The organism is Psychrobacter proteolyticus, assembly GCF_003350005.1.
Classification (GTDB): Bacteria; Pseudomonadota; Gammaproteobacteria; order Pseudomonadales; family Moraxellaceae; genus Psychrobacter; species Psychrobacter proteolyticus.
This window is the reverse complement of sequence record NZ_QLKS01000001.1, coordinates 57,672-115,342: the sequence shown is the minus strand read 5'-3', so window position 1 is coordinate 115,342 and position 57,671 is coordinate 57,672. Positions and strand designations below refer to the sequence as shown.

43 protein-coding genes and 1 tRNA gene (2 of these 44 cut by a window edge) are annotated in these 57,671 nt (G+C 42.9%); 20 read left to right on the top strand and 24 right to left on the bottom strand.

What is annotated here, in order from left to right; all coding sequences use genetic code 11:
• A protein-coding gene (locus DXK30_RS00460) for a DUF3482 domain-containing protein (RefSeq protein ID WP_114699989.1) crosses the window boundary here: on the top strand, positions 1-21 show its 3' portion. Its footprint begins 1,653 nt before the window's first position; 21 of the gene's 1,674 nt are visible here — the last part of the coding sequence; the start codon falls outside the window, past its left edge; it ends in the stop codon at positions 19-21.
• Positions 22-39: 18 nt separating this feature from the next.
• Here the strand turns inward: DXK30_RS00460 and DXK30_RS00455 are convergent, their stop codons facing one another.
• The 4 genes from DXK30_RS00455 to DXK30_RS00440 all read right to left on the bottom strand — a co-directional run bounded on the left by DXK30_RS00455 (position 40) and on the right by DXK30_RS00440 (position 4,148).
• Positions 40-768 carry a hypothetical protein gene (locus DXK30_RS00455; protein ID WP_162799497.1) on the bottom strand — a complete coding sequence of 243 codons (729 nt, stop codon included), beginning with the start codon at positions 766-768 and terminating at the stop codon, positions 40-42.
• Positions 769-912: 144 nt separating this feature from the next.
• On the bottom strand, positions 913-1,929 hold the full coding sequence (locus DXK30_RS00450; protein ID WP_114699987.1) for an ArsA family ATPase: 1,017 nt from the start codon (positions 1,927-1,929) through the stop codon (positions 913-915).
• 73 nt (positions 1,930-2,002) lie between these two features.
• A complete protein-coding gene (locus tag DXK30_RS00445) occupies positions 2,003-2,323 on the bottom strand; it encodes a cory-CC-star protein (RefSeq protein ID WP_114700642.1) in 321 nt (106 codons plus the stop codon).
• 142 nt (positions 2,324-2,465) lie between these two features.
• Complete coding sequence (locus DXK30_RS00440; protein WP_114699986.1) at positions 2,466-4,148, bottom strand: carbon starvation CstA family protein; 1,683 nt, start codon at positions 4,146-4,148, stop codon at positions 2,466-2,468.
• Positions 4,149-4,450: 302 nt separating this feature from the next.
• Between DXK30_RS00440 and DXK30_RS00435 the strand changes: the two genes are divergently transcribed.
• Together DXK30_RS00435 and DXK30_RS00430 are read left to right on the top strand one after the other, a co-directional pair.
• Positions 4,451-5,119: a hypothetical protein gene (locus DXK30_RS00435; RefSeq protein WP_114699985.1), complete on the top strand. Its 669-nt coding sequence runs from the start codon at positions 4,451-4,453 to the stop codon at positions 5,117-5,119.
• A gap of 102 nt (positions 5,120-5,221) precedes the next feature.
• The gene (locus tag DXK30_RS00430) at positions 5,222-5,785 is read left to right on the top strand and encodes a hypoxanthine-guanine phosphoribosyltransferase (protein WP_057760160.1); all 564 of its coding nucleotides are present in this window, start codon (positions 5,222-5,224) and stop codon (positions 5,783-5,785) included.
• A gap of 105 nt (positions 5,786-5,890) precedes the next feature.
• On the opposite strand, the gene recD is transcribed toward DXK30_RS00430, so the two are convergent.
• The 3 genes from recD to DXK30_RS00415 all read right to left on the bottom strand — a co-directional run bounded on the left by recD (position 5,891) and on the right by DXK30_RS00415 (position 17,251).
• Positions 5,891-8,101, bottom strand: a complete 2,211-nt coding sequence (gene recD, locus DXK30_RS00425; protein WP_114699984.1) for an exodeoxyribonuclease V subunit alpha — start codon at positions 8,099-8,101, stop codon at positions 5,891-5,893.
• Between the two features lie 74 nt (positions 8,102-8,175).
• Positions 8,176-12,696, bottom strand: coding sequence for a UvrD-helicase domain-containing protein (locus DXK30_RS00420; RefSeq protein WP_114699983.1), 4,521 nt, complete (start codon positions 12,694-12,696; stop codon positions 8,176-8,178).
• Positions 12,697-12,772: 76 nt separating this feature from the next.
• Positions 12,773-17,251: an exodeoxyribonuclease V subunit gamma gene (locus tag DXK30_RS00415; RefSeq protein WP_114699982.1), complete on the bottom strand. Its 4,479-nt coding sequence runs from the start codon at positions 17,249-17,251 to the stop codon at positions 12,773-12,775.
• Positions 17,252-17,691: 440 nt separating this feature from the next.
• Here DXK30_RS00415 and DXK30_RS00410 point away from each other — a divergent pair, with 440 nt between their 5' ends.
• The 3 genes from DXK30_RS00410 (at position 17,692) to DXK30_RS00400 (ending at position 19,189) form a co-directional block, all read left to right on the top strand.
• Positions 17,692-18,216, top strand: a complete 525-nt coding sequence (locus DXK30_RS00410) for a hypothetical protein (protein WP_114699981.1) — start codon at positions 17,692-17,694, stop codon at positions 18,214-18,216.
• A gap of 17 nt (positions 18,217-18,233) precedes the next feature.
• On the top strand, positions 18,234-19,040 hold the full coding sequence (locus DXK30_RS00405) for a hypothetical protein (protein WP_114699980.1): 807 nt from the start codon (positions 18,234-18,236) through the stop codon (positions 19,038-19,040).
• Between the two features lie 73 nt (positions 19,041-19,113).
• Positions 19,114-19,189 (top strand) — tRNA-Arg (locus tag DXK30_RS00400).
• 58 nt (positions 19,190-19,247) lie between these two features.
• Here DXK30_RS00400 and cobA read toward each other — a convergent pair.
• The 5 genes from cobA to DXK30_RS00375 form a co-directional block, all read right to left on the bottom strand.
• Positions 19,248-20,180 carry a uroporphyrinogen-III C-methyltransferase gene (gene cobA / locus DXK30_RS00395; RefSeq protein ID WP_114699979.1) on the bottom strand — a complete coding sequence of 311 codons (933 nt, stop codon included), beginning with the start codon at positions 20,178-20,180 and terminating at the stop codon, positions 19,248-19,250.
• Positions 20,181-20,318: 138 nt separating this feature from the next.
• Positions 20,319-23,546, bottom strand: coding sequence for a nitrate reductase (locus DXK30_RS00390; RefSeq protein WP_114699978.1), 3,228 nt, complete (start codon positions 23,544-23,546; stop codon positions 20,319-20,321).
• The gene (locus DXK30_RS00385; RefSeq protein ID WP_114699977.1) at positions 23,543-24,955 is read right to left on the bottom strand and encodes an NAD(P)/FAD-dependent oxidoreductase; all 1,413 of its coding nucleotides are present in this window, start codon (positions 24,953-24,955) and stop codon (positions 23,543-23,545) included. Before DXK30_RS00385 ends, DXK30_RS00390 begins: the two co-directional genes overlap by 4 nt.
• An 81-nt stretch (positions 24,956-25,036) precedes the next feature.
• Complete coding sequence (locus DXK30_RS00380; RefSeq protein ID WP_227670745.1) at positions 25,037-27,115, bottom strand: bifunctional protein-serine/threonine kinase/phosphatase; 2,079 nt, start codon at positions 27,113-27,115, stop codon at positions 25,037-25,039.
• Positions 27,116-27,118: 3 nt separating this feature from the next.
• Complete coding sequence (locus DXK30_RS00375; protein ID WP_114699976.1) at positions 27,119-28,621, bottom strand: NarK family nitrate/nitrite MFS transporter; 1,503 nt, start codon at positions 28,619-28,621, stop codon at positions 27,119-27,121.
• A gap of 607 nt (positions 28,622-29,228) precedes the next feature.
• Here DXK30_RS00375 and nirB point away from each other — a divergent pair.
• The 8 genes from nirB (at position 29,229) to DXK30_RS00335 (ending at position 36,746) form a co-directional block, all read left to right on the top strand.
• Positions 29,229-31,814: a nitrite reductase large subunit NirB gene (nirB, locus tag DXK30_RS00370; RefSeq protein WP_114699975.1), complete on the top strand. Its 2,586-nt coding sequence runs from the start codon at positions 29,229-29,231 to the stop codon at positions 31,812-31,814.
• A gap of 93 nt (positions 31,815-31,907) precedes the next feature.
• The gene (gene nirD / locus DXK30_RS00365; RefSeq protein ID WP_114699974.1) at positions 31,908-32,258 is read left to right on the top strand and encodes a nitrite reductase small subunit NirD; all 351 of its coding nucleotides are present in this window, start codon (positions 31,908-31,910) and stop codon (positions 32,256-32,258) included.
• Between the two features lie 115 nt (positions 32,259-32,373).
• A complete protein-coding gene (gene pqqA, locus DXK30_RS00360) occupies positions 32,374-32,448 on the top strand; it encodes a pyrroloquinoline quinone precursor peptide PqqA (protein WP_082894360.1) in 75 nt (24 codons plus the stop codon).
• Between the two features lie 71 nt (positions 32,449-32,519).
• Positions 32,520-33,431 (top strand): pyrroloquinoline quinone biosynthesis protein PqqB, encoded by a 912-nt coding sequence (pqqB, locus tag DXK30_RS00355; RefSeq protein WP_114699973.1) that lies wholly within the window; start codon positions 32,520-32,522, stop codon positions 33,429-33,431.
• A gap of 42 nt (positions 33,432-33,473) precedes the next feature.
• On the top strand, positions 33,474-34,232 hold the full coding sequence (gene pqqC, locus DXK30_RS00350; protein ID WP_114699972.1) for a pyrroloquinoline-quinone synthase PqqC: 759 nt from the start codon (positions 33,474-33,476) through the stop codon (positions 34,230-34,232).
• The gene (pqqD, locus tag DXK30_RS00345; protein ID WP_114699971.1) at positions 34,229-34,525 is read left to right on the top strand and encodes a pyrroloquinoline quinone biosynthesis peptide chaperone PqqD; all 297 of its coding nucleotides are present in this window, start codon (positions 34,229-34,231) and stop codon (positions 34,523-34,525) included. The genes pqqC and pqqD overlap by 4 nt, the downstream gene beginning before the upstream one ends.
• Positions 34,522-35,694, top strand: coding sequence for a pyrroloquinoline quinone biosynthesis protein PqqE (gene pqqE / locus DXK30_RS00340; RefSeq protein ID WP_114699970.1), 1,173 nt, complete (start codon positions 34,522-34,524; stop codon positions 35,692-35,694). Before pqqD ends, pqqE begins: the two co-directional genes overlap by 4 nt.
• Complete coding sequence (locus DXK30_RS00335) at positions 35,691-36,746, top strand: dipeptidase (RefSeq protein ID WP_201507939.1); 1,056 nt, start codon at positions 35,691-35,693, stop codon at positions 36,744-36,746. Before pqqE ends, DXK30_RS00335 begins: the two co-directional genes overlap by 4 nt.
• A gap of 131 nt (positions 36,747-36,877) precedes the next feature.
• Here DXK30_RS00335 and DXK30_RS00330 read toward each other — a convergent pair whose 3' ends face one another.
• The 3 genes from DXK30_RS00330 to DXK30_RS00315 all read right to left on the bottom strand — a co-directional run bounded on the left by DXK30_RS00330 (position 36,878) and on the right by DXK30_RS00315 (position 39,704).
• Entirely contained in the window at positions 36,878-37,792 is a 915-nt protein-coding gene (locus tag DXK30_RS00330; RefSeq protein ID WP_114699969.1) for a LysR family transcriptional regulator, read from the bottom strand.
• A gap of 530 nt (positions 37,793-38,322) precedes the next feature.
• Positions 38,323-38,910 (bottom strand): 2-hydroxychromene-2-carboxylate isomerase, encoded by a 588-nt coding sequence (locus DXK30_RS00320; protein ID WP_114699968.1) that lies wholly within the window; start codon positions 38,908-38,910, stop codon positions 38,323-38,325.
• Between the two features lie 65 nt (positions 38,911-38,975).
• Positions 38,976-39,704 (bottom strand): SDR family oxidoreductase, encoded by a 729-nt coding sequence (locus DXK30_RS00315; RefSeq protein WP_114699967.1) that lies wholly within the window; start codon positions 39,702-39,704, stop codon positions 38,976-38,978.
• A gap of 102 nt (positions 39,705-39,806) precedes the next feature.
• On the opposite strand from DXK30_RS00315, the gene DXK30_RS00310 reads away from it, so the two are divergent.
• The gene (locus DXK30_RS00310) at positions 39,807-40,280 is read left to right on the top strand and encodes a winged helix-turn-helix transcriptional regulator (RefSeq protein ID WP_114699966.1); all 474 of its coding nucleotides are present in this window, start codon (positions 39,807-39,809) and stop codon (positions 40,278-40,280) included.
• Between the two features lie 114 nt (positions 40,281-40,394).
• Positions 40,395-40,898 (top strand): zinc-binding dehydrogenase, encoded by a 504-nt coding sequence (locus DXK30_RS00305; RefSeq protein ID WP_114699965.1) that lies wholly within the window; start codon positions 40,395-40,397, stop codon positions 40,896-40,898.
• Positions 40,899-41,025: 127 nt separating this feature from the next.
• Here DXK30_RS00305 and DXK30_RS00300 read toward each other — a convergent pair whose 3' ends face one another.
• From DXK30_RS00300 to DXK30_RS00290, 3 genes are all read right to left on the bottom strand, one after another.
• Positions 41,026-41,331 (bottom strand): putative quinol monooxygenase, encoded by a 306-nt coding sequence (locus tag DXK30_RS00300; RefSeq protein ID WP_102090668.1) that lies wholly within the window; start codon positions 41,329-41,331, stop codon positions 41,026-41,028.
• 99 nt (positions 41,332-41,430) lie between these two features.
• The gene (locus DXK30_RS00295) at positions 41,431-42,480 is read right to left on the bottom strand and encodes a zinc-binding alcohol dehydrogenase family protein (RefSeq protein WP_114700639.1); all 1,050 of its coding nucleotides are present in this window, start codon (positions 42,478-42,480) and stop codon (positions 41,431-41,433) included.
• Positions 42,481-42,606: 126 nt separating this feature from the next.
• Entirely contained in the window at positions 42,607-43,470 is an 864-nt protein-coding gene (locus tag DXK30_RS00290) for an SDR family NAD(P)-dependent oxidoreductase (RefSeq protein ID WP_114699964.1), read from the bottom strand.
• A 351-nt stretch (positions 43,471-43,821) separates the two neighbouring features.
• On the opposite strand from DXK30_RS00290, the gene DXK30_RS12690 reads away from it, so the two are divergent.
• Positions 43,822-44,004: a type 2 periplasmic-binding domain-containing protein gene (locus DXK30_RS12690; RefSeq protein ID WP_162799496.1), complete on the top strand. Its 183-nt coding sequence runs from the start codon at positions 43,822-43,824 to the stop codon at positions 44,002-44,004.
• Positions 44,005-44,418: 414 nt separating this feature from the next.
• Here DXK30_RS12690 and DXK30_RS00285 read toward each other — a convergent pair whose 3' ends face one another.
• A complete protein-coding gene (locus DXK30_RS00285) occupies positions 44,419-45,357 on the bottom strand; it encodes a response regulator (protein WP_114699963.1) in 939 nt (312 codons plus the stop codon).
• 33 nt (positions 45,358-45,390) lie between these two features.
• Positions 45,391-47,748 carry a sensor histidine kinase gene (locus DXK30_RS00280; RefSeq protein ID WP_114699962.1) on the bottom strand — a complete coding sequence of 786 codons (2,358 nt, stop codon included), beginning with the start codon at positions 47,746-47,748 and terminating at the stop codon, positions 45,391-45,393.
• A gap of 607 nt (positions 47,749-48,355) precedes the next feature.
• Between DXK30_RS00280 and ampC the strand changes: the two genes are divergently transcribed.
• Positions 48,356-49,528 carry a class C beta-lactamase gene (ampC, locus tag DXK30_RS00275; RefSeq protein WP_114699961.1) on the top strand — a complete coding sequence of 391 codons (1,173 nt, stop codon included), beginning with the start codon at positions 48,356-48,358 and terminating at the stop codon, positions 49,526-49,528.
• A 132-nt stretch (positions 49,529-49,660) separates the two neighbouring features.
• Here ampC and DXK30_RS00270 read toward each other — a convergent pair whose 3' ends face one another.
• On the bottom strand, positions 49,661-50,878 hold the full coding sequence (locus tag DXK30_RS00270; RefSeq protein ID WP_114699960.1) for an acetamidase/formamidase family protein: 1,218 nt from the start codon (positions 50,876-50,878) through the stop codon (positions 49,661-49,663).
• A 259-nt stretch (positions 50,879-51,137) separates the two neighbouring features.
• Entirely contained in the window at positions 51,138-52,319 is a 1,182-nt protein-coding gene (locus DXK30_RS00265) for an MFS transporter (protein WP_114699959.1), read from the bottom strand.
• Between the two features lie 265 nt (positions 52,320-52,584).
• On the opposite strand from DXK30_RS00265, the gene DXK30_RS00260 reads away from it, so the two are divergent.
• Positions 52,585-53,964 carry an aminotransferase-like domain-containing protein gene (locus DXK30_RS00260; RefSeq protein ID WP_114699958.1) on the top strand — a complete coding sequence of 460 codons (1,380 nt, stop codon included), beginning with the start codon at positions 52,585-52,587 and terminating at the stop codon, positions 53,962-53,964.
• A gap of 255 nt (positions 53,965-54,219) precedes the next feature.
• Positions 54,220-55,191 carry an EamA family transporter gene (locus DXK30_RS00255; protein ID WP_114699957.1) on the top strand — a complete coding sequence of 324 codons (972 nt, stop codon included), beginning with the start codon at positions 54,220-54,222 and terminating at the stop codon, positions 55,189-55,191.
• A 66-nt stretch (positions 55,192-55,257) separates the two neighbouring features.
• Here the strand turns inward: DXK30_RS00255 and DXK30_RS00250 are convergent, their stop codons facing one another.
• Together DXK30_RS00250 and DXK30_RS00245 are read right to left on the bottom strand one after the other, a co-directional pair.
• Positions 55,258-56,385, bottom strand: a complete 1,128-nt coding sequence (locus tag DXK30_RS00250) for a M14 family metallopeptidase (RefSeq protein ID WP_114699956.1) — start codon at positions 56,383-56,385, stop codon at positions 55,258-55,260.
• Between the two features lie 208 nt (positions 56,386-56,593).
• Positions 56,594-57,671: the 3' portion of an ATP-binding protein gene (locus DXK30_RS00245; RefSeq protein WP_114700638.1), read on the bottom strand. It continues 470 nt past the right edge of the window; 1,078 of the gene's 1,548 nt are visible here — the last part of the coding sequence; its start codon lies beyond the right edge, outside the window — the gene reads right to left on this strand; its stop codon occupies positions 56,594-56,596.

Sequence of the window (57,671 nt, the reverse complement as noted above, 5' to 3'; positions counted from 1 at the left end):
CAGTCGTATAAACGTGACTAGCAATGTCTCTCTCTATTTTTATAAGCTATTCTCGAATTCTTTTAACGCATCTAAACAAGGTTTTTTACTCTCTTGGTAGTACTGCAACATGTCCTTGGTTAATTGTGGCTCTTTCTTACGTTTTTCACTTATTACCTGAAGCCAATATGTAAAAGCCTGTCTTCTAGTAGAGTCACATAGACGACCTATTTTTTCGTTCTCATCTCCAAATGGAGCACTTTCGTCCTCCAATAACGCTTTCATACGTCGACTTTTTTTAGCCACTTCTGTTATGTCTTCAAGATTAAAACCTTTTGCCGCTTTCACTTCTTGGTCTACTTTATCCAAAACCTCCCTGGCCTTTACAGGGTCAACATCCTTTCGTTTTTCAGCCATAGATTGTTCAGGAGGTGTTGTCTGTAAAACTTTAACAGGTTTATCTATTTTAGTTTCTTCTTCTATGATCTTGTTTTCGATAGGAGTGGCAGCTAATTCAACAATCTCTTCTTTCTCTACAGTTTCTTTAATAGGTTTAGATTCTACTGAGCTATCAGGTTTTTCTGCATCATTTGATGTAAAAAAGAACATTGATATAAATATTAGGATAGACCCTACTACTGTTATTTTGCCTCTACTTAAATTAGGTTTTTTATCTAAAATTAGGCGTTTAATAGGAGGTAGTAGTAAAATTCCTCCGACTAGCATCAATAAGCCAGCGACTAAACTTCCTTCAAGAAGTGCTCCTAATGAACCAAATATGAAAGTCACTCCGAAAAATCATGCCCCAATTAATAATAATTTTTGCAAAACAAACCCTCATTTCAACAATTAATACCATACTATAGTTGATTGTTATAATATCTGCTTTGTAATATTAAAAAGTAGTTTCTATCCAATTTTTCATTTATTACATTAAACTGGTTTCAGTAAAGCACTTAATGTATCAGTGCCGCGTACATCCGTCTGTTGCAGATAGATTGGATACAGCGGGTACTTTGTAAAACTTTGTTCGATATCCTGCAGTAGATGCTGCTGACGCTCAGCGCGGCGTCGCCAAAACTCATCCGACTGTGTGGTTGATATCAGCTGATTGATGACAATTGCTGCTGGTATAAGCTTACTATCTTCCAATTGCTCGATAGCGCGCTTGGTCTCAGCCAATGGTAAGACGTCAGCGGTCACCACCAACACAATTGCTGTTTGTGTACGGTCATGTAGTAGCAACCCTGCTTGGCGAAACAGCTGTTTACGTCTTTCTAATACTGAGACAGCTTGCTCCCAGCGATCTGATTTTTTGGCTGCAAACGGATTGGCTACATCGTTCTTTTGACTGTCTTTTTGATTGTGACTGTCCAAGTGTGTCGCCACTGAACGTAGTTTGGCCTGTCGTCGCTGCTGTGCAAGCAGCCCATCCGTCCATGCTCCCATCATTTCTGGTAACACCAACAATCGCAAAGTATGACCTGTCGGTGCGGTATCAAAGATGATGTGCTCATACCCAGCATCTGCAGCTTCGACTAAATGGTGACACATGGATTCGAGCATCGCGGCTTCTTGGGCGCCAGGTGCCGACTTAGATAGCCTCAGATGCTCACGAATTTTTGGCATCATATCTGGGTTGGCATAAGCTTTAATTGTACGTTCAACTTGAGCAAAATGTTCATCGACAATCACATCAGGATTTAACTCAATCGCATCTAGATAAGGTGATATCACCGTTTTCTCATTATTGAGTCGTACATTCAATACATCACCCAAACTATGTGCCGGATCGGTTGAGACAATTAAGGTTTTTTGCTGCTGGCTTGCATAGTAGCTGGCTAGGGCTGCTGCAGTGGTGGTCTTCCCTACACCACCTTTGCCACCGATAAATATAATCGGTTGTGTCTCTAACTGCTCTACCAATCCATGTAAAGGGTGTAATGCCATATCATTATCTCGTATTTTGTCTCATTATCTAATAAATGCTTAGCTACTTTTTTATATAGTCAATCCACTACTATTAGCAGCACCCAACGTGGTCAAATGGACATCTATCCATCCCCATGCGTGTATGCCACTCATGAAAGTTCTCTAAAAATAGAGGTTGCAACTCTAATGTATAAAAGCTGGCGGGATTATCAATACCCAAGCTCTCAGCAAACATGAGCAACATAAAAAAATCTTCTTCATCACGTGCCGCGCGTGCCATCGTCTGACGATAAGGTGCATGATAAAACTCATTTAATCCACTCTTAAACCGTTGCCACCATGGTTGAGTGTTCTCTAGTGGTTGAGTGTTCTCTAGTGGTTGAGTGTTCTCTAGTGGTTGAACGTTTTCTATATTATCTGATGTGTTTTCATTTTCCATAATGTGCTCGTATTTTACTTAATTCTTATGATCCATCATGCCTATATGATATAAAAAACGCCAGCAATTGCTGCTAGCGTTTTTTATTAAACAGACACTCAATATGGTTTAACGTTTAAACCTCACCGCTTTTACCTTTATGTAGTGACCACTCTTTTCGTAGTACAGACAAACTCTCAAACGTCACCAAAATGGTCGCGATTAAGATAATTATATCCATAATAATAAGTAGCCAATTACCATCAGTAAAGAAGGTTTTGAGCTGAATCAATAGTGCAAAAACAGTCATAACCAACAAGAACGACAATGGCGCTAAGGTGTACCAAACTGGCTTGCCCTTACGTAACAAGATAATGGTAACGATCATCAAGGTTAAAGCGGCCATTAACTGGTTGGTTGTACCAAATAGTGGCCAAATAATCATACCGCCCGCGCCATCTATACCACCAGCACCGAACGCTAATAACAAACAGCTTCCGACAGCAAGTAACGTTGCAACGACACTCTTATTGAGTATTGGCAAATTATAAAATTCACCAAATTCTTGGAAGATATAACGTTGTAAACGTACGCCAGTATCCATCGTTGTACCAGCAAACAATGCAGCCATTACCGTAAGCATGGTCTGTGATAGCACCATGTCGATACCAACGCCGGCATTCAATATGGTCGCACCGCCGTCGATGAACGCACCAATAGAGCCATCACCAAATTTTTGATAGACCGCTTGCCAATCACCAAGAGTCGCAAAACCTGCGGTTGCTGCAAGGATTGCCCCAAGTGCTAGCATACCCTCACCCAATGCACCGAAGTAACCAACGAAACGAACGTCTTCTTCTTTATCAATCTGCTTAGAGGTAGTCCCTGTGGCGACTAAACCATGGAATCCTGATATGGCACCACAAGCAATTGTCACAAATAATAATGGTAGAAGTGACGGCGTATCGGCTGGTAATGCAGTATTAATGGCTGGCGCGACAATATTAGGCGTGCCAATAAAAATAGCAGCATACAATAAAATCAAACCGACAAATAATTGTAAGCCATTAATATAATCACGAGGTTGAAGCAGCATCCATACGGGCAACAACGACGCAATCGCCGCATAGGCGAACAAAATCAAGATCCATACTGCGTTATCAGGCAAACCCATCACGGTCTCAGGTAACACAATCGGGAACATAGGGCCAAGATAGATAAGCCCGTACAAGGCAGTTACCCCGATAATGGACACCCAGACCAAATTCATGTTGTAGCGATAGATACACTGCCCGATGATAAAGGCAACCACTAAGGCACCCCAAACCGGTAATACCGCAGATGGTGTCTTGATCATCATATTGGCGATAGCTACGCCAAATACAGCATTGACCATCAGTAGTAATAAGAAGATAACAACCATCATCAAGCTGCGGACACGTGTGCCCATGACAGTACCAGCAATAGAGCCAATCGACTGCCCTCTATTACGCATACTTGCCCAAATAGCAGACATATCATGTACGCCTGCCATAAAGATAGTACCTACCACTACCCAAATAATGGCAGGTACCCAGCCCCAAATAACTGCAATCGCAGGACCGATAATTGGTGCAGCCCCTGCTACTGACGTAAAGTGATGCCCCCACAATACATACTTATTGGTGGGAACATAATCGACCCCATCTTTCATCGTATGTGCCGGTGTAGGACGGCTGTTGTCCAATGCTAAAATTTTGGTGGCGATAAATTTTGAATAAAATACGTAGCCGCAGAGCATAGCGGCAACGGCGAATAGTAGTACGATAGCACTATTCATCTCATCTCTCCCTAGACAAGTAGTCAATAGCCTTATAAGTTCAAGCTTTTTGAATTAAAATATGAAAAATATGCTAAATTAGTGTGCGATGAGTGACTCAGCTCATCTATCGTTTAGGTAAATTCTAGCAATTTGCAAAATTATTACCAATCAACAAAGTCATTTATCTTATAACTAGGGCATGTCACTAATCAGCATTTGGTGTGATGAGCCTGAGACTAAAACTTTGTTTGAATAATAACCGATTTGGTGATCAATGTAACGCAAGTAAGACATAAAAAACAACAAATAAAGGAAGTGCAATGGCACATTATTTTGGATTCGTACCCTCAGATAAACTAAAAGCTTTAATCAGTGAGGCCGAACAAGTCGTTGCTTCAAATGAGAATGTAGAGTACTACCCTTATCGCGATGCCCTTACGCATCAGACAGCGCGTGATCTTACTGATAATTTATTGGTTGGTTTGGTAGATATTATTCCGAACCCTGAGCGCCAAGCCTCTATGCGTAAAATTGTTGGAACGATTGAACGCGCGACAGACACTCTGCTCAACATCTTACTGGGTAAAGAAAACAACAAAGACGTGTTACCAAGTTTTCATTTTCTAAGAGATCACGCAACCTTTATTGATAACGAAGGCGTTAAACGTGTCGGCTTTAAACTGTCAGAAAAAGATGCCAATACCATCACTGAAGGTTTTGCTGCTATCACGCCTGAACATGTGGATAGAGTCAAATTTAAAACGGCACTTGAAACCATGAACGAAGAAACATTGACCCACTTTATCAGTCGCTATGCCGAGACATTAAAGCTAGGCATGATCAAGCGTAAGTCAGTTCCAGTTGCCAAATCGGCAATTGATAAAGGCATGAATATGGCACTTAATAAGCTATTACCTGACCTACCAAATGACTCATTGAATCGATTGGCCAATTATTACCGTCCATTTATTATAGAAAAGCCAGAATAACCCAAAAAGTTGGATTAATTTTGTCCCAAAGGTCATATGACGTTGGGCAAATTCACTAAAATTTGCTAAAATAAGCGGCACTTTTTACCAAAGGCGCACCCGATGACCCAAATCAGTAACCAAGAAATTGAAAAAACCTTACGCAACTCAGAGTGCCTTATCAGCAGTATCGAAGTAGCTGCTGCTTATGAGCGTTTGGCCGCTCAGCTCAATCTACATTATGCTGGTCTAAACCCAATTGTTATGGTCGTGATGAACGGCGGATTGATTCCAGCTGGTCAGCTACTGACACACCTTACGTTCTACCATCGTATGCATTATATCCATGCGACCCGTTATCGTGATAACGAAGGTACTAATGAGCTTGATTGGAAATTCAAGCCTGATGTTAGTATCGAAGGTGAGCACGTATTGTTAATTGACGACATCTTTGACGAAGGTATTACCCTAAAAGCAGTTGTTGAAGAATTAAGCAAAGAAAAGCCTCTATCACTTGAGTCTTGTGTATTGCTTAACAAGCAACATGATCGCAAAGTTGCAGATTTTGACGTAGATTTTGTGGGTATTGATGTTGCAGATCGCTATGTTTACGGTTGTGGTATGGATTTCCATGGTTACTTGCGTCACCTGCCAGGTATCTATGCAATCAAAGAAGACAAAGTTTAATTCTAGACTTAATTGATTAAAATAGTTAAATCCTAAAAAAGCATCCAATTTGGATGCTTTTTTATTGCGCTGACTTATTGCGCCGACAACAACTTGAATGAATCGTTAAAACTGTAATGCCAAACCAGTATGGCGTTCAGTCGGTGTTTGAACCGCTTTTTCTAAGGCGTGCTTGGTACTATATATCGTTACCTGCTTCTTAGCACGAGTCACTGCCGTATAGATAAGCTCTTTGCTCAGCAATCTTGCATGGCTGTTATCGAAAGTAATAGCAACATGATCAAATTCGGATCCTTGTGACTTATGAATAGTCATTGCATATGCCGTGGCTATCACCTCTTCATTTAGCAAATTAACAGCTATCCCTTGAGTCTTATTTTCAAAGAACACTTCTAATTGGCTCCTTTCATCTGACGTTTGTAAGCAGAAACCGATATCACCATTAAATAGCCCAAGCTCATAGTTATTTTGTAGCACCATAACAGGACGTCCATGGAACCACGTGTTTTGACCCAAGGGTAACTTTAGCTCAGTAAGATGCCATTGAGTAAGGTAGTTATTGATATAGTGATCGCCCCACTCACCATTATGGCCAGCGCTTAAGATTCTAAATTGATTAAATACTTCCATTAACGAAAAGGTAGTATTCTTAACTGATTCTGGCACGGATTTTTCTATCGGATTTTCTAGTAAATTTTTAACTTTACCTAGATATAATTGATAATCATTGGAAATCTTTGAAATAACTTTTTCTTTACTTAGGCTATTTTCTATCTTATTATTTAATATAGACTCTGCTTGTAACGTATTAACATATTGAAAACTCAAAGCAGCGTCATGCCTTAATAATTGCCAAATAGATTGAAGATTTGTCTCTGCTTTATTGATTTGAGTTGCCAGTTTACCGATACCTGACTCGGCGCTAAATCGGCGGCTCTCGGTTAGTTCTGCATGTATGGGTTGCAGTAGCGGAATGCGACAGAGATCAGCCAATACTGCTCCTGCATCGACGGCTGCTAACTGATTAGCATCGCCTAATAATATCAGCCTAGCACCTGGCTTTACCGCGCTCACAAGATAATTGGCCAACTCAACTCCGAGCATAGATGCCTCATCAACGATGATAATATCTTCACCGAGTTGGTTGTTGGCATCGTAACGCGGTCTACCCGTTCGACCGATACCTAGTAGACGATGGATGGTTTTTGCCTCTTGCAACTGCAGCTCTACATTTGCGTCGTCTAAAGCCGCCTGCAGAGACTCTTGCATACGTTGGGCTGCCTTACCCGTTGGTGCTGCTAATGCTAGACTAGCACTGTCTGTGCTAAACCTAATATGTTCAGACTCATTTCCCCTACTCTCTGTCGCCTGTTGTAACGCGATAACTAATTGAGCAACAGTGTAGGTTTTACCCGTCCCTGGGCCACCTGTAATGATACTAAATGCATTATTGTTCGCCACATTGATAGCGGCTATTTGTTGGTCATTTAAGTTCTCAGGCATGGTAATGTCTAAAGGCACTATCTGCTGATTCAAAATATGATTGATATGCTGTGCTAAGTTAAATTCTGCTTGCCATGTGCGGTGCAGCCAAAATGTGATTTTCGAACCTTGGGTCTCTTTATTCTTAGCGATGTTATAAATAATTGGTTGATTATCTTTGCTTAGGCTATTTTGATAGTTATTACAATCAGTATTCGCATTAACATTAGCAAATAAAGCGTACTCATGGATTGAATGAACGAAAGTACTTAAGTCGCTATTTTTAAAGCGCTGGTATAACGTAGTTATCGCATCAAAACGTTTGATCAACGTCCCTTTTTCATGATTACTCAGTGCTAGCTGCGCCCACAAGTAATCTCGCTGACCAAACAAAGTATCTAGTAATACAAATAGCGATGTCTCCGTTGTAGTATCATCGTCTAGTTGCGTGTCTAGTTGCGTTTTTATCTGAGTATCAATCAGCGCAAAAATTGGTGTTGCCAGTATCTCTAGTAAGTTCTGCTGCCATGTATATAACGTGACTATTTCCCCATTAATTTGCCCTTGCATGGGAGCTTCATGATCGGCTGTATCGACAGTTAATACAGTATGGCCCTCTTCCAAATGAGCCGCTAAAATAACAAATAGAGCCGTAAATAAATCACTATCTTCTAACTTATCGATTCTTCCGTTTTCATCATTCGTATTTGCATCTGTCGCGTCATACGCTACATGCGTTTGTTGACGACGCAACAAGATATAGTCGCTAATGTTACTGGCCCAGCTCTCTTGTAAGCTGATGGCTGACTTACTTTTATTGTTATTATTACTCATCGTATATTTATCTCTTTTTAATCTGATTAACTGCTATAACAATTTTTATCTATCTAATTGCTATATAAGGTTTATTAATCCGGCAGGCCAAACAATGCATCTAGACCTTTAATAAAGTCGATAGGAATATCCCAAGTGACCAATCCATAGCAACTATTACTGCTCAAGCTATCGTGGTTAGACTGAACCCTATCTTTCGATATAGACGTAGTAGCTACCTGAGTATTCGGGTCATACACACCGCGTAAAAATACGTACTCTACAGCGCCTAAATATTTGTCTTCGTTACCCGTATAATCACTAATTCTCATGGCGAGGAATCGATGTAATGCTACTTGATAAATCGCTGCTTGTAGCCAGTACCCTGCCTTGGACATTGCTTTCTTGAGCGTATTTTCATTATAATCGCTTAGGCTATTTCCTAAAAAGTTACTCTTATAATCGACCACGTAATACTTGCCAGCATGCTCATATACTAGGTCAATCTCACCGCGTAGATAGCGATAAAGATGCGCTTTGTTTTGTGGGACTAGAGTGACATGTTTATCTGTCTCATCAGGTAAATACTGTTGGAAAAGCTTACTGATATCCTGTGCTTTAAACCTTTCTGACAGCCCCATGTTGAACTCTAACTCGGCAAATCGCTTACCTTTATCAAGAGCAATCAAGGGTTGATTGGAAGCCAATAGTGGCGCATGCAATACTTCTTCAATCCAATTAATTAATGCATCATGCTTCGTTGTATCTATTGACGCAAGATCAAACCCATCACTATCTCTTTGTTTTTTGCCTTGTGATCTGCGGCTCTGCTGTTCAGCACTGCTATATATCAGCGGCAACTGATAGCTACTAATCGCTCTATCAATAACCTGAGGCCACTGAGCCTTATTGTTAAAGTCTATTTGTTCAAATATCTCATGCAAAAACGTACCGGCATTGGCACCCTTTACAAAGGTAAAGCGGATATTCTCTTCTGACTTGAAGCTTAGTTCACCGTCTTGTTCGAGAGACTCGTCGTTATTAAGTAACGAAATATCAGAAACTGAAGACTCTGTCATATCAATGTCTATCGCATCATCAATACGCTCATCCACTATCGCCATTGCTTGTGTAGACTCATCTAGCTGACGCGCCAGAGCGGTAAAGCTGGTCTTTGCCCAACCATAAAAATAATTAGTTTTCATCACCTCAGTAAAGGGCGCGTACTCAATAGCTTCTGTCGTAGGCTTATGAGCATTTGATTTGGTAGTAGCCATCTGAACATTGTCATTTATACCTGCTGAGTTAGCATCATTGCTTGCGTAATTATTGTCATAAAACTCATTAACTTTATGACCTCTAAGCATGCCTACGATACCTTTGAGCCTATCCGGCAGCTCAAATTTTGCTTCTGGCGATTCAAACCAATAGAACACTGGTTTTAGCTCAAACCCTGTCTTGTTACTCGGATCTCGCAGCACAACATAAAGCTGCTCACTGGCTCGAGTAAATGCCACATAGCCAAGCCGTCTTATCTCATCAAAACCTTCTTGTGTTTCGATATCGGTGTAGTAACTCTCAACCGTAGCAGAGCCTTGTAATGGTGAGAAGCGGCGCTGATTACCCGATTGATTATCTGTCAACTGCTGTACTAACGCTGAGGGCGCTTGTTGCGCGTTATATAGATACAGCCCATAGTCTTCCTTATTGCCAGACTTCCTACTGGCATCACCCATTCCCAATACATAGACAATAGGGAACTCAAGCCCTTTTGACTTATGAATGGTCATCAGTTGCACACCGGACTCTGTCGGTAGCGGATATTGCTTAGCCCAATCACTGTTGGGTGCTGCATCTATATGTTGCCTGAACCAAGCCAGTAGCTCATGCTCACCCATACCTAGACCATACTGCGCCAAAATGTCCATCATATGGCGCAAGTCCATGATATGACGGTCACCTTCTGGATGAGCGGCTAGTGCTTGCCATACGCCTTGCGGCTGCACAGGGCTTTTATCTAATAAATAATGTAGCGCCGATAATATGCCAAAATGCTGCCAACGCTGTGCACCTTCTTTTAGATAGGCAATAAAGTCTTGATAGCTTTTTTTGGTATCAGTAGCTTCATTCGCTGAGAGGTCTTTCGAATTAGAATGGTTTGAATTGGCGCTTGGTGTACTGCTACCCTCGGTAATACCTGACTCATGATCCGTCATCATGGCTTTGATGTTTTTAATACTCAGTCCATATAGGTGGCTGGTCAATACCCGATTAATCATGTCATGACGATATGGGTATAGCATGGCACTCAGTAACGCTGCCACATCTTCTGCCATAATAGTCTCAAAGATACTGACGTCACTGGTTATCAAGGTCGGCACATTCAGTTTTACCAGCTCGTCTTCAACGCGTTTCAGATCTTTTTTGGCACGTGCCAGCACCCCAATATCACTCGGCTGAATCGGCTTACCTTTAAGTGTCTGACCACTATTAAGCAAAGTGGCTATATGGCGAGCTGTTATTTCATGCTCATCATAATCAAACTCTTTGTCCTTATCATAAGGCAGGTGTAATAAGCTCACTGGCTGAGCAGAAAGCACCTCTGTCACCAGTACATCATCCAGACTATTTGACTCATTAAACCAAGACAGCTCATATTCCGGTTTTGCCGCTTTGATATGTTGGTAGTGAATACCAGTACCCAACTGCGACAGTCTATTCTCAGCAGTTGTTGCATCAGCCATACCAAACCAGCAGTTCAATGCGTTAATCACACCGGCATTAGAACGGCGATTGATATCAAGCGTCCAAAGGGCGCTTTTATCAAACTGGGCTTTCATGTAGTTATAGTTGGCCACATCACCGCCACGAAACCCATAAATAGCCTGTTTGGGATCACCAACCAATAGCAGAAACTCATGATTGGCTTTCTTAGTGGTTGATTGCTTGTCACTGTCCGACTGTTTACGCTTATTCTTTGGCAAATAAATGCTTTCAATCATAATGGCTTGCTCGCCATTGATATCTTGCGACTCGTCAATCAACGCCACTGGATAATGATGACGAATATAACGCGCCAGCTTGTCTCCTTGGCGGCCAGTTAATGCTTGGTTTAAGCGTACCATCTGCAAACTAAAGGTCGTCTCGCCGCGCTCTTCTAAAATGACTGGTAGTCTATTACGCACAGCCAGCACAATATGACGGTTAAGACTGGCTAATACCAACAATATATGCTGATTTAAACTATCAAGCATGTCTAAGAGGGCCATTAACTTACTAATGGTTTCTAACTCAAAAAGCGTCTGATGCTCTTTTTCTTTATTCTTATTAAAGTTCTTGATTTTGCCATCTTCATCTGGATATCTGGCATCTTGCAATGATGTCAAAATCTTATTCTCACTCTCATTTAAATAGCTATTAAAGGTCAGCTGATACTCTGATATCTTTTGATGCACTTCAATAATGGCATCAAACTGTTTAAATAAGTTAGAACGTCCATTGAAGCCTTGAGACTTTCTATAATCAGGATTTAAATAAGGCTGGATATCAGCTAAATCTAACTGAGAAAACTCATTGATTAGCTTTTCGTATGCATCAAAATCAAAGCTTTTCTCATGCCTTATCTCATCAATCGGTGCAGAGATAAAGTTGAGCGAGCGAGTCACGTATTTCTTATGGTCGCCAACTGCAGTCAGCTTGCCTTGCTGATCCATTAGCGCATAAAGTTTAGGCTGCTCATAATACAAACGGCTTTGAAACTGACGCAGCTCATCATGGATAATACTGTCAGTCACCTGTTCACTACTGCTGTCTTCAATAATCCCCATACCCTGCTGGTGACCAGTCTCGCTGCTGTACTCCGTCAACCATTTTTGCGCCAAGCTATCGAGCGTGCCTACGAACAGCTTATCTAGGGTGGTTAGTATCAATGCCGTACGCCTAATAGCTTCTGCCATTGGGTAACTGTACACGTGATCTAGCAAATAGCCGACGAGATGCTGGTTAATAGGATCTTGCATGATGCCATCTAAACGCACATATTTGGCTTGATTAACCAGCCAATCTTCGCGGTCTTTCTTTGCTTGTTTACGTTTCTCAGCCGCCACTTGCTTATCAGTAGCAAGGTCTTGATTTAAATCGTCAATGCCTGTCGCAATGTTTACGTCTACGTCTGAATCATTGCCTGCTTGTGCGTCTTTATTACCCTCAGGCATAACTTGCAGTATGTTGGGATAGAGACTCTCTTTATTGCTAGTATCAGCACTTAGGCTATTGATCCATTGTAATAACTGATAGAAATCTACCAAACGATCATGAATACGCTGACGCATTTCGGCAGCGGCAGCTCGAGTAAAAGTCGTGGCTATGATTTGCTCTGGCGCACGTCGCGCTTCAATCAGTAGACGCAGTACTATACCAGTCAGCGTCCAAGTTTTGCCCGTGCCCGCTGAGGCTTCGATTAGGTGCTTACCCGTTAGATTGACATCAACTGCCGGTATGACATTACCTTTACGTTCAGGCACAGCAGATAAAGGCAGCTCATCTGAATATTCATCAAATAAATTCGGTTGTGTAAATGAGTCAATGGTATTAGCTGGGTCGGTAAAGTCTGTCATATGGGCGCATACTTTTAATTATTATTTATTAGAACAAAATAGCAAAAATTAATTAGGGGCTGCTCTAGATAATGAGCTAACCATCTAAGTTAGTTAACGCATTAAACATCGGCTCATAAAGTGGCTGCGCTAATGTAGTCAACGCTGCCGATAGCGCTTTGAATGCATCTTGGTCACGTAGTACATATTGCCAAATGGCATGCTGCGAACAAGTATCGTATACCGTGTCTGAGTTGTAGTTGGGTCTTAACCAGTCCGAGAAGTCGGCACGTTTTGGCCAATAGCTATTACCGTCACCTTCTTCAGGCTTTAGATACTTATCAAGGTAGTTAAGTGCATATTCTGGTAATAACGTAATGGGTACTTGAGCCGTTAACTTGCCAAAAACTGCCCACTTTATCAGCTCAATTACTGCATCTTCATACACAATCGGACTTAGTTTAAATGCGATTACTTTGTCATACTCTTTGACTTGTGAGCTAGACTTATTAAAACGCCAAATACTCACGCCATCATTTGAGGCTACTTGCTCGGCAGTGGTACGTCTGGCCACTTGCCAATACAAATGTGACAACCAAAACTTTAGTAAATGCCTAGGACTGGCAGAATTGGGCAATATGTTTAACCACTGCTTGGGTGATTGCTGAGCATAAGGCACGCCCGCCTGAATAACTGATATGGGTGCCAATATTGGCACTGAACCTTTGATCTTAATGATTTTCGGCAGCAGCTTAAGCAGTGTTTCTATACCCTCTATATCTGTCTGGTCTTTTGAATCATTATCAGTGTTATTCAGTATATTTTTTAGCTCTATCTGAACAGGATATTCGGCGGTTGGGGTCAGTAGCTGTAATACACTGTTGATATCTGCCGTACTCTCGTTGAGAATACTGCTTTCGTCAAAGCCATTAGCCATTAACTGCTCTTTAAACTCTAAACATTGCTGTTGTAGCTTCTTTTGTTGATTGGGTAGCGTGGTTTGGCGAGCAACACCAGCGGGCATAATTTTTTGATACATCAGAATTGGAGTAGTAGTTTCAGCCGCTGCATCACTATCATTTTTCTTATTCTCATCAGTAACCAACTGTTTAATCAAATGATCTTTGATTTGATAAGTAGTTAAACTATCTAAGAATAGCGGCTCTTGCTGCGACAATGCTTCTTCACCTTGTACCACATGCACCTTTTGAGACCGTAAGAATGCTTTGGCAGGATGGCGCACTTGGTAAGCCAATGCCCCTTCAATATCTATCTCTCCTATGTTAAATATGCTATCGGACAACACTTGGATGAGCACCTCTGTCATGCCACTAACATCGCTAGGAGCATCAACAACTGTGTCGAACCCCAACAATTCAGCCAATGCAGACAAGGTTTGATTGTCTATTTGACCTAGCTGACCCAAGCCTTGACCCAACACCTGAGCGATTGACTCATACTGCGCCTTCGTGGGTAAGCCTACCAACTCTTTATGCTCACTAGATATTCGGCCTTTTAATGTGTCAAACACCGCTTGCCAAAGCGGCGCAGGCGGAAACTGTTTTTTCTGAGCCAGTTTGGTTTTGCGCATGGCTGTATTTAATAAAGTATCCAGCTCATCAATCATATCGACAGGGCTAGAGTCCTGAGCATTAGCATTGTCATCAATATCAGGAGACGCTTGCTCAAAAACATCAGTGCCTTCGATTTCTGTCTCAAACAGACTCTCATGGAAAGGCAGTGCAGGATGCTCAGTCACCAACCACTGCTTAATCAATTTTGGCAAATAGCGCTTGAGACTCTCGGTGGTGGGATCAATATTCTCGGGTAATGTCTCAAGCGAGTTCACCTGCCATTGCACCTCGCCTTGCAAAAACTGCAATAGCTCACTCACTGGGTTGGCTGGCAAATGCTCATGGGTATCCGTCAAGCTTTGGCCATTGTAGAACATCCAGCATGCACTGCGCGCGCACAGTAGCGCATCTAAAAATGCGCCGTTGTCATCATCTTCACTAACTCTGTCACCACGGCGTGCATTGGTCGCTTTCATCAAATCATAGCGGTTATCTCGGTCACGCCCAGGAAACTCAGAGAGATCCATATTGAGCATCACCACCAGCTCAAACGGCACGTTTCTTAGTGCACCGAATCGACCAAAAGTAATCACCCCAGTCGGCTCTGCACTGACCTGCTGACTCTCAAGCTCGTTTTCGATACTGTCTAGCATAAAGCTCAGCTTGAGCGGCAATTGCTCCACACCTGCCAGCCTCTTCTCTACTTCTCTGTTATCGATATTACCACTAGCGTACTGCCTATAGTGACGATTGGCTCGTAGACTTGATTTAAAGCCATTCATCGCGTTGTAGATGGCGCGCATGGTACGCGTTTGATCCACATCGCCAAAGTAGCGATGGATAACTTGTGTCTCAATCTGATCGAGCCAATCTTCCGCTTTCATTTTTTGTGTATGATCATCACGTCGTGCAACTAAACCAGTATAAATGCGGCAAAGCGCTTCAACAATCAACGCATCATTTAGGCTCACTTGTGGTAACGGCAAGGTCATTTCTGGTAAAGCTGTACTTGGCCATTCATCGTCATTTAGATCATATAAGCAGTCGCTCAACTCAGCCTCTGGCATGACCAGACCTAAAGTTAATCTGTCTAATGCCTGTGCAAAGCTAAAGCGATAGTCGTAGTCATTACTGTCCAACGTTTGCTTAAGATGCAACTCGTCAAAACCGCGAATAAAGCCCGCCTCTACCAACAAATCACAGCCACGGCTCATTTGCTCATGAGTCAGTCCAAAGCTTTCAAATAAAGGCGGCAACATGAGCCAGTCCAAGACTTCAGCTGCTTTAAAACGGGCACTATGACTACCCAATAGTTTGTAAAAACCAATAATGGCTTCCCATAACTGGCGAATATCAGCATCCACAACACCAGTCACTTTAGCAGGCAAAGTCAAACCGTCCTGACCCTTACCGTTGACGAAGATAGAGCCAATCAGCGCATGATGACGTTCAACATCGGGTAGCAGCACAACAATATCAGAGATATGGCGTTTCTTCTCACCGGGCTTGATAGGTTCATTTAACCAACGACCAATCATAATACGCAGCACTTCAAGCTGACGCTGCAAACTATGACACGAATGAATGCTTAGGCTATTATCTTGGGAAGAGATTGCCCAAAAACGGTCTTTCTCAAAGCGCTTATTCTCTAATGCTTCATCTTCATACCAAGCCGTTTCTGGCTTCTCTTCATCAAAGCTTGGCTCTAGTTGCTTACTTACTGCTTGCGAGACTGTAGCGGCCGTTGCTTGCTGGGTCGATTGCTCATCAAGCATCAGCACATCGTTCTGTAAACGCTTTAACAAACTTGGACTATTCTGAGCGCTATTAGCATCATCGATGTACTCAGCAGCAACCCCATGATTAGAACCAATGCTCAGCGTATCATCAAAATTATCTTGCCATTCAACCAGTGCATCGTCGTACTGCTCATTACCCGACAAGTTGGCAAGCATGGCAAAAGCATCGCGCGACTGCTTACCCAAACGTGATAGCAAACTGTGGCCGTAATCACGCAAAAAAACACTTTCAGGGTTAATGATCTGCTGACGCTGTAACCATGATTTATCAACGATATCGGCCCAAAACAGCTTTGATGGATTGTAATGCAATAGCGTGATATTCATGTATTTCGACAAGCGCTGTAGAAAGTCGAGCTCGGTCTGTGGCAGTTGCTGGATAGTAAAGATACGCAGTATGGTTGGCAACTGGTCACGCTCATTTGCCTTGTTATTTTTTAAGGCCGACCAGAACGCACGCTCCAGTGCCACACGGTGCAGATGAACATCGGCAAATAAATGCGCCCACAAGAATCGTTGTGCAACTTCCAACTCAACATAATGCTCGACCAACCACTCAGGCGTGCCGCGCGCATATTTATCAAAGCGCAGTGACAGTGCATCTTTATCTGCTATCAACTCATCTACATTCAGCGGCTCGTTGTGCGACCATAGCGCCAACCAATCCTCACGGTGGGTCAAATAGCGGTTAAACACCCTAGCCAAATCGCTTGCCAGCTGCCAAATACGGGCATCTTGTTGCGCCTTATCCTGTTGTAAGCTGTCTTGTTGAGCACTTGCCTGTGGGTTATCAATCAAAGATGCCAGTAGCGGATTGACTGGGTGTTTCTCATCTGCAACAATCGACTCTTGATAATAAGTTAAATACCCAAACAATCGCCATTGCATCACCGTTGGTGACAACACCGCCACTTCCGGCACGTTTAGAGTTGTCGCTTCAGGGTTTCGCGACAGTAAGTACGCATTATGGCGGGTCAATACATCTTGCATCAGTGTCCATTGATACTGACCCCAGAATTTAGTACGCACCAAGGTACTAATACCAGCACGGCTAGCAATAGTTTTATCCAACCAATCACCCAATACCATTGACGGTACAATGACAATGAAGGGTTCAAAAACCGGCTGATCCTTGGACTGGTATTGTACAAGCAATTGATCAACGAGGTTTTCGGTACGGTGCGACTGAATAATAGTGAACATAGACAATGATCTGATTGCAATAAAGGTGAGGTATTAGGATTGATAAAAAAGGCTTCACTTATAGATGAGACGTCTGTATCCAACATCAAAAACGCTATAAAACGTCCAGACAAAACAAAAATCGATACTCATCAATCCATATTTGATGGTCGTTACTATGATGCATTTCTGCTAGCATGAGGGCCATAAACAAAAACAATCATAGTAGCAAATTCTACATATCCATTGATAACGTTGACTTGCCAAATTTGCTATCAGTGTGCCATTGATGGTTATCGTTTACTAGTGTAAATGCCGATATTATAATAAGCTTGCGACATTTAGTGTCGTTTTATACTATCATTCATATTTACAATGAAATAATCTCATTGCGGTTTTTAAATTGCCCTTTACAACCTGTATCTAAATAATACTTTCTATTGACGGGATTACTTAATATTATGCCATTGCGTCCCATTGATGCCATTTTTGTCCATCCAAAACAACGCTTATACGTCGTGTATTATCGCGGTGAGTTGTGGCAACTGCCACGTATGAAAATCGATGACAGATCATGGCAAAACAGACGGCCCTATACGGATGATAGTAGCTCACTTTATTTGAGCATCCATCAAGCTATCAACGACCCTATCCTTGCGCAGAAACTGAGAACGCTAGATCTACCTGTAGCAGTACGTGGTAGCACGTTGCCACGTTTTGAAGCATGGTGGGAGGCACATGGGTTTAGATGGTTAAAAGACAGACTATTAACAGGTGAATCGCCATTAGCAGCGCATCAAACTCTAAAGTCTACAACGCCTGCAAGCAACCGGTTCGATATTAGGGCAGATTATAGAACCAACAGTCATACTGAAAATAATGAACCGCAATTAGCCGTCTCATTTGTAAATACCGATATTTTCGCAGATATGCTTGCTGAACTCACCGATGAAGTGCTTGAAACAAGTGTACAATCAACCAACTAACAAAAGAGCAGTAACATATGAAAGACTACAAACTACTGCTGGCTGGGCTAATCTTGCTGCTGCTCACAATTTTTATCGCGGTTTTCATTTGGTTGTGGACCAGTAATCGCAAAAACACAGACCCATTGCCAATCATGGCAAGTGAAAGTGAAGCAGACTCTAGTACGAAGGGTGATGAATCAAGAGAGATTGCTGACAGTATTTTATACATTCGAGCAGAAGAGAAGTTACAGATACCTTTGGACGATATCATCGTGAGCTTTGAATCTCGTTATCCGCACGTGCAAGTGTTAGCGAGCTATGTACCCTCTAACGACCTTCTTACATTACCAATTAGTCGTTCTACCAAAGACAAACTCTCTGACTTTGTTTTTGATACAGATATGATTATTAGCAATGACGATAGTCTGTCTACAGAACGGATATCACTCCTACAGTCAGAATTGCAACAGGCACAAGCTAGGAATAGTCAGGATCAGGAAAACATTGAGAGTGCTGGTATACATAATACCTCTGACAAGAATAATGATAACAGTACGCATAATGAAGATAAAAAGATACACACTCTAAATCCCTTCAACTATGCGCTAAAAGATGAACAAGCGCTTGAGGGTGTCATCCTGACAGACGATACAACTGCTATTAGCTTCCGTAATTTTTTATTATCGAGCACAGGTCAAGATATACTAAAAAAATATGATTATGAGAATATCAGTGGTTATAAGAACAGTGTAAATGACTTGTTTAAACCAACCTCACAGGCAAAAAATGCATCTGGTGATCATGCTGTAGATGTCACTGACGCGCTTAGCAATGGGGAGTAAGGATAAATTGTCTTTATTTATCTTTTGTTGATTGCTTTTATGACTGCTTTTTCCTACAATATCACTCCATAATGCGCCTATAGCTCAACAGGATAGAGCAGTTGCCTCCTAAGCGATCGATCCGAGTTCGAGTCTTGGTGGGCGCACCAGTTAAGATATGATTAGTACCGATTAAACCCTTGTAAGCCTTGTGCTGTGAGGGTTTTGCTATATAGCATTTTCTAAATCGCGCATTAAGATTTTACTAGTGGCAAATTCATCAACGTCAATTAATACATTTTCGCCTAAAACACCGAGATTGTAGCTTGCAAACTCATGGTATAAAGTGACCACATTACCCATTATCAATAGCGCAGGTGTTGGTAGTTTTGCGACAGCTTGTTGATTAGCAATACTGCCAAGCGTACCGATGAGTAGCTGCTGAGTAGGTAAACTAGCATGACTAATTACCGCAAAAGGAGTATTACTGTCGCGGCCTGCTGCTATCAATCCCTGGGTCATCTCATATAAACGATTCAACCCCATATAGAAGACTACTGTCTGCTTGCTATCCAAATGCTCGTAATAGTCATTATTAGGTGCGCCTGACTTTTTGCATGCCGTTACAAACTTTACGGACTGCGCATAATCACGATGTGTCAACGGTATACCCGCTCTGCTTGCAGCAGCACTAGCAGCGGTGATACCGGGAATAGATTCAAAACGAATGCCATGACGCACAACTTCTTGCAACTCTTCACCGCCTCTTCCAAAAATAAAGGGGTCGCCACCTTTAAGTCTAACGACTGTTTTACCTGCCAGCGCATGTTTGACTAGCAGCTCATTAATACCTTCTTGTGGTATAGCATGATTGGCACGGCGCTTACCGACAAATACTTTCTCTGCTGTCAGCGCGCACATATCCAGAATATCCTCCGAGACCAAGCTGTCATAAAGCACGACATCTGCTTTTTGCATTATGCGCAATGCTTTTAAAGTTAGCAGTTCAGGATCACCAGAACCTGCACCAACTAAATGAACAGTTCCCATTTTTACATTTTTTTCTATACCTAACGGCTTGTCTTTCACCCTAAAATTACAGCTTTTATTAGATAAATTATTTGAAGTTATTGTGATAATAGAGCTAGATGAATCAGTCATGATGGTAACTCCTAATAACACTGTTAATAACGCGCAACCTTGCACCTAACAATGGCATACATAAGAAAAAAAAGAGCGTACAAAATACAGTGCAAGCCTTATGCCATATCAGCAACCAAGGCTGATTTTAGTGGGTTTTTAAGGTGCATACTCTTCGATCAATGCATTGATGTGACTCACACATGAGCCGCAGTTAGTGCCTGCTCGGCACGCTTTGCCGACGGCATATGCGCTCGTACACTGCTGCTTAGTAATCGTATCAATAATAATATGCTCTCCAACTGCCATGCATGAACATACTAATGAGCCTGGATCAACATAACCTGTGGCTGGACGACCTGCTAATAACCATTTATAGCGCTGATTTGCTGGTATAGAATCGGTACTGTCGAAACAACTATTGAGCCAATGAATGCTAGGTAGCTGCGTAACTTGTGGTGCAAAATAAACGGTTATTAGCAACTGCTCGCTTGACGTGGCAGTTCCTGAAGTGTCTAGCGATATAACCTCTATCGCTTCACTACTCACCTCTGATTGGGTCGAAATGAAACGAAGTTGCTTGCCCTGTTTACTGACAGTAAATGCATTATTAATTGATTTATTTGATAGAGATATTTGATAGGTGTCGATAAACTGATGCCAATAATCCGGATCAAGCAACTGATTAACGACACTCTCTATTGGGCTGGCAATGGTAATCAATACGCTATTAGCTTGACGGCTTAGACTCCATGTCAATGCGGGCAATGAGTCTGATATTTCAGAAGCTGCATTTGTATCAGAGGAAGATGTCAGCGTACCTTTATCCTCAGATTCTTTCTCAAAGCTCAATAAGGTCTCGCGCAGATGCACTGTAATGGTGTCTTGTAGATCGGGATGCACCAAAATCTTGCCATAAATTTTCATCGGCACAGGCATCACGCTGATTGCGGAATTTTTTAATTCAGGTTGTCCTGAATGTGGGTCAACGACCGTTGGAATAAGCGTGCCTACACGTGCAAAACTAGCGAATGCGTTACTCCAATGCATTGGCATAAAGGCATCGCCCACACTTATACCATCGCTGATAGCAACTTGCGCTAGCACCTGCTCGTCTGCATTTGTGTTGATAGCTACCATGCTATGTGGCTGGCTCTGTGTTGGTAAGCCTTGCTCATAGCAAGGGCGTAGCTGCACATAGTCGTCTTTGACGATACCGAGTTTCTTGGCATCAATGGGATGGACTGTCAGCGTCGGCACAGATTCGTGTTGGTTGAGCTGCGATGCAAGTCCTGTGCGGGTCATCGTATGCCATTGATCACGAAGTCTCCCTGTAATAAGTCGTAGATCTACCGCCCCTGAGTGATCCTGATGCAACGTATGACTGCCATTGTTTTTTTGACTATCCACGCTTTTCGATCTCAATCGTTGCGGATGCCTATTGGGTAAGCTGCCGTGACTGGGAGGCGTAATGGCAATAAATTTTGTTTTGCTGGGTGTAATACGTGCGCCGCCCCACTGAAATGGGGTCATGACATCGTATGCGTCACGGCTGAAAGAAACTACGTCTTTATTTTTCTGCTCAAGATGGTCTGGCTTTGACTTTATCAGTTCTAGCGACCCTACTGGCTCTAGCGAAAGATCTTTTGCTAAATTGAGATAGCGCGGTTGATTACTCTCTGACAAAGCTTGGCTAGCATCATTTCTATAAGCAGTTAGAGCGACATGCTCATAAAATATCTCACTAGGATTTTGGTAATCAAAACCTATTAACCCCATACGTTTAGCGACTTGCGATAGTATCCACCAGTCAGGCTTTGCTTGCCCAAGCGCAGGCATTAAAGCCCGTTGACGCGAGATGCGGCGCTCCGAATTGGTTACTGTGCCTAATTTCTCCCCCCAACCTTGTGCTGGCAAAACAATATCTGCACACTTAACCGTGTCGCTATCGACGGAGCAGTCAGATACAATCACCAAATCACAGGCAGCCAGTGCGCGGCGAAACTTATCGGCTTCAGGCAAGCTAACGACAGGGTTGGTTGCCATAATCCAAATGGCTTTGATACGCCCGTTTAATATAGCATCAGCAGCCTCACAAGCTTTTACTCCAACCTCCGCAGCAATTGGCTGTGGTGCTTGCCAAAAATCAGCCACCAATTGACGATGCTGCTCATTATCTAAATCTAAATGTGCAGCAAGCAAGTTAGATAATGCACCAACTTCGCGACCGCCCATGGCGTTTGGCTGACCTGTGAGTGAAAATGGACTAGCACCTACTTTGCCCACTCGTCCTGTAAACAAATGAGTGTTAATAATAGCATTGACCTTATCCGTGCCGCTCCTAGATTGGTTTACGCCCATACTGAATGCAGTTACTGTTTTGTCATTAGCAACGACTAGCTCATAAAACTGCCGTACGAGGTCAACACTGATATCACACACTTGAGCGACTTTATCAATCGTCCATGCTTTTGCGGCATCTAAGGCGGGCGTGACATCCTGGCACTGCTGAAGATAGTCCTTATCACCACAGCCTTTTTGCTCAAGATAATGCAGCAGTCCGTTATATAAGTGAGTATCGGTGCCAACAGCAATGGGTAAATGCAAATCAGCGAATTCACAAGAATCAGTACGACGCGGATCAATCACTATCAGTTTTTTATTTGGTGTACTCTTCTTGGCCGATAAAAAACGTCCGAATAGAATGGGATGACACCATGCCATGTTGGATCCGACTAACACTAGTAAATCACAGCGCTCTAAATCTTCATAATTACCAGGGACCAAATCTGCACCGAAAGCACGCTTATGCCCTGCTACCGCTGATGACATGCATAGCCGTGAATTGGAATCAATATTATTATTACCAATAAAACCTTTAATGAATTTATTGGCAACGTAATAATCCTCAGTAAGCAATTGTCCTGATACATAGAACATAATGCTGTCACGCCCGTGTTCAGCAATAGTTTTGTTCAAACGATTTGCAATATCACCCAACACCATATCCCAATCTGTAGGCTCAGTGTTTGTAGGTTGCCCTTCTGTCATCGATAGCTGTTTATCTTGATAATAAGGCTGAGCTAATCTTCGCTCAGGACCCAATGTTTGTGCCAGTGCACTGCCTTTTGAGCAGAGTTTACCGAAATTCGCTGGATGATCAGGATCACCTGTCACACTAACTGCGCCTTTCTCATCAATGTTTGCTAGCACGCCGCAGCCAACACCGCAGTATGGACAAGTAGTGCGAATAGTATGAGTCGAATCTTCAGTATATGTAGTAATTCGAGAGGATGGTGACACATTAGAAGCATTGTTGGACAAATCATTAGGGCTGTTTGATTCTTGCTTGATGTCCTGCTCGTTCTTCAAGGCAGCTTTGCTCATGATGCCTCTCCTACTATGCTTGCAACACTTGGCAATGTTGATTCGCTATCAGTAACAGTTGTTTTTTCTGAATCGCAATATGCTTCGCCAAATATAAGGGTTTCCTTCATTGATGATATATCGCTGTTATCAGTGATAAGCTGACTATAGAAACCACCTTCGCTAACATCCCCATATAGCACAGTGCCGATAAGCTTATCGGCTTTGATATAGAGACAAAGATAATGATTTAAGCTCGTTTGCTTATATATAACGCTTTCTACCTGTTCTATCTCACTGTCATCAAAATCGATTTGACCTGCTGAAAAAGCAGCGATGCCAGATACTTTTAGCTTTAAAGACAGAGGCTTACTAATAAAGGGGTGCCAATTATTTTTGGTCTCCTTTATTAGTGAACTACTAATTGATACCCTCTTATCTTTTAGGACAGAAACTAAGGTATCAACCTGTTGATTGACAGGTGCCACCATACCGAACAGCTCACCGTCCAGCTCTATACATTCACCAATAGCATAGATATGAGGACAGCTAGTATGCATAAAATTATCCACGATGATACCTCGGTTGACATCTAGGCCACTGTCCTTGGCCAGTGTGATACTAGGTGTCACCCCTACTGCCATGACGATGAAATCTGCTGGCAAGGCGCGACCATTCTTTAACAACAAGCCGCTTACCTCGTATTGGTTATTGACCGTAATACATTCAGTGCTAGCTGAAACCTCCAATCCCACACCTCGACAGCTTAGCTCTTCTTGTAGGAGATGGGCGGCAGGCAAGTCAAGCTGTCGGTTAAGAACATAACTATCTACATGAACAACCGTCATATCTGCTCCTTGAGAAGCTAAAGCGCAAGCCGCCTCCAACCCTAGAACCCCGCCACCAATGACTAGGCCTTTTTTTCCTTGGCGTGCGTACTCTATCAACGCATTAACATCAGCAATCTCTCGAAATACATGAACGCCTTTAGCATCATAATTTGGAAAAGGAATGATTCGAGCATTTGACCCTGTAGCGAGAACCAGATCGGCATAAGCTAATGTCTGTCCATCACTCAACTCAATGGACTGCTGGTTGGTGTTTATGGCATCAACCGACGTTCCAGCTAATACAGTGATACCCAATTGCTCGTATTCTGATTGCTCATATAAATAGGTCTCTTCGAAAATCGACTCTCCTGACAGTACAGGCGATAGCATGATGCGGTTATAGCCGACTTGTGGCTCTTTACTAATAAGTGTGATGGGTAGGTGAGCCTGACTGCTTGCCAGTGTGTTGTGCTGCTGAGCACGGGCCAGCTCAATAGCGAAACGACTACCTGCCATACCAGCTCCTATGATGACGATGCCGGCAGTAGCACGGTGTTTAGATGATTGAGCATTAACTGGTTTTGGTAAATAAAGCGACATAAGAAGAGAGTCCCTTAGCCGCAACACGCAGCATTGAATGAAATGGCTTGTTGTATTACTTACTTGCTTTTTAAGAAGGCCTTATGAGAAATAGACCAGCAACAATATAATAGCGATGAATTGAATAAAGCAAATGCTGTGCCAAACCAGTAATGGATGACGTATGATAAGCGGCTCAGGATCGCTAATATTGTTACTATTATCAGGGTTAAAGTCTTGCAAGAACTCGCCAATCGCTTGATATCTAGCCTGAGTACTGGAATGTAGCGCACGCATCAAAGCTTGTTGGCTGGCAGTGGGTACTCGATTTTGACGTAATGGTTGGACAGGTACTACTAACGATTGAGGGGGTGTCATTAAAGCTTGCGAGCTAAATGGCAGCTCACCTGTAAGCAGCTCATAACCAATCACTGCGATAGAGAACAAGTCGGAATGCACTCCTTTTGGTGCATCGGTGTAATATTCTGGTGCAGCATAGTGCAAGTCACCATTAGGTGGTCGCATGTTATTTTTTAATATTGAGGAGCTAGCAGAACCAAAATCTATTAATTTCACTGCACCTGATTTAGTCAGTAGTATATTTTCAGGCTTGATATCTTGATGCAATAGGTAATTTCGATGCATCACTCGTACTGCCATACCAACCTTAGTGAGTAAGTCGTAGGTTTGCCAAATATCACAAGGTGCTTGACGATCTATAAAACTTCTAAGGCTCTCCCCTTCTATATATTCGGTTAGATGATATAAATAAGTGCTGCTTGCTGGTACTGGATAGTAGCGAAGCAATCCTGAGCTGTTGAATGCTGAGCCAACATTTTTGTAAACCCCCATACTTAAAGGCATGTCATTGTTTTGCGGGCTATTAGGATCCACTTGATTGTAAGCAGGCTCGCCAGCATGCCTATGCTTAGATAAGCTTAGACCTATTTTGCGTTCCTTTAAAAACTCACGTAAATAATGCCCATCAGCAATGGTATTAAGGCTTGGTGACTTTAGTACAAACGGATGATGGTTTTCATCCTCTACTAAATACACCTCACTTCGAGCAGTACGCGCTATAATTTTTCTGACAAGAAAATTATCAATCTTCGCACCTACCTCCAAACCAGTTGGCAATCGATAATGAGTGATATCCTGAGTATTGACACTTTCGCTATCCTCAAACTGCTCAAGATAAACAGAGCTGGCTGCTTCTCTGTGCACTTTAGTCTTAGTGGCTCGAGCATTCATACCAAGCATCACCATACTTAAATTATCGTGACTGCCTTCACTAAACGCTTGCTCACATAAGCGTTGACTAATATGAAGACTATTTGCTATCTGGTTACGAGTATCCATTGATTGGTGTATTACCTTTACTGCTGTACACAATTCAAACTGGAGTTCTGCTGCGGTAATAGACTCGTAGACGCCATCGGTCATTAGCGCCAGCCCCTCGTTTTGATGCAATGTAAACACTGATTGTTGTAACTCAAGATGAGTATCAGCGCCGACGGCGGCAGATAACGCCCCCTTGTCTCGTCCTTGATGAATATTATGGTCTTTGGTTGATAGAACCATATTATCTATGCCGATACGATAGATACGAGAGTCTCCCGTATGGAACAGATGAATACGGTCGCCTATGCAAAGCAGTCCTGATAGAGTAGACAACAGTGCAGGTACTCGCTGATAGTCTTGTGGAAAATAGAGTGCATCATTGGCTTTATGTACGGCTTCCTTAATCAATATTGCAACTTGATTATCATCAAAGCCATCAAAGTTACTCAATGCCTTTTTTGCGTGATCTTGCGTTTTAGCTAGTGATTGATCTTTAGATTCGGTCGACACCTCATCTCCATGCATCATATTTTCAAGTGCTAAAGTAATATGATGTGTAATGGTATTTATCACCAATTGGCTGGCTTGTTTAGGAAACTGACAAGCACTGACTCCATCAGCCATCAGCACCAATAAAGGTGCTTTAAAGGACGGATGATGGTTACTGATCGTTGATGGTGAAGATCCATAAGGTAAACACGTTGTCATTAGCAAACTATCTTGGTTTTCAGCCTTGCGCCCTGCCATCGTATGAAAATCAGCCCACCACAATGCTGTATCCACATTGTGATTAGCTTTTTGATTAACGTCTTTAGGAACCTGTTCGATGAGCTCATCCATAGTTTAGCTCACTTGTATTTGAGCAAAGCTGCCATCTGGCAACTCTTCGATGATGATACCTTCAGGCTCTTTTAATAAAAATAGTGCTAGGAAGCCCACCACTGCCGTTGCTGCTATTACAAAGAAAAACACCTGATATGACACTAGACTAAGTACGGTTAAATAAACAACCGAACCGACGTTACCATAGGCCCCTGTCATCCCTGCAAACTGCCCTGTCATACTACGCTTGATCAACGGAATCACGGCAAACACCGCACCTTCACCAGCTTGTACAAAGAAGGAGCAAAACATCGTAATTAATAGGGCAAGCGCAATGGGCCATGAAGAGTCAACGATACCCATTAATAAATAACCAACGGCCAAACCCGCGGTTAGAATCAAAAGTGTTATCTTACGACCAAATTTATCGCTTAACCAGCCGCCTCCTGGACGCGACATGAGATTCATAAAGGCATAGCTTGATGCCAGTACCCCTGCCATCACAATCGACAAACTAAAGGTCTCTTGATAGAAAAGTGGCAACATAGACACAACAGCCAACTCTGAGCCAAAAGTAGCAAAGTATAAAATATTTAAAATACCCACTTGCTTAAAATCATATTGATGCGCTTTTGGCACTGGCGTGGTAAACACTTCCTTATTAAAGCGATAACTACTCACAAATTCATAAATATATAAAACCACTAATCCGATGTAGACAATGTTGACACTAGCCTGACTGAGCAAGCTGACACCAGTAGGTGACAACTTCCAAGCCAACAATGATAATGCCAAATACATAGGCAGTTTAAATATCATCATCAACCAGAAGTCACCCGCTGACGTAACCATCATGGCACCAGATTTCTTGGGTTTAAAATATGTTGCACCCTTAGGCGTATCGCGCACCATTTTATAAAAAATAACACTATAGAGCATCATAACCACCCCTGAGGTAGCCGTTGCATAACGCCAACCTTCAGCACCACCAAATATGGCAGCGGCGGCAATAGCCACTGTCGGCAATAACAATGCTGCTGCCGCAGAACCAAAATTCCCCCATCCGCCATAAATACCTTCGGCGGTACCCAATTCACTGGCTGGGAACCAGTCACTCATTAAACGAATACCGACCACAAACCCCGCGCCAACGAAACCCAATAAAAAACGTGACAGCGCTAATGTGTTGTAATCTTGAGCAAATGCGAAGGTAAAACAAGGAATCGCTCCGATAGCCAAAATGGCAGTATAAACAAGGCGCGGACCAAATCGATCAGTTAACATCCCAATAATGACTCGAGCCGGGATAGTTAGGGCAACATTTAGTATCAATAAAGTTTTTATTTGGTCTTTAGTGAGGTTCAGTGTCTCTCCGATCGCGGATAAGAACGGCGCGTGATTAAACCATACGAAAAAAGTTAGAAAAAAAGCCATCCAACCAAGATGGAGGATTTTATTTTTACCTGTGAAAGATAAGATATTAAGCTTGTTTTTATTTGGCGCGGCAGGTTTCGATGAAGGCATAGACGATTTCCTTAAATGGCTAACGCTAAAGTTATGAGAACACGTTATGGGTCAAAAACTTATCAGTTAAGACAATTAAGATGGTGCAATGGCTGTGCCAGCTACGAATATAAAGTTGCTATCAATGTAAAACGGTATCTTCTTTTAGGATGGTTAAGCGTTATGTTAAATGGCTCTCAAGTCATCATAATCAAATAACATTATTTCAGTAAAGTCCAACAAAACTCACTATTCAACCGAGCAACTCATGCACCTTTAAAGTAATAATCAAGACTAATTTGGTGCATTGTTGTAACTATTTGGTGCGTTATAAATCCATTTTAGGTTTCAAAAAATGTTTACCAAGCAACTACTTACGTCTGTAGCGGCCCCATTAATAACGCTCACACGACCTTGTGAAGCAGTAAAATCCGCTATTTTTAAGCTATATAAAACAACGATAATTTAAGATCAGTAATAGTGTTTGGCACGATTATTGAGGGGTTTGTGATTGTAGGCATCTAAATATTTTTTATCTTTCGTTGAGCTAACTAAAAGGTTATTCATAATTTTTAAATAAAACATGAGACGAAAATATTTAGAAAAACCCATTACTGAGGATAGGCATATGAGTAGCACTATAGTGGATACGATGAATAAAGCTAAGTTAGTGGTGATTGGTAACGGTATGGTCGGGCATCATTTTGTGGAGCGAGCCATAGAGCAAGGCTTACACGAACAGTTTGAGATTCACGTATTTGCCGAAGAAGATCGCCCAGCTTATGATCGGGTATATTTATCGAGCTATTTTGAGCATAAAGATGTTAGTAAACTAAACTTAGTTGATTTAAGCACCTATGAAGCAGCTCAGATTCAACTACATCTCAATCAGCGAATTACAAACATCGATGCAGCCAATCAATGCATCAGCACTGAAGATGGTACACGGATAGACTATGGTGAACTGGTGCTAGCAACAGGTTCATATCCATTTGTACCACCCATTCCAGGACGTGAGCATCCGCACTGTCACGTATATCGCACTATTACTGATTTGGATGACATCCTTAGTATTGCTGAGCTACCAAAAGTAAAAAAAGGCGTAGTAGTAGGTGGTGGACTACTAGGGCTTGAAGCAGCAAAAGCACTGGTTACTTTAGGCTTAGAAACTTACGTTGTAGAGTTTGCGCCTCAACTGATGGGTGTACAGCTTGATGCTGCTGGTGGTGATATCTTGAAACGCAAAATTGAGGCCCTTGGTGTTAAGGTGCTCACTGGTAAAAACACCAAAGCCATTATCGATAATACTGCCTTCAGTGAAAATCAATGTCACCTAACCATGCAATTCACTGACGATACTTCGTTAGATACCGACATGATCGTCTTTAGTGCAGGTATTCGTCCGCAAGATGGGATTATCAAAAGCAACCCTAAATGTGGAATTGAAATCGGTACACGCGGCGGTATTTTGATTAATGAAGCCTGCCGTACCAATGCTCCGCATGTATACGCCATTGGTGAATGCGCCGTATGGGACGATAAAGTATTTGGCTTAGTCGCGCCAGGCTATAGCATGGCCAGTATCTGTGCTGCCCAAATCGCAGGTGATAAAGCTCAAACATTTACAGGTGCCGATATGAGTACCAAGCTCAAACTGATGGGCGTAGATGTCGGTAGTATCGGTGATGCCCACGGCACAACGGAAAACAGTTTGAGCTATTTATATCAAAACCCTGCTGAAGGCATCTATAAAAAACTAGTTACTACAGCTGACAATAAGCAGTTGCTTGGTGCCGTGTTGGTCGGTGACACTGAGGATTACAACAATCTATTACAGTTATTTCTAAACGCTATTGACCTGCCTGCCCACCCTGAAAGTCTGATACTACCCAACGTTGAAAAACCGAAAATGGGTATAGAAAACCTGCCTGATAGCGCAACCATTTGCTCTTGTTACAACGTCACCAAAGGTGCTATTTGTGCAGCCGTTGAAAACGGTGCCTATACCATGGCAGAGATAAAATCATGTACTAGTGCGGGTACAGGTTGTGGAGGCTGTGCGCCTATGGTGAAAGACACATTAGGCTACCAGCTAACCACACTGGGCTTTGAAGTAAATAATGATCTGTGTGAGCATTTTGCTTACTCACGTCAGGAGTTGTATAGCTTGATTCGAGTACAGGGTATCAAGACCTTTGATGCGTTGTTGGATGCGCACGGCAGTGGTCATGGCTGCGAGATTTGCAAACCAACCGTCGCCTCTATTTTAGCCTCATGCTGGAATGATTACGTACTAAAACCTGAACTCACCCCACTGCAAGACAGCAATGATTATTATCTAGGCAATATTCAAAAAGATGGCACCTATTCGGTAGTACCTCGCGTGCCTGGCGGTGAAATCACAGCAGATAAGCTTATCATACTTGGCCAAGTAGCCAAGGAGTTCAATCTATATACCAAAATCACTGGCGGTCAGCGTGTCGACTTATTTGGCGCACGTCTAGACCAACTACCCGATATTTGGACACAATTAGTAGATGCCGGATTTGAGACTGGTCATGCTTATGGTAAGTCTCTGCGTACGGTTAAATCTTGTGTGGGTAATAATTGGTGTCGCTACGGTGTCGATGACAGCGTTGGCTTAGCTCTCAGATTAGAAGACCGCTATAAAGGTGTGCGTTCACCCCATAAAATAAAAATGGGGGTATCCGGATGTACGCGCGAATGCGCTGAAGCACAAAGCAAAGACTTTGGGATTATTGCTACCGAGAATGGCTGGAATCTTTTTGTCTGTGGTAATGGTGGTATGACTCCGCGTCATGGCGAGCTATTCGCAACGGATCTCGATACGGATACGGTTGTCAAATATATCGACCGTATTATCATGTTTTATATCAAAACCGCAGACAAGCTTCAGCGCACCTCCAAATGGCGAGAGAGCCTTGAAGGGGGGCTTGAGTACTTACAAGCAGTCATTATTGAGGACAGCTTAGGTATCGTTGAGGAACTAGAATCACAGATGCAATTATTGATTGACAATTATGTTTGTGAATGGAAAGCCACCATCACTGATAGCGAAAAGCTCAAACGTTTCCGTCATTTTGTTAATAGTGAACAAGGCGATGATAATGTGGTATTTGTGACTGAGCGAGAGCAGATCCGTCCTGCAACCGATACTGAAAAGACTAAACTAAGAGTGACCGAACTGGCTTAATCGTAACGTGTCAGTATTTATCAAAACCCTATCTTAAAAGGTACTACTTTTCATTTTCAGTCTCTTTTATGCGTTACTTTCAAGGATCTTATAATGACTCAGCTAATCGTATGTAAAATTAATGACATCATTCCCGAAACGGGCGTCTGTGCACTAGTAAATGGAAAACAAGTGGCTATTTTTTGTACTAAACAAACACAGTTATTTGCGCTTGATAACTATGATCCGTTCAGTCAAGCCAATGTATTGTCTAGAGGTTTGATTGGCGGCACAACTATTGCCAATGAGGCCGGTTTCGACGAAACAGTGTTGTATGTCGCCTCTCCTATTTACAAGCAGCGCTTTAACCTTGTCACAGGTCAATGTTTAGATGACGAAAATATCGTACTCAACACTTATAAAGTTGAGCTTGACGGAAATGATGTGATTGTAATATATAACTAACTATGTATGTTGTTAACATCTAAGAAATTGACAGCAAGGGTCAGCTTATACTACCATTGATAATTGCTTTCATTCATCTCAACGATGATCCCATAATAACTTTTGGAGTAATCCCATGCAGTGGACCAAACCAGCTTTTCAAGACATTCGTATCGGTTTCGAAGTGACTATGTATTTCGAAGCACGCTAAAACTCATTAGCACTCAATCCATTAAAAGCCCTAGATGATTAGGGCTTTTATTTTTTTGGAAATATTGATTTATGTATATTCACGTTTTAGGCTCAGCTGCTGGTGGTGGTTTCCCGCAGTGGAATTGCAATTGCGATAACTGCCACGGCGTGCGTCAAGGCACGATTAAGGCAAAGACCCGTACCCAATCTTCGATAGCCATATCAGAAAATGGTGTGGATTGGATCTTATTCAACGCATCCCCTGATATCCGCCAACAATTATTTGAGTTCAAGGCAGCACAGCCAGCACGTCAATTGAGAGATACAGGCATCACCAATGTGGTCTTGATGGACAGTCAGCTTGACCATACGACGGGGCTATTGACCCTGCGTGAAGGTTGTCCAATTCCTGTTTGGTGTACGGACATGGTGCATCAAGACCTCAGCACAGGTTTTCCGCTGTTTAACATGTTAAAGCACTGGAATGGCGGCTTGCAATATAATCAAATTGACCCAGAAAAGACGTTTAAGATTGAAGGATTTGACAATTTAGAATTGACGCCTTTAGTGATTAGAAGCTCTGCACCGCCCTACTCTCCGCATCGTAATGACCCGCATGATGGCGACAATATTGCCCTGATTGTAAAAGACTTAAAAACACAAAAACAACTCTTTTATGCACCAGGTCTCGGTAAGATTGATGATCAAGTGATGCAGATCATGAAAAGCTCTGATTGCGTGATGATTGACGGTACGCTATGGACGGACAATGAAATGCAAGAGTGCGGCGTCGGTACGAAGACCGGCCAAGACATGGGACATTTGCATATTAGTGGTGAAGATGGCTCATTGCATTATCTAGATCAGTTAGATAACGCTCGTAAGGTGCTGATCCATATCAATAACACCAATCCGATATTGAATGAACAGTCTGAACAAGCCGCGACATTAAAACAACATGGTGTTGAAGTAGCATTTGATGGTATGCAGATTGAGCTGTAAGACAAACGATAAGGCAATGATAGCAATCGTAAGGTGAGAACAATGCAAGAAGAAAACACAGCGCTAAGCCCAGAAGCGTTTGAACAAGCGATTATGGCAAAAGGTCAGTATTATCATATTTACCATCCTTTTCATATCATGATGCATGAAGGCAAAGCGACACAGCAGCAAATCCAAGCGTGGGTCGCCAACCGTTTTTATTATCAGATCAACATTCCATTGAAAGACGCGGCCATTATGGCAAACTGTCCTGATCAGCGCGTGCGTCAAGAATGGATTCAACGCATGATTGATCAAGATGGCGTCTATCCTGATGGCGGCGGTCGTGAAGCGTGGTTGGGTCTGGCAGAGGCAGTTGGTTTGACTCGTGAGCAGGTGATTTCTGAAGAGCTAGTCCTGCCGGGTGTGCGTTTTGCCGTGGATGCCTATGTGAATTTTGCGCGGCGTACCTCATGGCGAGAAGCCGCCAGTAGCTCACTGACTGAGCTGTTTGCCCCGCAGATTCACCAGTCACGTTTAGAGTCCTGGCCCAAGCATTATCCTTGGATAAAAGAGCAAGGCTATACCTATTTCCGCTCACGCTTGAGTCAAGCGCGCCGCGATGTTGAGCATGGTCTGACCATTACCCTCGACTCGTTCAAAACGGTCGAAGAGCAAGAACGCATGCTTGAGATATTACAATTTAAACTCGATATTTTGTGGACGATATTGGATGCCTTGAGCCTAGCCTATGTGCATAATCAAGCCCCTTATCAAAGCGTTACCACTGACAATGTCTGGCATAAAGGATTGTTCAAATGAGTATACCTGCTAGTTTACCTGAGCTGGATCAATCCATCGTACCGGCATGGCGTCATGGCTATCGCTTTCAGTTTGAGCCAGCGCAAAATGCGTATGTTCTACTCTACCCTGAAGGTATGATTAAGCTCAATGACAGTGCCAGCATCATTGGGCAACATATTGATGGTCAAGCGTCCATTGCTGATATTATCCAAAAGGTGCAAGCTATGTTTGGCGATATTCCCGAAATCGAGCAAGACATCATCGAATATATGCTGGTCGCCCAGCGTGAACATTGGATTGATTTAGTATGACTGCGCCAGTCGGGCTACCGCTATGGCTGCTTGCTGAGCTGACCTATCGCTGCCCATTACAATGCCCTTATTGCTCAAACCCTATTGACTATGCTCAGTATAAAGAGGAGCTAACGACACAAGAATGGTTTGATGTGTTTAATCAGGCACGGCAAATGGGTGCGGTGCAGCTTGGTTTTTCTGGCGGTGAACCACTGGTTCGTCAAGACCTAGAAGAACTGGTCGCTTATGCGCACAATCAAGGTTTTTATACTAACTTGATCACGTCGGGTATGGGGTTGACCGAAGCTCGGATTGCGCGTTTAAAAGAAGCAGGTCTTCAGCATATTCAAATCAGCTTTCAAGCCAGCGATCCAACGGTCAACAATGCCTTGGCGGGTTCAAAACATGCCTTTGAGCAAAAGTATGAGATGTCACGTCTGGTTAAGCAATACGACTATCCGATGGTGCTTAACTTTGTCATTCATCGGCAAAACATTGATCAGATTGATCAGATTATTGATCTTTGCTTAGAGCTTGAAGCCGACACGGTCGAGCTGGCTATTTGCCAGTTTTATGGTTGGGCATTTGAAAATATACAAGGTTTACTACCAACCAAAGCGCAAGTGGTCCGAGCTGAACGCATTACCAATGAATACCGTAATCAGATTGAAGAACGTGGTATCAAATGCAAACTTATTTTTGTGGTGCCAGATTATTATGAAGAACGTCCAAAGCCCTGTATGGATGGCTGGGGCAAGATTTTCTTAACAGTGGCACCAGACGGTACAGCCCTACCTTGCCATGCTGCCAGACAAATGCCAATACAGTTTCCTAATGTACGAGAGACACCGCTGTCAGATATTTGGTATGAATCTGCGAGCTTCAATCAGTTTCGCGGTGATGATTGGATGCCCGATATGTGCCAAAGCTGCCCAGACAAAGAGCGTGATTATGGCGGCTGCCGTTGCCAAGCGTTTATGCTGACTGGGGACGCCAAAAACGCTGATCCCGTCTGTGGCAAATCGCCTTATCACTACTTGATTGAGGAGGCACGTATCAACAGCGAGACGCCTGTACCTTTTGAAGAACTACGCTTTCGTAATCCAAAAAATTCTAAAACACTGAGTAACAAACAGCTGAATAAAGACAAATTGATTCCTACTCGTATGGTAACAGGTGAAATATGAATGCTGATAATAAGCCTGTGATATTTGATGGACATAATGATCTGTTGACTCGCCTTTGGCTAAGTTCAGCTGCCGATCCGGTACATGACTTTATTTATGGCACGTTACCAGGACATTTGGATTTACAACGCTGCAAAGAAGCGAATTGGATGGGCGGATTATTTTCTATATTTTTACCGCCCTATTCTTATGTGAAAAACAACCATCCTGACAAACTAGCCGACCCATCACATTCAGATTTTACTCCGCAAGAAATCGTCGATATCTGCTGTGCGCAATTGAAACTAGCCCAGCAACTAGAGGCAAGATCTGACGGTCAGATTCAGATTTGCACCTCGTTAGAACAAATTCAGGCCTGTCAGCAGAATAAGCAACTAGCCATTGTATTGCATTTGGAAGGTGCTGAGTTTTTAGCCATACAGCCTGATCTACTAGATGTGTTTTATGAGGCAGGACTCAGAAGCATTGGCCCACTATGGAATAGAAAGAGCCTCTTCGGTGATGGCTTAAATGCGTCTTTTCCGCATTCTCCAGATACGGGAGCTGGGCTCACGACTCAAGGCAAAGACCTCATTCTTAAGTGCAGTGAAAAGCATATGCTGATCGATGTGTCGCATATGAATGAACGCGCTTTTTGGGATACGCTAGAGATTGCCTGCCAGTCTATTGTTGCGACACACTCCAATGCACATGCTCTATGTCAGCAAGCACGGAACTTGACCGATCAGCAGCTGGCTGCCATCAAAAAAAGCGATGGTTTGGTTGGGGTGAATTTCGATGTGGCGTTCCTTCGTGCAGATGGGCAACGTAATACGCAAACTTCGCTTGATGTGATTGTCGACCATCTCGATTATCTGATCGACCATCTAGGTGAAGATCACGTTGGGTTTGGCTCTGATTTCGATGGTTGCCTACTACCTGATGAGTTATCTGATATCAGTCAAATCTCTATGCTGATTGAGCGGATGCAACAACGTCACTTCTCAAATCAACTTATTGAAAAGGTGACGTCAAAAAACTGGTTTACGGTGCTTGAAAAGGTATGGCAATAGTCATAATAATCATTAAGCAATTACTGTCTAGGGATTGCTGTTTTGCTCGTCTGATTAAACATGCTTCATGCAAAGAACTTGAATATGAACCATATAAAACTGATCAAACAGGGTAATCATTAATTCTCGTTTTACCTTAATACCTGCTCTACCCGTTCAATCAAGTATTCTTTGACCGCATTAAACAGTGGATCGATTAATCGCCGTTCTGGGCAAATCAAATACAGCGGATAGTTGGCCACTTGCCAGCCGTCCAACTCCACCTCGACCAGTCTCCCTGCCTTCAAATCGCCGGCTATATCTAACTGAGACTTTAATGCGATGCCTTTACCCGCCACTGCCCAGCGGCGTACAACGTCACCGTCTTTACTTCTGCGATTGCCATCCACTGCCACACGTTTAGTCTTTCCCGCTTTCTCAAAAGTCCACTCGCTCAAATACTTTTCATCATGCCCCAAACGTAAGCAATTATGCTGCGACAAATCTTCCGGCATTTTTGGGATACCGATACCCTTATTAATTTTGCTCAAATACTCCTTTGACGCACACAGTATAGGGCGATTATTCAATACAATAGGTAATGCGACCAGTGATGAATCTTTGGGCGCGCCGTAACGTAGTGCCAAATCAATCTGCTGACCGTACAAGTCCACATAGCTGTCTGACATATGTAGCTGCACCGTCACTTTTGGGTGAATATCTATAAAATCGTCCAGCCAAGGCAAAATTAAGTTTCGACCCAAATCTGATGATGCCGACAGCCGAATTGTACCCGTCAGCTCAGCATCATTGTCATGTAACCCTGCATAGGCGTTGTCTAAAATAGCCACCGCATCTCGGCAATGTTTTAAATATTGTTCACCCTTGCTAGTTAGACGCAGCCTACGAGTAGAGCGAACAAACAATACCGTCTCAATTTCGGCTTCCAATCTTTTTACGGCTGCACTCACCACTGCTGGCGACAGATCTAAGTGGCGCGCACAGGCAGATAGGCTACCTAAGCGAGCGGTCTCAATAAAAATACGTAGATCCTGCAAATTTTTCATCGTCATGCCTTCGTTCAATTAACGTTTAACTTAACAACCACCATCGCTTGCTGCTGCCAGCCTCATTATTATATAAAAATTATTGAAACTGTTTCTCTAAACCTGCTGATTATCAAAATCATTAAACTGATTGACAGGGTTATTTTCTGGAGAAACTACAGCGAAGAAAAAGCACGGTTATGTATCGCGGCTGATGTCTGGTGGGTTGAGAGCCAATGGGTCATCGTTGAGCTAGTACAGCGCAATCTAGGCTGGGCATTTGTATCTGAGCACGTGGTCGCCAACGCATTAGATAATGGTAATCTGTCGCACCGGCACTAGACTTTGATGAGCATGACTGGCCAGTAGCATTAGCGCTAATTTGGCACAAGCTGCACTCTTTAGGTAAGGCTGCATTGGCTAAATGCAGCAGCGATTGCATTAAGTAAATAAGCCATATTCACCCATATTATCCACCAAAACCCCTAGCTTAAATGTTAGTGGCTCTCTCTACATTATGGTCGCTATGTGTATCGTGTGAGCTACTATTCTCAGTTTCTCAAAGCATCTTCAACAAAGCTCAAACGGTCTTGGCCAAAGAACATCTCGCCATTTACGAAGAAGCTTGGTGCCCCAAATACGCCTCGTGCTACCGCTTCTTCGGTACTAGATTTTAAACGCGCCTTAACCTCAGGCTCACTGATACGCGACATAAAATCAGTCGCATCAATGCCTGCTTTCGACAGTACTTCAGCGACGACCTCTGGTGATTCCATATTTAAATTTTCAGCCCATAGCCCATTAAAGATAGCGGATAAATAACTCTCAAATTTAGGTGTCCCCAAATAAGCGGTAACACCTCGCATAAGCTGCATCGTATTCAATGGAAAAAATGGATTGAAGCAAAAAGGCACATTATAGATAGCTGAAAAACGCTTAAGGTCTTTGACCATGTAAGCGCCTTTAGCAGGTACGGCAGCTGGTGAGGTGTTACCAACGGCTTGAAACACTGCGCCAAGTAGCATAGGTCGCCAAACGATCTCGGCATTGTGATGCTGTGCGATACTCGCTAACTGTGTCCATGCCAAATAACTGGCTGGGCTGCCCACATCAAAGAAAAATTCTACTTGTTTACTCATTTTTGCATTCCTTGCAATATGTTAAAAATCCATTAAAAATTTTGATGGTTATTAACCAGATAGGATTAAAAAGTTTCCATCCATGGGCGTAAATCCAGCTCATGCGTCCAGATATCCCTTGGCTGACAGTGCAACTGCCAATACTGCTCAGCGATATGTTCTGGATTTAAGATACCGTCTTGGTCTTTTAGCTCATAGCGCTCGGGAAAGTTGTCACGAATAAAATCAGTATCAATGGCACCGTCAATGATAGGGTGTGCGACATGTATGCCTTTAGGTCCTAACTCTCGCGCCATGCTTTGTGCCAATGCCCGCAGAGCAAACTTAGCGCTAGCAAAAGCCGAAAAACCTTTATTACCGCGTAAAGACGCTGTTGCACCCGTAAAAATAATTGTTCCCCTCTTACGTGGAGTCATGACTTTTGCCGCTTCTCTACCTGTCAAAAACCCAGCCAAAGCACCCATCTCCCATACTTTTCGATAGACCCTTTCTGTCGTATCTAAGATAGAGAAATGAACGTTTGCCCCGATGTTAAACACCACTACTTCAATCGGGCCAATGTCTTTTTCAATATGAGTAAATAGCTCAACCATCTCTTGCTCGACACGTGCATCACAACCAAATGGCTTAACCACTCCCCCAGCCGCTTCGATATCACTGACTAATGCCTCTAGCTTCTCAGCGTTCCTTCTGGTCACGCACAAAGTAAAACCTTCTCGCGCAAAACGTTTGGCAACAGCGCTGCCAGTGGCATCGCCTGCGCCGATTACAACTGCTACGGGTGCTCTGTTCATGTCTATTTCCTTATAGGTTCCTTTTTAGAACTAACAAAAATATAGCTTTATTTTTATACCCTGTCAAGCTAACCTATATCTTACAGATAAAGGAGATAACCTATGCGCTGGGATGAACTGAACCAACAGTCTTGCTCAGTGGCTCGCACTTTAGCAGTCATTGGTGATCGTTGGACGCTCATGATTTTACGTGATTGTTTTTTGGGAGTCAGACGATTCGACGTATTTGAGCAACGCTTAGGCATTACACGCCATGTCCTGTCCGACCGTCTTCGCAAATTGGTTGAATATGATGTTCTAAGAAAAGTCGCCTATCAGCAGCGGCCGCTACGTGAGGAATATAGACTGACAGAGTGCGGGTTAGATTTGCACTCTATCGTACTGGCGTTGGTCAGTTGGGGTGATAAATACATGACTGATGAACGCGGGGCACCGCTGTTACATAGACACAAGGCATGTGGTCACGTTATGCATCCTGTGACAGTATGCTCTGAGTGCGCTGTACCCATTACTGCACGTGATATTGAGGTTGAGATAGGACCTAAATGGATCGGTAATGATGAAGTGAGTATTTAACTTAGTAGCGGTTTATGAATAACCGTACCTATAAGTAGTAGCCGCTGTTTACAATAACTTGGCAGCTAAAGTTTTCGTACCCGAGCCAATGTCTCGTCAGGTGATAAGGTACTAATATCAGGTGCTTCAGGCGGGGTCGGATCAGCAGTCCAGCTAGCGAAAGCGTGCGGTGCTTATGTTATCGCCATCACCAGTCCAAGAAAAAATCAGCAACTACTAGAGTTAGAAGCAGATCAGGTAATATCGCGCGATGACAACTTAGTCAGTATATTAGGCGGCAACAGCCTTGATGTAGTGATTGATTTGGTCGCAGGAAAACAGTGGCCTGAGTTTTTACAGTTACTGAAACCAAGAGGTCGATATGCTGTATCTGGGGCGATTGGAGGCGCGTTGGTTGAGCTAGATATCAGAACACTTTATTTAAAAGACTTAACCTTTTACGGCTGTTCCGTACTACAGCCTGAAGTATTCCAAAACCTCGTTAACTGTATCGAACAACGTAAAATAAATCCAATCGTGGCGTGTACCTTTCCATTAAAAGAGATACATACTGCTCAAGCGGTTTTCTTAGAAAAGAAACATATCGGTAAAATCGTTTTGAACGTTGCTCAAGAATAATCATCGATCAATAGCAAATAAATAGCGTATAAATCAATAGCTACTGTTTTGAAGTATAAAAGCCAATCTTATCAGTCATGACTTTCAACCATTCATTTTATTGTTAGCAGCAGAATATAGATCAAACCTATGAGATAACTGTCATTTCAGTAACGATAAATTCATCGACCATTCCATCTGTTATTTGTACATAGTTTTGGAAATGCGGGCTTTGTACATGTTGCTGAAGACACTCGTTGTTTTCCCAAATTTCATAAACCACGAAACCGTTACTATTTGCATTTTCTTGATGCAAATCATATTGAATACAACCTTGATCATCTTGTGATGCTGCTGTCAGTTTAAGTAGCTCAGTTTTCACTTGTTCAACGTGCTCAGGTTTGGCTTTGATAGTGGCGACGATGGTAAGTGGTTTGTTTGCTTGCGTGCTCATCTATTTATCCTATGTTTATTATTATCATTGATTTAAATAGGTCCAACGTGTCTGCTAAAAGCGTCACATTGGACCTATTAATCTAAATGGCGTTATGCGTTATGCAGACCAGCCTTCTAATACAATTTTGCCATGCGCTTGCTGTTTTTCTAGCATTTGATGCGCACTACGTAGGTGTTCAGCGGTGATAGCCCCAAGATTGTGAGCAACTGTGGTTTTGATCTCGCCTGCATCAATCAATTTTGCCACTGCATTTAATAAATGATGCTGTTCAATCATGTCTGGCGTATTGAACATTGAGCGTGCAAACATAAATTCCCAATGCAGGCTTAAGCTCTTGGTTTTAAGAGGGTTGGCATCTAATGATTTTGGATCATCAATCAGTCCAAGCTTACCTTGCGGCTTTAAGCATTTAATGATTTCTTCATAATGATCCTCAGTATTATTGAGACTCACCACGTAGTCTACTTCAGCAATACCCGTTTTTTTTAGTTCATCAGACAATGGGTTGCGGTGATTGATGACATGATCAGCACCCAAATCTTTGAGCCACTGCACGCTCTCATCTCTCGAAGCCGTACCAATAATCGTGGCAGAAGTTCTTGTTTTTAATAACTGAGTTAAGATAGATCCAACGCCGCCCGCTGCGCCAATGACCAATACTGAGACGTTATTAGCATCCTCGCTACTATCGCTGTCATTCGCTGCGCTATCAGAGACAGGCACTTGTAAACGGTCAAATAACATCTCCCAAGCTGTAATCGTCGTGAGTGGTAATGCCGCTGCCTCAGCGAAAGACAAAGAGGCTGGCATGTGTCCAACGATACGCTCATCGACCAACTGATATTCAGCATTGCTGCCTGAACGGGTCAAATCTCCAGCATAATAGACGTTGTCGCCTACTGAGAATAAACTGACGTCTTCACCGATAGCCGTCACAGTACCAGCAGCATCCCAACCAATAACAGCATACTCACCCTCTGCAGCAGGACGCCCTTCACGGATTTTGTAATCTACTGGATTGACTGATATGGCTTTTACTTCTACGAGAATATCGCGGCCTGAAGCAATTGGCTTATCAAGGGTGATGTCTTGTAGCGATTGTTCATTATCGATAGGTAGATTGTTTTGATAACCAATGGCTTTAATAGTTTGCATAATATTGTGTCCTGTTTTTAATGAGAAAGTTTTTAATAATAAAATTTGAAAATATAGTTAGTACTGATTTAATTTTTCTAAGTTTATTGATGCTGCTAAATGCAAGTTTTATGCATCTTATGCAAAAATTGACTGCAATACTGTCTGAGTCTGCTGCTCAAGCTCTGCAATGGCTGCTTGGTTTAAAGCATCAGCATGTGGTCGACCAAACGCCCCTCTTGCATCGCCATGTGCGCCATCTTTTATATCGTTATCAAAGTATTTACCAGTATCATCAGCGAACTCATCCGAGATGGCCAACTCCGTTAGGATGTTTGCGCCTTTGTCTGCTGATGACCAATATTGACCATAAGCCTCATCGACCATTTTTGTGTTCAGCAGCGAGCCTGGGTTGACAGCGATGACATTGATATCGTTGCTAACGACTGTGTCAGCTAATGCCATACTCCACATGGTTAATGCCAGCTTACTTTGGGCATAAGCATCTTTATCATCGAGGCGGGTTTGACCTGCAAGTGCTTGATAAGATATTGACGCTTGCGCAGCTGAGCTTAAGTTCACAATACGCGCTTTATCAGACTGCTTGAGCAAAGGCAACAAAGCATTGGTCAGCTCATAAGGCGCTAGGTAATTGACTACGAAACGTACATCCAAACCGTCTTTCGTCATTGCTGATGCCGTGGTATAAATCCCTGCATTATTTATGAGCACATCAAGCTTTGGCAGTTTCTCATTGACGTCTGCTGCCATCTTTAGCACATCCGTTAGATCAGAAAAATCAGCCACAAACCCATCAATATTATCTACTGCTGCGCCTGTCGCGACTGCGCGAACCTCTGCAATGACGCTAGCAAGCTTATCAGCATCGCGGCCATGCAAGTACACTTGGTGTCCAGCTTCTGCCAGTTTTAACGCTGCCAATTTGCCAATGCCATCTGTGCTGCCAGTAATTAAAATTGTTTTAGTGGTATTCAGAGTCATAAACCGCCCTTATTGTTTGAATTATTGTTTCAGTTTTGGATACCTGTTCTATTTTATCCATCGTGATAGCGCCTATTGTAATGAAAGTGTTGTGGGTCAAACAGTAGCCATCACCTGAAACACTTTCAATATAATTTTGAAAGTGAGTTATATTTAAGGGGTTATTTATACCGTTATCTAAGCGGTTGGTTGTTATATTTGAGACAATACAACCATCCTATTTAGTCTGATGTTTTTCAAACTAGGGCCTGTCCTCCATCAGCGTATCTCAATAGGATAAATTGTTCATCCGCTTGACGCGCAAGCTCCGCCTTACTAACAAGGGTGAGCAGTTTTTGCAGCACTGTAAGGATGCACTGGGCATCTTGGACAATACCTATGTACTTAGAGAAGTTTGGTGAACCTAAGACACCGCCAGCATTGGCTGAACACAATTGTCTGTGTCTGGGACACAATGACAAATATTTTAGTCAATGGACGTTTGAAGGCTCGGGCAAACAAGCGAGCGTCGCTGTATCGGGCAGAAGATGGTGACGTGGCCAGGCGTTGGACAATAATGAGACATGGTCTTGCACTAAAATCTCGTTTGGACATTATTTCTGATATAAAAGAAGGACGGCACATTGAAATTAAACTAGGGGGTTAGCAAGTTGCCCCCTACCCACTGTATTTGGTCTGTCCTGAACGACGATTGATTGACCCACTGTTTAATGCCGTAAAAGAGTATTTAATCGACTGCGTGCAAAATGTTTTGGCTTGAATAGCGTTCGACCTTAAACAAAATACAGTCGATTCTTCCTAAAGTGCATACGGTTCTACTAGGGTAAATATTGTGCAGCCTCTGTTGTGCTTGCGAGCAGCCAATGAGAAAACTTATAACCATCAGCACATAGTAAAACCTACTAGCAAGATGATAATCATATGTATCACTTTTATGTTGGATTGACGTCACCTTCCAATACGCAAACCTCTAAATTTGGCAAAAAAACGGTTTATTTTGTCAGAAAAGTTCAACGTCTCTGATTCTGGCACTGCTTCAACATGATGGCGAGCTGCCAATATCGGTTGCTGTACCAATCTTTCGTGATGATCAAACGCCCGATCAAGACTGATACTCATCATAGAAAAATTGGTCGGTCGTGGTAGGCAGCGATATACCTGACCTTTATTAATCAAATCAATCACCATATGTGCATCTTTGAACTCGGTCAACATGAGCACCATTAGATCAGGCTGAATATTTTTTAGCGCATAAACAATGGGAGTGATGTTTTCTTTATTGAGCGTCGAATCCGTAATAGTGACGCCAAAGCGTTTTTTTTGTAATAAGCTTGCAGCCTGATCAATATTGCTTGCCCAGCTCACGGTATAAGCACTCTTAAAATGACTTTTTATTTGCTGATAGACACTCTCATCATCATCTAACACCAATATACTACGCTTGCTATCAATGCTGGCATGAATACAGTTTTGAGTATCATGATTTTCAGTGGCATTTTGGGTGATTTCTTGGGTTTTTTGAGCAATCTCTGTGGCCTTATTAACGGTTTTTTTGAGTTCATCATTTTGCCAAGGCTTTGTGATATAGCGATAAATTTCGCCTTCATTCACAGAATCAATCACTGCATTCAGATCTGCATACCCCGTCAATAAGATGCGAATAGTATTCGGGGATGCTGCCTTGATATCACGCAACACTTCTGTACCTTGCTTATCTGGCATGCGTTGATCGCTGACGACCACTTGTACCTCATTCGCGCTGATATATTCCATCAGCTCAGTAGCATCAGTAGTGATAAACACATCGTGTGACTGTCGGAAGTGCATTTTTAAACTGCGTAAAATGCGTGGTTCATCATCGATAAAAGCAATTTTTGGTTTTTGCATGAGGCTCTCTTTAAATAAGTAGTTGGAAGTCTCTCAACTTTCAAATAAGGCCTGCGAAGATTCGGTTTTATGAGCGATAGACTGTATCGGCAGCAGGATGGTAAACGTCGTGCCCGCGCCAACGATTGAGCTAACCTCAATGCGACCGCTATGTTGTTCGATAATTTGTGCTGTGATGGCCAATCCCAATCCTGTGCCATCACCGGCTTTTTTGGTGGTAAAAAAGGGCTCAAAGATCTGCGTTAAAACACTCTCTTTGATACCAGCACCATTATCTGTAATGCTGATTGCCACGTATTGTCGCGACTCATCAACAGACGAGAGGATCTGTAATGTCCCTTTATGATCCATTGGCATGGCTTGGGCGGCATTATTAAATAGATTGAGTAATACTTGATTGATTTGCGAAGGATTGCATTGAATCAATGGTAGCTCAGCCAAACTGGTACTGACATCTAGAGTTTTTAGATTATTACGTGCCATCACCAAAGACGTGTTGATACAGTCATTGATATCGACCTCTTTTACCTTGGATTCGTCAATTCGAGAGAAATCACGCAAACTCACGACCAACTCCGCAATCTGATCGACGCCATACAGGCCGTCTTTGATCAAATCTGTCAAATCCTCACTGACTTCATCTTCTTTAATTGCCTCGCAACACTGCAAGGTCTCCTCTATCAATTGAGTCACTTGTGCTTGGTCAGCTTCTGGTTCTTTTAACGCATGCAATAATTGATCGGTATGCTGTATCAGCTCATCAAAACGCATGAGGTTATCACCGACCAGCTCCATATTGCTACGCACATAGCCAAGAGGCGTATTGACCTCGTGCGCCACGCCTGCCACCATCTGACCGAGTGTGGCCATTTTTTCGGAGCGTACTAGGTGCACTTGTGAGGCTTTTAATTCGTCCATGGCTTGCTGCAAATCTTTCGTACGGGCGGTCACTTGGCTCTCTAGATGGACATTTATTTCAGCAAGCGCGCCTTCGTTTTCGACGACACGATCAATCAGTTGATTGGTCTGCTCGCTGATGACTTGGATTTCACTGACATTTGAGTGTGGCAATTTATGCACGCTTAATTTTTGATATTGTTTTTGCTCAATCAATGTGCCCATATCAGCCACGGCCATTGCCATGTGCTTCAATGGACGCGTAAAGTAGCGACGAAATACCCATGCAGTTAGTAATAAAATCGGAATAAACCCCAATAGCATGGCTTGAATCAGCTGGTTTGACAGTGCATTTGCCACGCTCATCATGTCATTATCAGGCTTAACGATGACCATCTTCCAATACGTAAATGGCATACGAAACACAAAAGCGGTGGCAGACTGCTGCAACACAAAATCATTGGGCACAGCGATGGTATCGACCAAATGACTGCCGACTAAGTTAAACGTCTGATCGATGTTCAACAGCAATAATGCGGAGAGTAATTGGGATTCTTGTTCGCTGATTTTGTCCAAATTGGTCGTGCTCAAAATACTACGGGCGGCGAGCGTGAATCGGCCTTCATCTTTGGCAGTCGCTTCATCGATCAGTGTGCGATTGATACTATCTAGGCGATCAGCAATAGGTGCAAAGCTAGGGTTTTTCTTGGCCAATTGATGTGCGGTTACCATTTCGCCCTGAGGATTATCTTCCGTCACTTGAGTGACTATCGACTGATCAGGAAAGGTCAAAAACCGATTGTCCAAGTCTACCAAAAAGACGTAGCCACCTACCTTATCTTGCCATTTTTTCATGGCATCTTCGAGATTATCCAATAACAAATTAAAACTCACCACGCCATCAAAAGCTTGGTTACGACTGTCATATAATGACTTGGCACAAGTCATCATCGGCTGATTGCTCACGGGATCCACATACGCACGGCTCCAGACACAGTGGTCATGACGCGCATACATCGCTGGAATGTACCACCAATCTCGATAATAAGGATTGGGTGTTTGGCTCACTTGATTATAGCGTTCTGATGGTTGCATGTTGCCTGCCTCATCACGCGCCCACACAAACGACTGACGCTCTCGACCTTGCTCATACATATTGGGGTCAAACCATACACCTCCGCCCACGATTCGCAGGTCCGTCTGCTGCATGAGATTGCCAAAGGTTTCTTTATAAAGAACGTCTTCTTTTGGCAAGCCACCAGCCATCGTACTGGTCGCCTTTGCCAATCCATCGACATGGCTGATACTCGCCATGATGCTATTGATTGCTTCATTACCCGTTTCAACCACTGTTTCTGAAGTCATCTCTAGTAGGCGCGGCTTCGCTTGGGTTTCAATAACCCAGTACACCATTAGAATAATCAATGAAAAAGCCAATGCCAAAATAATCAGCATACGCGTAGAAATACTACCAAGCCGATTAGCCACACTCATAAACAAACCTTGTATTGATGCGCCTACTGTTATCAATGACTCATACAATAAGTCAAGACATCAGCCATACGCAGCCACCATTCATAGTGAGCTCAAGGATACGATGCGGTTATGACAAGATAATGACAAAAGTCGTGTTTTTAGGGTTTGTCCTCATTTTAAACATAACAAAAAAATGCGCCAAATTGCTGTCAAACAAAAAAACAGCGCAGACAATACCATAAGCATTTTGATTACTATTCATCATGCATCCCTGATTAATTCATTTAGTGATAAGTTAAGGTTTATCATTGACGACATCCCTTGCCTGTAGACTATAATTTCATAACAGCGCTTAGAAGTTTGTCGCGCACACGACAATTCCTCAATAAATGAGAGACAAATACGTTTAAACATTCATAGTAGAGGTATGAATTAGCCTTTAATCCATGTTCAATACACCGATTTCAGCTGGCCGGAATATTGGTATTCTGTAAAAATACGGAGGTTCTGTAAAAATAAAATAGGAAAACACGAAATGACATTCTCGAAGTCAGTAACCTATTTGCAGACTCGCTAAAGGAATAGACCTCCGCTACTTCTAACAAAACGGACAAGTAATATAATCATGAAAAAATCAGTGCAAACACTTTTTAGCCGAGTTGGTCTGACTGCTGTCATTGCCGCCTCATTGATATCTGGACAAGTGCAAGCAGCAGACAGCGACAGTCATCTGAAAAGCACAGTCGATGCACAAGCCAAGTCGCTAATGAAAGCACATGATATTCCAGGTATGGCGTTTGGTATTATTGTCGATGGAAAGTCGTCTTTTTATAACTACGGTTTGGCTGACAAACAATCTGGCAAGGCTGTTTCAGAAAACACTATCTTTGAGTTGGGCTCTATCAGTAAGACCTTTGCCGCGACTTTGGCCAGTTACTCAGAGCTCAATGGCACACTCGACTTGGAGGATACCGCTGATAAATACATTCCTTACCTACAAGACAGCGCTATTGGTAACACCAAGCTTATCAACCTAGCCACCTATTCGGCTGGTGGTCTACCACTTCAAGTACCTAACGATGTCAAAAACAATAAGGAATTGTTCCGCTACTATAAGTCGTGGCAACCTGCCTTCCCTATCAACTCAAAACGTCTATACTCTAATGCCAGTATAGGACTGTTCGGCCATATATCAGCCTTGAGTATGGGCGCGGATTACACACAGGTGATGGAAGATAAAATACTGCCCCTACTCAATATGCCTAGTACCTTTGTCAATGTTCCTAACGACAAAATGGACGATTATGCGTTTGGTTATAACGCTGCTGGGGAGCCGATAAGAGTTAACCCTGGGATTTTAGACGCCGAAGCCTATGGTATTAAATCAACCAGCGCGGATATGACTCATTACATGGCGGTTAACATGGGGTTAATCCCTTTGGATAAAGATATTCAACAGTCATTGCAAAACACTAGAAAGGGATACTATCAAGCGAGCACTTTTACACAGGGGTTGGCGTGGGAGATGTATTCATTCCCCACTCAGCTAGACACACTGATTGAAGGTAATTCAACGGATGTGGTACTCAAGCCACAGCCCATTACAGCAAACAATCAGCCGACACCTGTTTTAGATGTATGGGTGAACAAGACAGGCGCTACCAATGGATTCGGTGGATATATCGCTTATATTCCCGCAAAAAAATCTGGTATTGTCATTTTGGCAAATAAGAACTACCCCAACGCAGAGAGGGTCAAAGCGGCTTACACCATCCTGCAAAGTGCAATGGCTAATTGAAGTAGAAGAAAATAGAACGTTACTGTGTCTCTAGTGACGCTCACCTTTTTTAAACCAATATAATGAATGTAAAAAAGTCCTTTATATCAATATAAAGGACTTTTTTTCTGAAGTTGAGAATGTTAATTTGTACTATTTTTCAAACTCTTTAAAATCTGCTTTACGAATTTTGGCATGAATACCTTTGGTCTTATCCACGACCTGCGATACTTCAAAATCTGTCGCTGCGCTTAGATAAGCATAAGCGATCGCCTCATCAATGCCATACTCTTGATTTAAGAAACGAATCGCTTCACGAGTAGACTTCTTCATCGCTTCATCCAAATCTTCATCTAGCCCTGGTGTGATCCAAAATTCAGCATTCTCTGCCAAAGGTTGCACAATCTCTTTACCTGGAATCTTATCTTTGCCTGCTTTTAGCAATGTAAATTTAAAAGTGGCGCGAGCAGATGCTTCAAGGGCAGTCAATGCAACCTCGCCATCGCCTTGGGCAAAGTGACTATCACCTGTATAAAACAGTGCACCTGCCACTTGTACCGGATAATAAACCGTCGCCCCTGTACCCAATTCATTGATATCAATATTGCCGCCATACATAGCAGGCGGAACTGAGTGTACTCGCTCCGAGGTGTTTGCTGCGACACCCATTAGACCCATAAAGGGACTGAGTGGAAAACGTATAGACTTACCAGAATCTGTTTTTAGGATACCTTCGTATTCACCTTTGGCATTTTTTTCGATAGGCGTAAATACGGAGACATTGCCGTAGCGCTCAGGGTGAGCTTCAGACGCATTGTCTTGTTTTGCTTTTTTGGGAAACTCGCCTGCCAATGCGCCTTTGCCATGGCGGTTAGAGATGACACCATACGGCACGCGCGGTTCAACGTTGATGACTTCTACTTTTAGGATATCGCCTGGTTGCGCCCCTTTGATTTCGATAGGACCTGTCACGATATGTGGACCATCTTTATCAAAGTCATGTTTTAATTTTGATTTTGTTATTGTTTTGGCTTCATCTAAAATAAAGTCGTTTTTGACCCCTTTTGACTTAAAGTATTTTTCTGCATCACGGCCCTGATCTTCGAGCAAACCTTCGTGTGAGACCGTATCAAAAGTCACCACACTCCCAGAAGCAACAGACATAACGGGACTAGCATCTCTGTTGGGCAAATATCCCCATGTTATGGTGTCTAAAGTAGAAGGTACATAGTAATTGCCTTTATATTCACCACTACTCAACTGAGTAGGTTTATCTGCTATTTGCTTAAGAACCGTAAAGTCTTCTGCTTGGGATACTGATATACCAAACGCGCTTAGAATAAACAGTGAAAGAATGGTTTTTTTAAACATAGAACATACCCTCTTTAGTTGAAACATGACAATATTGTCATACCTGTATAAAGGGCAAGTTCTATGCCATGGGCAAAACGGTGTTTTCTATTAAACTTAGTGGCAAAAGCACTATATTGATACAATTGTTTGCTTTATCGTGGTGCCTCAGCAAAAAAAGAGCATTATTTTAGAGCATAGACATTGCATGCAGAGGTATTAAATTAAAAGGTATTGAATTAAAAGATAATGAATAGAAAACTGCATTATCAACCTTGTTTTAAGTCACGCTATGCAAATTGGCGTTCGAACGACGACCAATTTTCAATATAGGTTGACTGGTAAACAAGACAATCACACCAACTAATGAAAACACACCAAAGGCGTAGAACGCAGTAGCAGCACCATACCGATCCACAATCAAACCAGTAAAGATGACGGGTACACTAAGCCCTATATATGCCATCAGAAAATAGCCTGCACTTGCACGTGCCTGCTCATTTCCAGCAGATTTTGCGACTCCTAGCATACCGCCCAAGTAGACAAAGCCATAGCAACTAGTACTGGCCAAAAATGCCGCCAAAAGAATGACTGGTAGATTGGCATTCAACGTCCCCCAAGCTAATAAAGCATAAGCCGGTAGTAAGATCAGAAGACCAAGCTTGCTTGAAACTTGAGGGTCAAGTTTTCGGGCGATTGGCTGAACGATCAATCCACAACTGATGGCTAACATAGAGGATACCCCTGCATACTTAGCGAGTCCATGCGTGGCCAGCACTGAGGGAATAACTGACAAAACCAAACCTGTTGTCGCCCAACAAATCAAAATACCGCTGCCATACCAGATGACCTCACGGTTAAAGTAAGGTAGCCGTAGCATAGATGTGGGCAAATTAGTGCGTTTAGGTGCTGTCTCTGGTAATTGATATAACAAAAACATAGCGAACAGCCCGCTCGCTAGCAGTAAGAAAAAACTGGCTGGCTGATCGGTTTCATAAAACATCAAAGAAACCGTCGTCAATACAGGGCCAAGACCAAAACCTATCGTTGTACTGGCCGTCACCCACGCTGTCGCACGCATCGTATCTGATGAACCAAGCAGCTCAATCATATAGGCTGTCGCCGTAGCAGCCATCAGAGCTGTTCCCACACCCAGTACGAATCGCGCTACCGCTAATGCTCGCGTGTACGGATAAAACAACATAAGAGCCGTCGCTGCTATCGATAGTGCTAGAGAGATTAAAATCACCTTGCGCCGTCCGATCCGATCAGACAGTCCGCCAAAAGCTAACAATACAGGTATGACACCCAATACATAAAAGGAAAACGCTATCGTAGTTGCTAGTACACCATAGCCATCATTGTGTGCGTAAACGGCATAAAGCGGCCCTTGGATATTGACGCTTGTCGTTATCACACATAAGGCAAACGCCAAATATTTATTATATTTTTTCGTGGTCATATATCGCTGCTTTTTGAAGAATAATCGTTGAATTGACTGAGGTAAGTGCGATTCACAATAGAATGACACCTACCTCCACATCGTTTACGTTCAATGATTAAAACAAAAGCGCAGTAGGTTATCTATATACAATCCAGTACAATTAGACAGAACTGTTTGGTCTATAAAACCCATACAGTTTGGATAGCATATCCATATATTGTCCTAGCTGTAACCTTAAGATAAAACCTTCACAAAAGCCGCCCTACCAAAAATTGTAAACAATATGAATAAGAAGCTAACACGCATCGAAGTTGTCATGGCTGACGTAAAAGAGAAAATAGCAACCGTTATCTATATCCCAGAGTCGCGACTACCCTCCGTCCGTGCCGCTGCCAAAGATTATGGGTTCTCACCATCAACCGTGGTTGAAGCCTACGAGCGCCTGCAAACTGAGGGAATCATCTACTCCCGTCCTGGTGCAGGGTTTTATGTGGCAGAGACGACAGCGCCGCTATCATTGACAGATATAGCGCCAAAAATTGACCGAGTGGTAGATCCATTGTGGGTATCACGGCAGTCGCTGGAGCCACCCGATGGTGCATTAAAGCCAGGCTGCGGTTGGTTGCCAGCGGATTGGTTGTTTGAAGCAGGTATACGCCGTGGTCTGCGAAATGTGGCAAAAGCTGACGCATCCATTATCAGTGAGTATGCAACGCCGCTAGGGCTGCTAGCATTGCGTCAATTACTCACACGGCGTATGGCAGGATTGAGTATCAATGCAGAACCGTCACAGGTCATATTGACGGATTCAGGCACTCAGGCGATAGATTTGATTTTTCGATTTTTGCTGACGCCGGGTGATACAGTTGTCGTCGATGATCCTTGTTACTTTAATTTTCGAGCACAGCTGCTTGCCCATCGGGTCAAAGTAGTTGGCGTCCCTTATACGCCAAATGGGCCAGATGTAGAGGCCTTTGCAGCGATTTTAGATGAGCATAAGCCGCGCCTATACATTACCAACGCTGCCATTCACAATCCTACTGGTGCAACGTTATCACCTGCTACGGCATACCGTGTATTACAATTGGCTCAGGCGGCTGGCTTGTACATTATCGAAGACGATATTTTTGCAGATTTTGAAGTCAAGCCTGCGGCGAGGTTGGCGGCTTTGGATGGGTTATCACGAGTATTCTATATCGGCAGTTTTTCTAAAACGTTATCCGCATCCCTACGCTGTGGTTATATTTCAGCGCCTACAGAATGGGTCGAGAGTTTGGTAGATTTAAAGATCGCGACTGGCTTTGGTGGCAGTCAGTTAGCAGCGGCGGTTGTGTTCTCAGCGTTGACTGATAGCGGCTACCGTAAGCATATGAATGATATCCATACTCGGCTGGCAAGCGCGCGTACTCATACGCTACCACGATTGGCTAAATTAGGCATCGTACCTTGGCTGCTCCCACAAGCAGGTATGTTCCTATGGTGCCGATTACCAGAGAATAACAATGCGACCGAATTGGCCAATCGCTGTTTATCCAAAGGTGTGGTATTGGCGCCAGGCAATGTTTTTAGCCAATCGGACAATGCTGAAAACTTCATGCGTTTCAATGTAGCACAGATGAATCATTCAAAAGTTTTCGAGGTATTGGCTCAATCGTTAGACTAACCAATCAGAGACTTATATAGTCATTCCACTATAAAAGTATTACAGCGTTAACCTCGCTTGAAGTATCAAATGTACATCTATACTCGGTTGCCTTGTACTACTTTTAAATTGAATCGACTATAGTGCTAGTACCGTCCTATTATATAGTGACCTTTCGACTATAATTCTAAGCCTAAATATCAGCCAAAAATAAGCCGAACACAATTAAATCTAATCACTTCCGACAACGGATACTATTTCTCTAGGATAGCTCATATGTCCCTTATATATACTGCATTGGCTGTACTGGTTACCTTTATCTGGGGCGTGAACTTTACCTTTATTGCGTGGGGTCTTGAGAGCTTTCCACCATTGATGCTTACTGCTCTGCGTTTTTTCTTTACTGCTGTGCCATTGATTTTGTTTCTAAAGCCGCCTAAATTCAACCGTACCTTGTTTATTTATGCCATCGGTACATTTGTCATGCAGTATGCCTTTGTCTTTACAGCGATGCATCTGGGTTCATCCCCGGGGCTGACGGCACTACTACTACAAATTCAGATTTTTATCACGGTATTGCTAGCGTACTTTATATTAGGTGAAGCAGTCAGCCGTATGCAAATCGTCGGTATGCTGGTCGGTGTACTAGGACTCAGCGTGATTGCGCTAAACCTTGGCGGTGATATGCCTTTGGCAGGGTTCGTCTGCATCCTGATAGCTGCCATCGGTTGGAGCTTTGGTAATATTGCATCCAAGCAAGCATCAAAACAGGCCTCAGAAAAAACGTTAGAAAAAGCTGCCCTACAAGAGACGCAGCAAAGAACAAGGGTATCTGTTGCTACATCTAGTACTGGAAAAAATAAAGCCGCTGCTTTGTCTGCGCTAGCGCTGGTAGTCTGGGGCGGTCTCATTGCTTGTGTGATGTTAACGATATCTTCTCTTATATTTGAGACTGATACATGGCAGCTAGCGACGTTTACTGAAGCATCACTTAAGTCTTGGCTATCACTTGGGTTTATCGTCTATATCTCAACCTTAATTGGCTTTGGCCTGTGGGCACACTTACTCAGTCAAAATACCGCCTCCAAGGTTATGCCGTTTGCACTATTGGTGCCCGTATTCGGTATGGTGACCTCAGTACTACTCACAGGAGAAGTGGTGACTTGGTGGAAGATGCTGGCCATGATGTTGATTTTGTCAGGACTGTTATTGGCAAATGTGAAGATAAAAATTAAAAAAAGCTGCTAACGATGACCTCTCAAACACTCGGCCGTCATTAGCAGCTTTTTATTTTCTGCAGCTTTTTTTCTATAGTTATCGTAAGTCATCCACGACAGCTAGCATTGCTATCAGTGATGCTTCGCCTAATTTGATAGAACGCTCGGGTGACCAACCCATCTCTTCATCGGGCAGATTATCACTGTCTTTAAATGGCATCTCTAACGTATTAGCGAGGCAATCAAAACGCTCTGCTACCCAATTGGTGGCAACGGTCATATTGGCAGCACCTGGTGCGTCGATCTCATAGCCAATCTCAGACTGAAAATCAGCACTAGCTAACTTTAATACGTCTGAAAACTTATCACGTAGTTTAGCAAGACGGTCACTGTAGCTTGGCGTCCCTTGTGACCCAGCTAGGAATACATACGGCAATGCTTCATCGCCATGCACATCGTAAAATAGATCTACGCCTGTCGCTTCCATTTTATTAATCACATGAAATACTTCAGGGCTTTTGTCTAAGCTTGGACTTTGCCATTCACGGTTTAGGTTGGTTCCGACAGCGTTAGTACGCAAGTGACCACGTACACTGCCATCAGGGTTCATATTAGGGACAATATAAAAATTGGCCTTGTCTAACAACTGTTTGCCAGTCGCATTATCGCTATCTAACAAGCTATACAACAAACCCTCAATGAGCCATTCAGCCATCGTCTCACCTGGATGCTGACGAGCAGTAATCCATATATTGCGCTTACTAACATTTCCATCACCAATTTTGACCAAAGTAAGGTCACGTTTATCAAGCGTTTCGCCTAGATGCTCTAACGTCACTAGCGGATGCACTTGCACGGCGGCTAATAAATCTTGATGACGCTCATAGCTGTAAGGCGCAAAGTATGCAATTTGAATGGTTTCACATTCTAACTCTGCCACAATGGTCAACTTGCCATCTTTGTAAGAGGTTGGCAGACGGAACCAATGCTGACGATCATAAGAAGCCACCGCTTGGTAGTTCTCCCAACCCTCCGGATAAGAGGCCTCTCCTGCATTCAGAATATTGAGAACATACTGCTCCCCTATTTGACCTGACAGACGAAAGTTAAACCATTGAAAAAACTCGCCACCAACATCTGGACGAATCGCTAATTGAATGTCTTTTTTGTCATCTGCATTAATAATGTCAATGTTGCCTGCATCGAAATTAGCCGTGATATGCATAGTCATTCCCTAATTGATTTTTATGATTGTGTTTTAAGTATTATGTTCGTTATCGACTTACTATTTTACCTATTGCCTTTTAATAATCTCTAGCTTTATATTGGGCATTAGACATACATTTACTTGGTCATTACCAGCTCATTTTCAAGGCAATCACTTGCCAAATCTATCTATTCAGATTGAATATCTATCATTGACTAATAAAAGATTAAACTTCCGCTAATAACTCGACACTCACTTGAAAGTAATCATCATCTTTTATAGTAATACTGACGTTACCGTTATGCGCCCCAACGATAGACTGTACGATAGATAGCCCCAAACCTGTTCCTGTATGGCGATCTATTGTTTTGTGATGTCGATAAAAGCGCTCAAACAACTTATCTGCTTCACTTTGTGTCAACGGCTCATCTAATTGGTTGGTGATGGTCATTCGTAGAATATCTTGTTTTGATTGCTGAAAACTGGTTATCGTTGTGCCCACTATCTCATCTGAGTTTACTCTATCTGCCCTAATGGTTATAACGCTATCTTGAGCAGCATAATAAATCGCATTCGATATCAGATTAGCAAAGAGCCTTTGTAATAAACTTTTATCCCCTAAGACAGCGCTGAACTCACCTTTGGTTTCAATAGCGATACCTCTGTCTTCTGCAATCATTTCGTAGTAATCAACGAGATTGGTGATTAAACGGTCCGTATCCACATGACTGATTTGCGAGTCACTCAATCCTTTTTGGGTTTTTGCCAGCAGCAGCATATTATTTATCATGGCCGACAGCTGCTCTAACGTGTCATGTTGATGGTGTAGCTGCTCAATATATTCATCGCCCGCTCTTGGTTTGTTTAACATGACTTGCGTTTGCGTGCTGAGTGTCGCTATTGGAGTGCGCAGCTCATGGGCGATATTGTCTGAAAACCGTGACAAGGATTCAAAATTACTTTCAAGCTTGGCCATCATTGAGTTGTAAGATTCTGCTAGTGGTCGCAGCTCTAACGGCATATCGCTGACCATGACTCTATCATCCAATCTGTCAGGATTCATTCTTTTCATTTTTTGGACGATGGTCGCCAAAGGTGCAAAACCCCAGTACACACCCAACGCCGCTACTGAGACGAGCAACAAGGTAATCGCGAACAAAATCATACTAAGCTGACGATTAAACTGTAATAAATACTGATGATGCACATCTATAGGCAATGCGATAAGCGCGAGCATTTTGTCGTCTTCAATGACCATTGCTCGATAGTATCGGCTGTTGATATTCATCACAAACTGTTGCTTA

Excerpts from the sequence above, each read along its gene's own strand:
- DXK30_RS00250 (WP_114699956.1), bottom strand. The coding sequence starts at position 56,385 with ATGCATATCACGGCTAATTTCGATGCAGGCAACATTGACATTATTAAT.
- DXK30_RS00290 (WP_114699964.1), bottom strand. The coding sequence starts at position 43,470 with ATGACTCTGAATACCACTAAAACAATTTTAATTACTGGCAGCACAGAT.
- nirD (WP_114699974.1), top strand. The coding sequence starts at position 31,908 with ATGACTCAGCTAATCGTATGTAAAATTAATGACATCATTCCCGAAACG.
- DXK30_RS00385 (WP_114699977.1), bottom strand. The coding sequence starts at position 24,955 with ATGTCGCTTTATTTACCAAAACCAGTTAATGCTCAATCATCTAAACAC.
- DXK30_RS12690 (WP_162799496.1), top strand. The coding sequence starts at position 43,822 with ATGCACTGGGCATCTTGGACAATACCTATGTACTTAGAGAAGTTTGGT.
- recD (WP_114699984.1), bottom strand. The coding sequence starts at position 8,101 with ATGAGTAATAATAACAATAAAAGTAAGTCAGCCATCAGCTTACAAGAG.
- DXK30_RS00450 (WP_114699987.1), bottom strand. The coding sequence starts at position 1,929 with ATGGCATTACACCCTTTACATGGATTGGTAGAGCAGTTAGAGACACAA.
- pqqC (WP_114699972.1), top strand. The coding sequence starts at position 33,474 with ATGCAAGAAGAAAACACAGCGCTAAGCCCAGAAGCGTTTGAACAAGCG.
- DXK30_RS00255 (WP_114699957.1), top strand. The coding sequence starts at position 54,220 with ATGTCCCTTATATATACTGCATTGGCTGTACTGGTTACCTTTATCTGG.
- DXK30_RS00440 (WP_114699986.1), bottom strand. The coding sequence starts at position 4,148 with ATGAATAGTGCTATCGTACTACTATTCGCCGTTGCCGCTATGCTCTGC.
- DXK30_RS00330 (WP_114699969.1), bottom strand. The coding sequence starts at position 37,792 with ATGAAAAATTTGCAGGATCTACGTATTTTTATTGAGACCGCTCGCTTA.
- DXK30_RS00315 (WP_114699967.1), bottom strand. The coding sequence starts at position 39,704 with ATGAACAGAGCACCCGTAGCAGTTGTAATCGGCGCAGGCGATGCCACT.
- DXK30_RS00320 (WP_114699968.1), bottom strand. The coding sequence starts at position 38,910 with ATGAGTAAACAAGTAGAATTTTTCTTTGATGTGGGCAGCCCAGCCAGT.
- DXK30_RS00430 (WP_057760160.1), top strand. The coding sequence starts at position 5,222 with ATGACCCAAATCAGTAACCAAGAAATTGAAAAAACCTTACGCAACTCA.
- DXK30_RS00380 (WP_227670745.1), bottom strand. The coding sequence starts at position 27,115 with ATGGATGAGCTCATCGAACAGGTTCCTAAAGACGTTAATCAAAAAGCT.
- pqqE (WP_114699970.1), top strand. The coding sequence starts at position 34,522 with ATGACTGCGCCAGTCGGGCTACCGCTATGGCTGCTTGCTGAGCTGACC.
- DXK30_RS00260 (WP_114699958.1), top strand. The coding sequence starts at position 52,585 with ATGAATAAGAAGCTAACACGCATCGAAGTTGTCATGGCTGACGTAAAA.
- DXK30_RS00270 (WP_114699960.1), bottom strand. The coding sequence starts at position 50,878 with ATGTTTAAAAAAACCATTCTTTCACTGTTTATTCTAAGCGCGTTTGGT.
- ampC (WP_114699961.1), top strand. The coding sequence starts at position 48,356 with ATGAAAAAATCAGTGCAAACACTTTTTAGCCGAGTTGGTCTGACTGCT.
- DXK30_RS00335 (WP_201507939.1), top strand. The coding sequence starts at position 35,691 with ATGAATGCTGATAATAAGCCTGTGATATTTGATGGACATAATGATCTG.
- DXK30_RS00285 (WP_114699963.1), bottom strand. The coding sequence starts at position 45,357 with ATGCAAAAACCAAAAATTGCTTTTATCGATGATGAACCACGCATTTTA.
- DXK30_RS00390 (WP_114699978.1), bottom strand. The coding sequence starts at position 23,546 with ATGAGCAAAGCTGCCTTGAAGAACGAGCAGGACATCAAGCAAGAATCA.
- DXK30_RS00410 (WP_114699981.1), top strand. The coding sequence starts at position 17,692 with ATGCCATTGCGTCCCATTGATGCCATTTTTGTCCATCCAAAACAACGC.
- DXK30_RS00420 (WP_114699983.1), bottom strand. The coding sequence starts at position 12,696 with ATGACAGACTTTACCGACCCAGCTAATACCATTGACTCATTTACACAA.
- cobA (WP_114699979.1), bottom strand. The coding sequence starts at position 20,180 with ATGACTGATTCATCTAGCTCTATTATCACAATAACTTCAAATAATTTA.
- DXK30_RS00375 (WP_114699976.1), bottom strand. The coding sequence starts at position 28,621 with ATGCCTTCATCGAAACCTGCCGCGCCAAATAAAAACAAGCTTAATATC.
- DXK30_RS00265 (WP_114699959.1), bottom strand. The coding sequence starts at position 52,319 with ATGACCACGAAAAAATATAATAAATATTTGGCGTTTGCCTTATGTGTG.
- DXK30_RS00435 (WP_114699985.1), top strand. The coding sequence starts at position 4,451 with ATGGCACATTATTTTGGATTCGTACCCTCAGATAAACTAAAAGCTTTA.
- DXK30_RS00310 (WP_114699966.1), top strand. The coding sequence starts at position 39,807 with ATGCGCTGGGATGAACTGAACCAACAGTCTTGCTCAGTGGCTCGCACT.
- DXK30_RS00415 (WP_114699982.1), bottom strand. The coding sequence starts at position 17,251 with ATGTTCACTATTATTCAGTCGCACCGTACCGAAAACCTCGTTGATCAA.
- DXK30_RS00405 (WP_114699980.1), top strand. The coding sequence starts at position 18,234 with ATGAAAGACTACAAACTACTGCTGGCTGGGCTAATCTTGCTGCTGCTC.
- nirB (WP_114699975.1), top strand. The coding sequence starts at position 29,229 with ATGAGTAGCACTATAGTGGATACGATGAATAAAGCTAAGTTAGTGGTG.
- pqqD (WP_114699971.1), top strand. The coding sequence starts at position 34,229 with ATGAGTATACCTGCTAGTTTACCTGAGCTGGATCAATCCATCGTACCG.
- pqqB (WP_114699973.1), top strand. The coding sequence starts at position 32,520 with ATGTATATTCACGTTTTAGGCTCAGCTGCTGGTGGTGGTTTCCCGCAG.
- DXK30_RS00280 (WP_114699962.1), bottom strand. The coding sequence starts at position 47,748 with ATGAGTGTGGCTAATCGGCTTGGTAGTATTTCTACGCGTATGCTGATT.
- DXK30_RS00300 (WP_102090668.1), bottom strand. The coding sequence starts at position 41,331 with ATGAGCACGCAAGCAAACAAACCACTTACCATCGTCGCCACTATCAAA.